Source organism: Mycobacterium ostraviense (assembly GCF_002705925.1).
GTDB classification, from domain to species: Bacteria; Actinomycetota; Actinomycetes; order Mycobacteriales; family Mycobacteriaceae; genus Mycobacterium; species Mycobacterium ostraviense.
On record NZ_NKRE01000001.1, the window covers coordinates 804,924 to 861,793 of the forward strand.

The following is a 56,870-nucleotide window of genomic DNA, read 5'->3' on the forward strand; positions in this document are numbered from 1 at the left end:
ATCGCGGCCTCGGGGTCCGCCGCGGCGGCAACCTCCGCGACCTGCTCGACCCGGTGGCCAAGGTCCTCCGACAGGTCAACGCGCATCACCGATCCCAGTTCACCGTCGGCCACCGAGACCAGGACCAGCGATTTTTCTGGCACGAAGCCGAGGATGGCCGGCAGCGCGGCGATCAGGGCGCCGGGGCGATTCAGTTCAAAGTCAGGTCGATGCTTCGTCATAGGCACCAACGCTGACGACCGGCACCGTCAACCGGTGCGCGCATCCGGCACCTGGCCCGCCATCCTGTGGACGAAGTCGCCACTGTGCGTTCTACTGTCTATCTCATGGGGTCGATGCGCGAGTACGACATGGTGGTTCTCGGCTCTGGGCCTGGCGGCCAGAAGGCGGCCATTGCCTCGGCCAAGTTGGGCAAATCCGTTGCGATCGTGGAACGTGGCCGAATGCTGGGTGGCGTCTGCGTCAACACCGGCACCATCCCTTCGAAGACGTTGCGCGAGGCGGTGCTCTACCTCACCGGCATGAATCAGCGCGAACTCTACGGGGCGAGCTACCGCGTTAAGGACCGGATCACCCCGGCCGATCTGCTGGCCCGCACCCAGCATGTGATCGGCAAGGAAGTCGACGTGGTGCGCAATCAGTTGATGCGCAACCGAGTCGACCTGCTGGTGGGGCACGGCCGGTTCATCGATCCGCACACCATCATGATCGAAGACCAGACGCGTCGCGAAAAGACCACTGTCACAGGCGATTACATCGTCATCGCCACCGGCACCAGGCCGGCCCGGCCGTCCGGCGTGGAATTCGACGAAGAACGGGTCCTCGACTCCGACGGGATCCTGGACCTCAAGTCGCTCCCGGCCTCGATGGTCGTGGTCGGTGCCGGCGTGATCGGTATCGAATATGCGTCGATGTTCGCCGCGCTGGGCACCAAGGTGACCGTCGTCGAGAAGCGGGAAGACATGCTGGACTTCTGCGACCCCGAGGTCGTCGAGGCGCTGAAATTCCACCTGCGCGACCTGGCGGTGACATTCCGGTTCGGCGAAGAGGTCACCGCGGTCGACGTCGGCTCGGCGGGCACCGTCACCACCCTGGCCAGCGGCAAACAGATTCCCGCCGAGACGGTGATGTACTCCGCAGGACGCCAGGGCCAGACCGACCACCTCGACCTGCCCAACGCCGGCCTGGAGGTCGAACGCCGCGGGCGAATATGGGTCGACGAACAGTTCAAGACCAAGGTGGATCATATCTACGCCGTCGGCGACGTCATCGGCTTTCCGGCCTTGGCCGCGACGTCGATGGAGCAGGGCCGGCTGGCCGCCTATCACGCGTTCGGGGAACCCACGGACGGCATCACCGACCTGCAGCCGATCGGCATCTATTCGATCCCCGAGATCTCCTACGTCGGCGCCACCGAGGTGGAACTGACCAAGGAATCCATCCCCTACGAGGTGGGTGTGGCGCGCTACCGGGAACTGGCCCGCGGCCAGATCGCCGGCGACTCCTACGGCATGCTCAAACTGCTGGTGTCCACCGACGATCTCAAGCTGCTCGGCGTGCACATCTTCGGCACCAGTGCCACCGAGATGGTGCACATCGGACAGGCCGTCATGGGGTGCGGAGGCACCGTCGAGTACCTGGTCGACGCGGTTTTCAACTACCCGACATTCTCCGAGGCCTACAAGGTGGCCGCGCTCGACGTGATGAACAAGGTGCGGGCGCTCAATCAGTTCCGCCGCTAACGCGTCACGAGGCCGTATCGTCGAACGACGGGCGGCGGTTTGGTTGTCGACTTGGGGCTCCACGGTCGCCCGTCGCGGTTCGCTGCGAATACGCCGAGGAGCTTTTCGCGTTATGAAGATGTGCGCATAAGTGAGATGTTCGTTCATTGGGGCCCGTTGATTGAGAGACACTGATCAGGGCACCCCGGTTAGACCCCCCGAGAGGAGGCAACACCCATGACGCACGATCAAGACCGGGATGAGGCGCAGGACTACCAGCCCGGGCAACCTGGCATGTACGACCTCGAGTTGCCGGCGCCGCAATTATCGACGTCGGATGGCCGTGGTCCGGTATTGGTGCACGCTTTGGAGGGCTTTTCCGACGCGGGCCACGCAATTCGGCTGGCCGCTGCCCACCTGAAGGGGTCATTGGACACCGAGCTGGTCGCGTCGTTTGCGATCGACGAATTGCTGGATTATCGCTCCCGGCGGCCGATGATGACCTTCAAGACTGACCACTTCACCAGCTACGACGACCCCGAGCTCAGCCTGTACGCACTGCGCGACAGCGTCGGCACCCCATTTCTGCTGCTGGCCGGTTTGGAGCCGGACCTGAAATGGGAGCGATTCATCACCGCCGTGCGCCTGCTGACCGAACGCCTGGGGGTCCGGCAGACCATCGGCCTGGGCACCGTTCCTATGGCCGTACCACATACCCGCCCGATCACGATGACCGCCCACTCCAACAATCCGGAACTGATCGCCGACTTCCAGCCGTGGATCTCCGAAATCCAAGTTCCGGCAAGCGCGTCCAACCTGTTGGAGTACCGAATGGCGCAGCATGGTCACGAGGTCGTCGGGTTCACCGTGCACGTCCCGCACTACCTGACGCAGACGGACTACCCGGCGGCCGCGCAGTCCCTGCTCGAGCAAGTCGCCAAGACGGGATCGTTGGAACTGCCCTTGGCGGCGCTGGCAGAAGCCGCGGCGGAGATCCGGGCCAAGATCGACGAACAAGTCCAGGCAAGCGCGGAAGTCGCCCAAGTGGTGGCCGCTCTCGAGCGCCAGTACGATGCCTTCATCGACGCTCAGGAAAACAGATCGTTACTCACGCGTGACGAGGATCTGCCGAGCGGCGACGAGTTGGGTGCGGAGTTCGAGCGATTCCTGGCCCAGCAGGCAGAGAAGAAGCGCGACGACGACCAGGCTTGATGGCTCCAACACCGCCCCCGAGAAAGCCGTAGGCGGCCCGACAACGAGGTTGGCGAATGACCGAGCGGAAGCGCAATCTTCGCCCAGTGCGCGAAATAACGGCGCCGTCGCTGCAATTCCGCACCATTCACGGTTACAAACGCGCGTTCCGGATCGCCGGATCCGGGCCGGCGATCCTGCTGGTCCACGGCATCGGCGACAATTCGACGACCTGGACCGGCATCCACGCCAAGCTTGCGCAGCGGTTTACCGTGATTGCTCCCGACCTGTTGGGCCACGGAAAGTCCGATAAGCCGCGCGCCGACTACTCGGTGGCCGCCTATGCCAACGGCATGCGCGACCTGCTCAGCGTGCTCGACATCGAGCGGGTCACCGTCATCGGTCATTCGCTCGGCGGCGGCGTGGCGATGCAGTTCGCCTACCAGTTTCCCCAGCTGGTCGACCGGCTGATCCTGGTCGGCGCCGGTGGCGTCACCAAGGACGTCAACGTCGTGTTCCGGTTGGCCTCACTGCCGATGGGCGCCGAAGCGCTGGCATTGCTGAGGTTGCCGATGGTACGGCCGACGGTTCAGGTGGTCGGGCGGGTACTGGGGGTGGCGATCGGCTCCACCGCCCTGGGCCGCGACCTGCCCAATGTGCTGCGAATCCTGGACGATCTGCCCGAACCGACGGCCTCGTCGGCGTTCACGCGCACCCTGCGCGCCGTGGTCGACTGGCGCGGGCAGATCGTCACCATGCTGGACAGATGCTATTTGACCCAGGCCATCCCGGTGCAGATCATCTGGGGCAGCCGCGACGTCGTGGTCCCCGTCCGCCACGCCCGGCTGGCACACGCCGCGATGCCCGGCTCGCACCTGGAAATCTTCGAGGGCTCCGGGCATTTCCCGTTCCATGACGATCCCGCCCGCTTCATCGACACCGTGCAACGCTTCATCGACAGCACCGAACCTGCCGAATACGATCAGGCCGCGCTTCGGGAATTGCTTCGCACCGGCGGTGGCGAAGGAGCTGTTTCCGGCCCGGCCGATACCCGCATCGCCGTGCTCAGCGCGATGGGTTCCGACGAACGCAGCGCCACCTGATCAACCCGGCCGTCATCGATTCGCGCGGCGTCGTACAGTCGGGCCATGGGCATCGAGGTAACGGTGTTGCGGGTGTTCACCGACTCCGAGGGCAACTTCGGCAATCCGCTTGGTGTGGTTGATGCGAGCCGGGTCCAAGCCCGCGACCGACAGCACCTGGCAAACCAATTGGGTTACAGCGAGACCATTTTCGTCGACCTCCCGGCTGCCGGCTCGCATACCGCTCACGCCACCATCCACACTCCCCGCACCAGCCTTCCGTTCGCCGGACATCCGATCGTGGGTGTGTCGTGGTGGCTGCGTGAGCGGGGAATGCCGATCAAGACACTGCACGTGCCGGCCGGTCTGGTGCAGGTCAGCTATGACAACGACCTGACCGCCATCAGCGCACGGGCCGAATGGGCACCCGAATTGGCCATCCATCATCTGGGCTCACTCGATGCCTTGGCGGCCGCGGACCCCGACGACTTCTCCGACGACACCTCGCATTACCTATGGACCTGGACCGACGAACCCGCCGGCGCCCTACGGGCCCGGATGTTCGCCTCCAACCTGGGGGTCGAGGAAGACGAAGCAACCGGTTCGGCGGCCATGCGGATCACCGACTACTTAAGCCGCGACCTGACTATCACGCAGGGCAAGGGATCGGTGCTCAAGACGACGTGGAGCGCCGAGGGCTGGGTCACGGTTGCCGGCTTGGTCGTCAATGACGGCGTGATGCAGTTGGTTTGACGTCAGCGCTGACGGTGCAACAAGGCGGCGACGTGATGCTGTAAGGGTTGCCCGACAGCGGCCATCCGCAACGAGTGCGAGAGCTCGTCGCCGGCGACGCTGAAGGAACGGGTGATCGCCGTAACCTCTTTTGCGGTCGGAGTCAATCCGATGGTCGTGGTGGCCAACTCGAGGTGCACGGCGTCGTCGCCCACCGAATACGTGCCCAACTCGATTTCGGCGATGCCGCTGGGGTGCGCCAAGACCAACTCCGCGTGGCCCGGTTGGGGAACACGCAGGTAACCCGCCTCGGCATGCAATGGCCTGCCGTCGTCCGCCGCACGGGTCTTGTGCCCGTAGACGAGAAACGGCTTGCCGACATGTGAGAACTCGACCTCTTCGAAATATTCGAACGGCTCGATCGTGGGATATTCACCGGCACCCCGGCCCACCCAGGTGCCCAGCAATGGCTCCAAGGGTCTAAGGTCGGGGTGCAACTCCGCAGGCATGACAGGGATCCTAATGGCGTCGCGCCCGAGTCAGCGTGAAGTCGATACCTTGCGGTGCGCACGCAGTGCCTCGATCTCCCGCTCGAAATCCTCGGCCGACGAAAAAGACCGGTACACCGACGCGAAACGCAGATAGGCAACCTCGTCGAGTTCGCGAAGCGGCCCCAGGATGGCCAGGCCTACGTCGTGACTGGGCACCTCGGGCGACCCCGCCGCCCGCACGGTGTCCTCCACCTGCTGGGCAAGCAGGTTCAGGGCGTCATCGTCGACGTGGCGGCCCTGACACGCCCGGCGCACCCCGCTAATGACTTTTTCCCGGCTGAACGGTTCGGAGACCCCGCTGCGCTTGACCACAGCCAGGACCGCCGTCTCCACGGTGGTGAAACGTCGCCCGCATTCCGGGCACGACCGGCGCCGCCGGATTGCCTGGCCCTCATCGGTTTCCCGTGAGTCGATCACCCGCGAGTCGGGATGCCGGCAGAACGGACAGTGCATAGCCGCTCCTTCGCCGTCGTGGCATCCCGGTGTTTCAGACCTCTCCGAGACTACCTGCGCGCTCCCGCGCACTGCCAACGCCGTTGCCATCCACGCACGTTCGATTCCGCCGTAACTCGGAAGCGTTGGCGCGCAGCGATTTCCGCCGCCATCCCACATGGTGTCGTCAGCCGATCGGCGCGATCAACGTCTGCCCGGCGACAGGCATCGACGAATCCAGGTCGTTGAGTTCTCGGATCCGTTCGACAACCTGACGCACCGGCGTATCGGGCGCGACCCGGGCCGCCACGTCCTGCAACGACTCGCCGGCCGCTACTCGCACCACGGCAAGCCGGTCTGGCACGCCAGCCGACGAATCCGCGGAATTGCTGTTGACCAGCTCCCCGAAATGCGCCATCAGGCCCAGCCACAGCGTGATCATCCCGGCGAGCACCGCCAGACCCACCGTGGTCGCCACCGAGACGGGACGCCTGCGATGCGGAGCCGCCGAGGTCGCTAGGCCAGTGCCCTGGTAGCGCAGCGGCGCGCCGCCCGGCCGGCACGGTGCCGGCCGCCGCGGTGCCGTACCGCCCTGGGCCCCAAGAGGCTCACGAAGAGGCCTGTAGACCGGCCTGTTAACCGGCCTGTTGACCGGCAGGGGCACGCCACGGGTACGCGTCGGGAATGCCTGCATGAGTGTCATGTTCGTTCCTCCGCCCGAGATTTGTCGCTCATGTGTTCGACACTCTAGTCGATAGTGTGTTCGATTGCCGAACATCCGATCGAAGCGTGTCGCGCGACCAAAACCCTAGACCGTGCCACCGACAAGGCCGGTCGGTCGCCATCGCTGCCATGAGGCACTGGATACCCGATCGCGCGAATAGTTACGCGTTTGTAATTCAGCACCTCAGCGGGTCAGCCAGGCTCGGATGGACTAGAACTGGGCTAGGACTGGCTAGTAGGACTGGCTAGGACTGGCTAGGACTGGCTAGGACTGGCTAGGACTGGCTAGGACTGGCTAGGACTGGCTAGGAGGGTGGTGTTTTTCGCGTGGCGTTGACCCGATAGTCGGGCGTGATCGGTGAGAATGGTTGGGTGAGTTTGGGTTTGACGCCGAAGCAGGCGGAACCTGAGCTAGGAAGCACTCACGACGACACAGGCCCTGCCCAACAGCCCAACCGGTCAACCAGCGTCCCCGCAATGGCCGTAAAACACCACCCTCCTAGGGCAGGTTAGGACTGGCTAGGACTGGCTAGGACTGGCTAGGACTGGCCTAGAACGGCCGCCAAGCCAGCCGTGACACACCGGTCGAACACATGTTTGATTCTCAGGCGCCGTCGGGTTACATTCAGTGCCATGAGCGACAGCAATGCATCCTCAGTCGGTTCCGTGGACCCCGCACTCACCGAGCGGCAGCGCACCATCTTGAACGTCATCCGCACCTCGGTCACCGACCGAGGGTATCCTCCCAGCATCCGCGAGATCGGCGATGCCGTCGGTCTCACGTCGACCTCGTCGGTAGCCCACCAACTGCGCGTTCTGGAGCGCAAGGGCTATCTGCGGCGTGACCCGAACCGCCCGCGTGCGGTCGACGTCCGCGGTGTCGAAGACGTCGTGACACCGGCGGCGGTCACCGAGGTCGCCGGCTCGGACGCGCTGCCCGAGCCCACCTTTGTCCCGGTCCTCGGGCGCATCGCGGCCGGCGGCCCGATCCTTGCCGAGGAAGCCGTCGAAGACGTGTTCCCGCTGCCGCGCGAGCTCGTCGGCGAGGGGACGCTGTTCCTGCTCAAGGTCGTCGGTGACTCGATGGTCGAAGCCGCGATCTGCGACGGCGACTGGGTGGTCGTGCGACAGCAGAACGTTGCCGACAACGGCGACATCGTCGCGGCGATGATCGACGGCGAGGCCACCGTCAAGACCTTCAAACGCGCAGGCGGTCAGGTGTGGCTGATGCCCCACAATCCGGCCTTCGACCCGATACCAGGCAACGACGCAACGGTGCTGGGCAAGGTCGTCACGGTGATCCGCAAGATATAGGGCCGAGCGGTCACCCGGCAGACATCGCCGGGCGCCGGATTTCTAGTCCGCTTTGATGAAACCGTTGGCTTGGGCGGCTTCCTCGCTGGCGAACCAGATTTCGGCGAGCGTGTCGTAATAGAGCGCACTGCTGGGCGTGTAATACAAGCCGAACCGGGCACTGGCTTTGATCGGATATCCCTCTGGCGCCTGGTATGGGTCGTGGTCCAGCGGCATGTGGATAGTCGGCCGCACGGCCGGGCCGGGCCCGGATGCAACCGTGGGCGTGAGAACCGATTCCGGCGCTTGCGGCTCAGCGTCGGGCTCTGCGGCAGCGTGGCGCCCCGTCCTCCCCTGAGGTGCTGAAACCTCCGGGACGACTTCCGGGAACGCCTCCGGAGCGACCTCCGCGTAGCCGGGCTCGGCATCGGTGGAGGCAGCGCGCGGGGCGAAAGCATCCGGGAAGGCGGCATCGGCAACCGCGGTCTCCGGGACGGCTACCTCGGGACCCGCCGCCTCTGGAACCGCTGCTTCCGGCGCATATGTTTCTGGTACCACGGGTTCCCCGGTCACGGTTTCTAGAACGTCGGGCTCGGGAACCGCCGACTCCGCAAGGTCGGCGCGGGTCACGATGGGTGTCGGCGTGGTATCCACCGCGTCGGGATTTTCTTCGTCAAACTCGAAGCCCATATCCGACGCGCGCAGTACATCGCCGCCGTATTCGCCACTGTCACCGCCATATTCGTCGATACCAGCGCCGGTCGCGGCGCCCCGTCGCCAGCTGACCCGCGACGCTGCCCCGGCATCCGGACCGCGATGTTCCTGCAGATGCTGGTCGTCAGCCGGGAAGTCTTCGGAGCCGAAATCGATATCGTCGTGCGGCCAGCGCCCGCCTACGGCGTCGTAGCCGGCGTCCACATCGCGATCCTGCTCGTGTTCGTATGCCTCGTACGCGGCGGGTTGGCCGGTGCGCCGCCGGCGCACGCCCAACACGACCAACACGAACATCACAATCAGCAGCACGACGGGGACCACAGCCACCAACCACCACCAGTGCCAGGTGAACTTCTTGCCGTGCGATGGAGCCGCCGAGGTACTGGGCTGGTTCTGTCCGGACACCTGCAGCCCCGATAGCAAGGGCGCCAGGTTCGCCGGGTCGGTGGTGAATGTGTTGCTCGCGCGGTTCCAGGACACCTTGCCGCCGGTGAACTTCTGCGACACCACGTCGCCGTCGACGGTCTGGTCGGCGACCGGCGCACCGAGTTTGCCGGTAGCACCTTTGAGCTTGTCCCAGGCGGCTTTCATCGCTCCGCGCACCACAAAGGCGCCGTGATCAGGGGTCCAGAAGATCACCGGCTTGTCCGCGGCGGAGAACGCCGCGATCCGGCTGGCCGGCGTGATGCCGCCGTCGGACTCGTTGGCGATGGGGAAACCAAGGTCGCTGCTGACCGGACCGCCCAGCGACTCGTATTTGGCCAGGATCGCGCCCTCCACGGCGTTCGCGCCGGTGGCGGGACTGAAGAAGATCTTGCCGCCGACAAAGTCCTGGGCGATACCGTCACCGCCGATCGGGTACGGCGCGCCCTTCTTGGCGCCCAACGGGCCGGCGGCGCCGCCGGCGGCGCGCCAGGCCATGTTGATGGCGGCGGTGGGGTCGAGCGCCACCTGCAAGCCCTTCAGCTGATCGGCCAATACCGCCGGGTTGGTGGTGAAATCTTTGGTCTTCTTGTTCCAGGAGACTTCGCCGCCGGTGAACTTCTGGGATACGACGTCGCCGTCGTAGGTTTCATCGGCGACCGGGGCGCCCAGCACGCCCCCAGAGCTGCCGAGCTTGTCCCACGCGGCGTTCATCGCGCCGCGCACCACGAAGGCGCCATGGTCGGGCGTCCAGAAAATCACCGGGTTGTCGCTGGCAGAAAAGGTGCTCACCCGACTGTCGGGGCCGGCAAGGCCGGGAACCTCGTTGATGGTGGGAAATCCCAAATCACTGTCGGCCGGCCCTCCCAGCGCCTCATATTTTGCCAACACCGGGCCGTACAGATATTTGGCACCCGTATCCGTGGTGTAAAACATCTTGCCGCCGTCGAAGTCCAGGCCGAAGCCATCCCCGACGGGATAGACGTCACCCTTCCGGGCGCCGAGCGTCGATGTCTCGCCCCCCGCCTTCTCCCACGCAGCCATCATGGCGGCTTCCGCGTCACCTATCGGGGACGCTGCCGCAGTAGGCGCCAGCAGCCCGACAGCCAGCACTGTAGCCGCCATGCTGAGTACCGCACGCCCGACCAGCCTGCTCAATTGACCTCTCTGCCCGTTCACCAAGCCTCCCAGCCGATGCCCTGCCCGCGCCGCGAGCTGGCGGATTTCCCACCTGTGGGCCGTCCCCCAGCTACGTTCCGCATCGTCGCCGGGCCCGCATAACTTTGCTCTAGCGAACGACAAATGCGAAGTCAAATCGTAAATATTCCGAAAACGGATACCCAGCTGATTCCGAAATGATGCCGGGTCGCGTGCGTGTCGCGAGGAACCGGAACTCGGCCCACACCGGTTGTACGCTACCGTGCCCGAGAGCCCAGCCCGACTGACCCCACGAGAGGATACCCAGCTGACATGGGTGTTTCCGTAGTTGTCTGGGTCCTCACGATCGTCATGATCACGGCCCTGATGCTGGTGGATTACGTCTTCCACGTACGACATACGCACGGCCCGACGCTACGGGGGTCCGCACTCTGGTCGGCGATGTTCATCGGCATCGCCGTCCTATTCGGTATCGCGGTGGCCGTCTTCGGCAGCGCCGTCATGGCAATCGAGTACTTCGCGAGCTACCTGAGCAACGAGGCCCTGTCCGTCGACAACCTGTTCGTGTTTCTGGTGATCATCAGCAGCTTCGGGGTTCCGCGGGTCGCTCAGCAGAAGGTGCTGTTGTTCGGTATCGCGTTCGCGCTCGTCGCACGCACCGGATTCATCCTGCTGGGAGCCGCGCTCATCGACAACTTCAACTGGGCGTTCTACGCGTTCGGCTTGGGTCTGCTGGTCATGGCGGGCAACCTCGCCAAACCGGAACAGCCCGAAACCCGCGGTGACAACCTGATCCTGCGGCTGGCCAACCGATTCCTGCGGACATCCCCGGACTACAACAGCGACCGATTGTTCGTCGTCGAAAACGGCAAGCGGGTGATGACGCCGCTGCTGCTGGTCATGATCGCGATCGGCGGCAGCGACGTGCTGTTCGCGTTCGATTCCGTGCCGGCGCTGTTCGGGCTGACCCAGAATGTCTACCTGGTGTTCGCCGCGACCGCCTTCTCGCTGTTGGGGCTGCGCCAGTTGTACTTCCTGATCGACAATCTGCTGGACCGGCTGATCTACCTGTCCTACGGGCTGGCCGCGATCCTGGGCTTCATCGGCGTGAAAATGATGTTGGAAGCGTTGCACGACAACAACATTCCCTTCATCAACGACGGCAGGCCGGTGCCGATCGTAGAGATCACGACCGCGACGTCGTTGACGGTGATCGTCGCCGTCCTGCTCATCACCACCGTGGCGTCGTTGTTGTCGGCGCGCGGCCGCAGGCAAAACGCCGTCGCCCGGGCACGCCGGCACGCACTGGAATATCTCGACCTGCATTACGAGGCGGATCCGGCCGAACGCGAGAAGATCTTCGCGGCGCTGCTGGCCGCCGAACACGAGATCGACTCGCTCTCAACAAGTTATCGCGCACCGACCAAGCAGGAAGAAGAGCTGACGGCGCTGTTGCGCAGCGCCCACGACGCACACGAAGCGCACGGATGAGCCGCGAAGGCGGCTAGACACCCAGACCGCGGCCGATGATCTCCTTCATGATTTCGGTCGTGCCGCCGTAAATGGTCTGCACCCGCGCGTCGAGAAAGGCGCGGGCGACCGGGTATTCGCGCATGTAGCCGTAACCGCCGTGCAGCTGCAGGCAGCGGTCGTTCAAGTACACCTGCTTCTCGGTGGAATACCACTTGGCCATGGCGGCCTGCTCGACCGTCAGCTTGCCTTCGAGGTGCAGGGCGATGAACTCGTCGACCATGATCCGCACCACGGTGGCCTCGGTGGCCAGCTCGGCCAGCACGAAACGGTTGTTCTGGAAGCTGCCGATCGGCTTGCCGAAAGCCTTGCGTTCCCTGACGTATTGCAGCGTCTGCTCCAGTACCGCCTCCATCCCGGCGGCCGCCATGATGGCGATCGAGATGCGTTCCTGCGGCAAGTTCCGCATCAGATAGATGAATCCCATGCCTTCTTCGCCGAGCAGATTTTCGACCGGAACCTTCACATCGGTGAACGACAGTTCGGCGGTGTCTTGCGCGTCCAGCCCGATCTTGTCCAGGTGGCGACCGCGTTCGAACCCCGGCATCCCGCGCTCGACCACGAGCAGCGAAAAGCCCTGCGCACCCTTCTCGGGGTCGGTCTGGGCGACCACGATCACCAGGTCGGAGTTGATCCCGTTGGTGATGAATGTCTTCGAGCCGTTCAGCACGTAGTGATCACCGTGCTTGACCGCGCGAGTCTTGATGCCCTGCAGGTCACTACCGGTTCCCGGCTCGGTCATCGCGATGGCCGTGATCAACTCGCCGCTGCAGAACTTCGGCAACCAGCGCTGCTTCTGCTCTTCGGACGTCAGCGCCAGCAGATAGGGCGCCACGACGTCATTGTGCAGCCCGAAGCCGATGCCGCTGTAGCGTCCGGCGCTGGTCTCCTCGGTGATGATCGTGTTGTACCGGAAGTCGGGGTTACCGCCGCCGCCGTACTCCTCGGGCACCGCCATGCCGAGGAAACCCTGCTTGCCGGCCTCCTGCCACACCCCACGGTCGACGATCTTGGCCTTTTCCCATTCATCGTGGTACGGCGCCACGTGGCGGTCCAGAAAGGCCCGGTAGGACTCGCGAAACAAGTCGTGCTCGGGCTCGAAAAGCGTGCGCTGGTACTTGATGGCACTGCCCATGAATAACCTCCGGCGAAGCGAACTCTGCTGCCCAACATATACCAACCAGCCGGTTGGTCGGCAGCCGCCGACGGTCTGGTGCCTCAATCGGCGAGCAGGTCAGTGGGCGGGTCGCGCTAGCTGGCCACCGCGCATGCGACACGCCGTGGCGCAACTCAACGGACGGCGAACTCCTGCAGGTGCCCGGCCAACGTCACCGGAACCCGCGCTTTGATCCGGGTGCCATGCGCGCTGTGCTCCTCGTGCTGGACGCGCCCGTCGGAGTGCAGGCGGGCTACCAGGTCGCCACGGTCGTAAGGGATTACGACGTCCACGGCGGCGTCGGTGGGAGCTACCAGCTCGGCCATCCGCCGCCGCAGCGCGTCGACACCGTCCCCGGTGCGGGCCGAGACGAATACCGCGCCGGGCAGCGCGTGACGCAGTTTGGCCAACGCCAGATCGCTGGCCGCGTCGATCTTGTTGACCACCAACAGTTCCGGCGGCGCGTCGGCCCGGTGATCGGCGATCACTTCGGAGATCACCTGACGCACCGCGTTGATCTGGGCCAGCGGGTTCGCGTCAGCGCCGTCGACGACATGCAGCAGCAGATCCGCGTCGACGACCTCTTCCAGGGTGGAGCGGAACGCTTCCACCAGCTGGGTGGGCAGGTGCCGGACGAAGCCGACGGTGTCGGTGAGCAGGAATCGGCCCGGCCGGCCCGAACCGTCACCGAACTCCGCGCGCCGGGTGGTGGGTTCCAGCGTCGCGAACAGCGCGTCCTGCACCAGCACCCCGGCCCCGGTCAGCGCGTTGAGCAGGCTGGACTTGCCGGCATTGGTGTAGCCCACGATGGCGATCGATGGCAGGTCGCTGTGCACCCGGCGGCTGCGCCGGGTGTCGCGGGCCTGCTTCATGTCCTTGATCTCGCGTCGCAGCTTGGCCATCCGCTCGCGGATGCGGCGCCGGTCGGTCTCGATCTTGGTTTCACCGGGACCGCGCAGACCCACTCCGCCGCCGCTGCCGCCGGCGCGGCCACCGGCCTGCCGCGACATCGACTCGCCCCAGCCCCGCAGCCGCGGCAACATGTACTCCATCTGGGCCAGCGACACCTGGGCCTTGCCCTCCCTGCTGGTGGCATGCTGGGCGAAGATGTCGAGGATCAGCGCGGTGCGGTCGATGACCTTGACCTTGACTGCCTTCTCCAGCGCGGTCAGCTGGGCTGGAGAAAGCTCTCCGTCGCAGATAACGGTATCGGCTCCGGTCGCCACGACGATCCCGCGGAGGTCGGCCGCCTTGCCGGAGCCAATGTAGGTCGACGGGTCCGGGCGGTCGCGGCGCTGGATGATTCCTTCCAGTACCTGGGAGCCGGCGGTTTCTGCAAGCGCCGCCAATTCCGCCATGCTGGCCTCGGTGTCAGCGGCGCTGCCCTCGGTCCAGACGCCTACCAACACCACGCGCTCCAGGCGCAGCTGGCGGTACTCGACCTCGGAGATGTCGGCCAACTCGGTCGACAACCCCGCGACCCGGCGCAGCGCCGACCTGTCCTCGAGGGCAAGTTCGCCGGTGCTGGGCTCCAACGGATCTTGATGGGGAAATTCGGGATATGTCATAGGCAATTAGCAATAGTGCACGCTGTATCGGTGTCGTGCACCTCAATTAACGCTGTTGGGCGCGCCACCATTCCCCGCTGACTTCACCGTTGGCCACCAGCACCGACGGGCCACGCAGGAAGCTGGTGGCATCGGTGACGGTCACCGTGACCGCACCGCCGGGCACCCGCACGGTGAGCGTGCCGGTCTCGGCCCCGGCGCCGGCCAGCGCGGCGACGGCGGCGGCGACCGTCCCAGTGCCGCAGGAACGGGTCTCACCCACCCCTCGCTCATGGACCCGCATGCTGACCACGCCGTCGACCGGAGCCGTCAGCACCTCGACGTTGACCCCGTCGGGGAACTGCTCCGGGTCGAAGCTCACCGGCGCCGCAACGTCCAAAGCCGCCAGTTCCGCACCGGTCAACCGGGGATCGAGGCACGCCAGGTGCGGGTTGCCCACATCGACGGCCAGGCCGGAAAACCGCCGACCCCCGACGGCAGCGGTCCCCGTGCCGATCCGGTTGGCCTTGCCCATATCGACGGTGACGTCGGCGTTGCTTGCATCGACGCTGTGTACGATGACCGGGCGCGGGCCGGCCAATGATCCGACGACGAACTCGTCTCGGTGCTCCAGACCGCTGGCACGCAGGTAGTGGGCGAACACCCGCACGCCGTTGCCGCACATCTGCGCCACCGAGCCGTCGGCGTTGCGGTAGTCCATGTACCAGTCGGCCGCACCGACGCCGTCAGGTAGCCGGTCGAGCACACCGGCGGCCACCGCGGCCTCGGCGATGGTGACCCGCAGCACCCCGTCGGCGCCCAGTCCCCGGCGGCGGTCACACAAGGCGGCGACCTGGCCAGCGCCGAGCGACAGCTGCGCCTTGATGTCGGGCAGCAGCACGAAGTCGTTCTCGGTGCCGTGGCCCTTGGCGAACATCACCAGATCAGGGTACGTCCCGCCAGGCGCGGATCGCGTGGTCGACCAGGCTGGCGGCCGAGCTGACATCCAGCCAGTGCACCCGGTGGTCACGGCGGAACCAGGACCGCTGCCGTCGCACGTAACGACGGGTGCCCATGTAGGTCTGCTCGCGCGCGTCACGCATCTGGGCGGCGGTCCCGCCGGCGTCCAGCGCGGCGATCACCTGGGCATAACCCAGCGCCCGTGCGGCGGTGACCCCGTCCCGCAGCCCCTCACCGAGCAGCGCGCGAACTTCGGCAACCAGGCCCTGTTCGAACATCGCGTCGGTTCGCCGCGCCAGCCTTTCGTCGAGAAGTGTTGTGGCGCAGTCTAATCCGACGATAGCGGTGCCCCACCGGGGGGCCCGGATGGGCGGCGCGGACGCCGCGAACGGCCGCCCGGTGAGTTCGATCACCTCGAGCGCCCGCACGGTTCGGCGCCCATCGGTCGGCAGGATCACCGCGGCCGCGGCCGGGTCGCGGCGAGCCAACTCGGTGTGCAACTCGCCCACCCCGACTTCGGCAAGCCGCTGCTCCCATCGGGCGCGCACCGAGGGATCGGTGGCCGGAAACGTCCAGTCGTCGAGCAGCGACTGGACATAGAGCATCGAGCCGCCCACCACGATCGGCAGCGCTCCCCTGCCCAGGATGTCCGCGATGTCGGCCGCGGCGGCCTGTTGATAGCGCGCGACGGTCGCCGTTTGGCTGACGTCCAGGACGTCGAGTTGATGATGCGGGATGCCGCGGCGGTCTTCGACGGACAGCTTCGCGGTCCCGATGTCCATGCCGCGGTAGAGCTGCATGGCGTCGGCGTTGACGATTTCCGCGCCCAGCTCGCCGCTGAGCCGATCGGCGATATCGAGCGCCAGTTGCGATTTGCCGGTCCCCGTCGGCCCGATGATCGCCAGTGGCCTCATGGCAGCCAAACGCCGACGAAGTACCCCACCCCGTAGGGCGCCCCGCGGTACAGCTCCCTGACCGATTGCGGCCCGGCTTCGGTCAGGCCCGCCAATACCTGAAACGCCGCCCGCCCGAGGACCCGCGGCGACAACGTGATCAGCGGCGCCACGTCGCCGGCCGCCAGCGCGGCGTCGAGGGCCAGCTGAACGTCGGCGCCGCCGGGGTCGTAACCGCCCGGGGCCTGGGGCGTCAGGGTGTTGACGCCGTCGGCCACCACCAGCACGCCGATCGGATCAGGCACTCGGTCGATCTCGGCCCGCAGGTCCCTGCCGCGCGCCAGCGCCGCGTCGACATCGTGGTCGCCGGCATAGACGCGGACCTGTGCGGTGGCCTCCGGCCGTGCCCGGCCCCGCACCCAGGCCGTCATCAGCGCGCACAGCGGCAACTCGGCCGGCAGTGCCGGCTCGTCGTCACGCAGCGGCGAGAGCCGGACGCGGACGTCGCTGCCGAAACCCGCGAACGAGCCGACGGCATCGCGGTCCACGACCCCGTCGGCGGCGCCTATCCCAACGGCAACCCACCGCGGCGGCAACATGGCCGCCGCAGCGGTCACCGCCGCCCGGATGTCGGCCACCTCGTCAGCCGCCGCCCCGGCGAGTTCGGCAACGAGCACCGGCGCGGACGGAACGATCGCGATGGCACCCAACACGCCACCAAACTAACGCGTCGGGCGGTGGACCAGGCGGGCACGCGGGCCCGCGGCAACCCCATCGCGGGGATTACACCGAGGAAGATCCCCAAACCGGACCGTCGACCACCACGACAGGATCGGCGATCTGACCGCCGCCGGCATCGCGCTTGGCCGACGACGTCGGCGGCGTTGTCAGTATCCTGTCGCGCCCGGTCTGAGCAACCATGGTCGCGGCCTCGCCACGGGCCAGCGCCACGGTCGCCGCGATCACCGCCGCTACCGCCAGCACCAGCACAATCGCCTCCGGGCCGCTGGCTTCCAAAGTCTCGCCGAGCACGGTAACGCCCAGAACCGCCGCCACCACGGGCTTGGCGACGGTGATCGTGGGTAGCGAGGCGGTCAGCGCACCAGCGCGAAAAGCGGACTGCTGGAAAATCATGCCGGCCAATGCCGCCAAGAGCCACGGGTAGAACTCCGGTGCACGCAGCACCGCGCCCAGGCCGTCTTCGGCAACCTCGACCACGCCCTTGGTCAGTACGGCGAACAACGCCAGCGAGGCACCCGACACCACCGCCAGCAACACCGCCGCTTGGGGGCGGCCGACGCATAACCGGGCGGCAAGAACGCACGACACCAAAATCGGGCCCAGGACCACGCCGACGATGACCCAGGTGTGCAGCGGGGCGCGCTGGTGGCCGGCCGCCGGATCTCCGACGATGATGACCATCGCCAGCGCGGCCGCCAAGGCCACCGCCCACATCCACTCCCAGCGGGTGATCCGGTGATGCGCGAACCGCGCGTAGATGGGCAGGGCGAACAGCAGCGCGGTGACCTGCAACGCGGTCACCAGCATCACCGACGCCCACGCCAGTGCCAATGCCTGCAGGCTGTAATTGAGAACCGCGGCCGCACCGCCCAGCCACCACCGGCCGTCACGCAGAGACAAGCCGAACAACCTCAGGTGACCTACCTGCTTGTCGGTAATCTCCTGGGCGGATCGCTGGCGAATAACGTCGCCCACCGCCGATGCCAGCGCCGCGCACAATGCGATCAGCGCGGCAACCTCAACCTTGGACATGGCCGACCCTCCACCTCTCGCTCGGCTACCAGCGTTCCCCCGGTCAGCTGCACGTACACCCGTTGTTCGCTAGCAGTTCACTGAAAATCCTATGGCGGCGCTCACACTTTCTTGTGCTGGTTGCTTGTTGTGCGCCTCCGCATACTTCCGCAACGACCTATGCACGAGTTGTCATCAGCTATGCGGCAGCTATGAAACCCCCATGATCGAAGGGCAAACCGAGAACTCCGATATCTCTGCCCCACCAGTCAGCGCCGGACGAGGCGCCCATACCCCACCGCTGACACCTGCTGGTCCGGCCCAGGCGGCCCCCATGCCGCCGATTCGCCGATGTTCTGCGCCACGTTACCGGCCATGGGAGGGGCGTCACGCGTACCCGCCCAACGGCAACCGAACTGTTACCGGCATCCTGGCCGATGACGTGAAATCGGGGCGGCAAAAGCCTTTACGAGACCGCAAGCTGGCCTGGCACGTTCAGATCGCCGACAGGTGTGGCCATCATGGCCGCCTCGTCGCGGGCCAGGGCCACCGTCGCGACAACCACCACCGCCACCGCAACCGCCAGCGTGAACAGCTGCCTTTCACCTGAGTGGACCACCTCGTCGAGCACGGTGATGCCCAGCACTGACGCGATCACCGGTCTGGCCACCGTGATCGTCGGCAGTGATCCGGTCAGCGAACCCGCCCTCAGCGACGATTGTTGCAGCATCAGCCCGATCGGCAGGACCAACATCCAGCCATAGAACTCGGGAGTCCGAAACATCGCCTCGAACCCGTGCGCCAGTTCGGCCACGACTCCCTTGGTCAGCACGGTGAACACCGCCAACGCTGCCGACGACGCGAGCGCCAGCAACACCGCCGCCGCTGGACCCGACCAGGCGCGCGCGCCAACCACACACAGCAGCACCGCCGGAACGATCACGACCGCGACCACGGCCCAGTCCGACAGCGGAGCACGGGCGTGGCCGGCCGTCGGATCGCCCACCAGAACAATGACGGCAACCGCCCCGGCCAGCAATGCCGCCCACATCCACTCCCTGGCGGTGCACCGGTGGTGGGCCATGCGAGCGTCGATCGGCAAGGCGAACAGCAGCGCCGTAGCCTGCAGGGACTGCACCAACACCACCGACCCCATGGTCAGTGCCACCGCCTGTAGACCGAAACTGCCCAGGGCGGCCAGGCTGCCCAGCCACCACAGGGCGTGGCGCAGCGAGAGATGGAACAACGTAAAGTGGCCGACTTCCTCGTCGGTGACCTGCTGAGCAGACCGCTGAAGGGTCACATATCCGACGCCGGCCAGCAACGCAGCGCCCACCGCGAGCAATGTCGCGAACTCGACGTTGGCCAAGATGACCTCCCTGCGAACGGCCGGAAGCGCTCAGACGAACATCTGCTACACAGTTGTTCAATAATGACTCTTGTGCGCCGGTTAAGCATCACAACGGGACTTTCCGATCGAAATAGCTCATTTGCCGCCGGCGCCGCACTTTGCCGACCACAACGCAGCGATGTCCGCGACGATGCGAATCACGGTGCCGTCAAGTCCCGCCTCGCTCCGCAGCCGAAAATCCGACTCGGGCAGCAAAGCGACCCGCGATCAGCGCCGACGGTGTGCAACGCCGCTGACAGCGGCGATCCGGGCCCCACGCCGATCACCGTCGAACACCACAAATCGGGCGTCAGTCGTGCTGCGCGCACACACCGCACGGTCGGGTTGCGGCACCGGCGTGGCCGATCACCCGCGCCCATCCGCTACCGCCGCGGGGCGGCCCAGCTAACGGAACGATTGCAGCTGTGGGACGGATGCTTCATTTTTGGTGCGCCCGCTACAGCAAGCAATTACCGTCATGGTTGCTAGGCCGGGGTGTGCGGTCAGCAGGCCGGCCGGTGAGTATGGCTTGCTGGTGCGATTACCCGTTGGTTTGAGGAGTCGGCGATGAGTGCCTCCACGCGAGGTTCGCGAGTGGGTACCCGGTTCGGGCCCTACTACCTCAAGCGGCTGCTGGGTACCGGCGGGATGGGCGAGGTCTACGAGGCTGTCGACACCGTCAGACAGCGGGTAGTGGCGCTGAAACTGATGTCGGAGTCGCTGAGCCACGATCCGGTGTTCCGCATGCGGATGCAACGCGAAGCCCGCAACGCGGGCAGGCTGCAGGAACCGCACGTGGTGCCCATCCACGATTACGGAGAAATCGACGGGCAACTGTACTTGGACATGCGCTTGATCGAGGGCACCCACCTGGCGCTGTTGTTGGAACGGTTCGGCCCGGTCACGCCCCCGTGGGCGGTGGCCCTGGTGCATCAGGTGGCCTCGGCGTTGGACGCGGCGCATGCGGCCGGGGTGATGCACCGCGACGTCAAGCCGGAGAACATCCTGGTCACCCGCGACGACTTCGTGTACCTGGTCGATTTCGGGATCGCCAGCGCGGCAACGGACGAGAAGCTGACCCAACTCGGCAGTGCGGTGGGGACTTGGCGGTATATGGCCCCGGAACGATTTTCCGATGCCGAGGTGACGCACCGCGCCGACATCTATTCCTTGACCTGCGTGCTGCACGAGTGCTTGACCGGGACGCCGCCCTATCGGGCCGACAGCGCCGGCATGCTGATCACCGCCCACCTGATGGCACCGATTCCACGCCCCAGCCAGTTACGCCCCGGGATCCCCGCCGCTTTCGACGCGGTGATCGCACGAGGGATGGCCAAACGGCCGGAGGACCGCTACGCAAGCGCGGGCGACTTGGCGCTGGCGGCTCATCAAGCACTCAGTGGGCCCCACCAGGTCCAGGAGTTTCGCATCCTCAAGCGCAGCGAGGAGGCTGGGGGCCTGTACGGCGACGTCCTGGCTGAAGACATCACCGGCGTCATCTACGGGAGTCTTTCGACCTCCACCCCATCGGCGCCCACCCCGGTAGCGGCGACGCCGCAGCCGGACCTCAATGTGTCCGGGCCGCTGGCACTTCCGTCACTTCCGACGTCGGAGGTGAACGTTTCGTCGTCCAATCCGGAGGCCAGCTCCTGGCCCGGCGTGGCCAGCACCCCACCACCGCAGCCACCGCCACCGCCGCCGCAGCCACCATCGCAAAAAGCGGATGCCACGCCACCTTCCGGCCGGCGCGCGCCGTCGTTTTCCGGGCGCCTGCGCAACCCGTGGTTACTGCTGGCGGCCGCAGCTCTGGCGGTATTGCTGGTGTTCGCGGCGCAGGGGATCTGGCTTACCGTTCGGCCGAACACGGCGTCGGGTCCCCGGACGGTCACGGCCTCACCGTTACCGACGTCTCCCGCTTCGACGGCATCCGCAGACGCGTTGGCCCGGCTACTCAGCCTGCTGCCGTTGGGGTACGCACCAGGCACCTGCAGGCCTTTCCTGCCGCCCAAAGACGCACTGGCCAGGGTCATCTGCGACAAGAACGTCGACGCCGGCGGACCATCCCGGGCGATTTACACACTGTTCGGGGAAACCGCCACCTTGCGCCAATTCTTCGACGGACTGCTGCGAACCGACATCATGGTCAACTGTCCCGGGGAATCCAAGTCGCCGACGGGTTGGCATCGCCCCGAGAGCCCACAAGTGGGCGGCATGGTCTTTTGCGCGGTCCAGGAAAGCAGCCCGACGGTGGTATGGACCAACGAGGCCCAACTGATGATCTTCCTCGCCCAGGGGGATCCCGAGGGACCCAACCTCGACCAGCTCTACGCCTGGTGGAAAAAGCACTGGTGACCGGACCGCCCGTGCTGCGACACCGAATGAGGTGCCGGCGCACGGCCCAGCAAGCTGCTTCAATACTGTTGGAGCCGGTCGGAAACCCTGGTGACGCATAGGGGCCCATCAGACCTGCCGGCCGTAAGGTGCCGCTTCGCGCGGCCGATGCGCGGGTGTCCAACGCGCGAAAGGGTGCAAAGGGTAGGTGACGAGCACATGACGGCTGACGAGCCCCGCAGCAGCGATCCGCACCCGCCGGTTTCGAGGCCGGTTCCAGGCCCCGTGCCGCGTCCGGGACCGCGCCCGGGTCCGGTGTCGCGGCCCGTCCGGCACCCGGTGGCAGCACCCCCGCACAGCGATCCGCACCGTTTCGGGCGTGTCGACGACGACGGCACGGTGTGGCTGATCACCTCGGCCGGTGAGCGTGTCGTCGGCAGCTGGCAGGCGGGCGATCCCGAAGCTGCATTTGCGCATTTCGGCAGGCGGTTCGACGACCTGAGCACCGAGGTCACGCTGATGGAAGAGCGGCTGGCCTCGGGCACCGGGGATGCCCGAAAAATCCGGGCCAACGCCGTGGCAGTGGCCGAGACCTTGCCCACGGCAAGCGTATTGGGCGATGTCGAGGCGCTTGCGGAAAGGCTGAACTCCCTTCGAGAGCGGGCCGAGGCCGTCGTCGCGGCGGACCGCTCCAGACGCGACGAGCACCGTGCCGCACAGACCGCGCGCAAGGAGGCACTGGCCGCCGAAGCCGAGGAGTTGGCGGCTAACTCCACCCAGTGGAAGGCCGCCGGTGATCGGATGCGGGCGATCCTCGACGAATGGAAGACGATCACCGGTCTGGATCGCAAGGTCGACGACGCGCTGTGGAAGCGGTATTCGGCGGCCCGCGAGACGTTCAACCGCCGGCGCGGATCCCACTTCGCCGAACTCGACCGGGAGCGATCCGGTGTCCGTCAGACCAAGGAACGGCTCTGCGAGCGCGCCGAGGAGTTGTGCGGCTCGACGGACTGGACCGCCACCAGTGCGGAATTCCGCAAGCTGCTCACCGAATGGAAAGCCGCCGGACGGGCCAGCAAGGACGTGGACGACGCGCTGTGGCACCGTTTCAAGGCCGCCCAGGATGCGTTCTTCACCGCCCGCAACGCTGCGACCGCGGAAAAAGACGCCGAGCTGCAAGCCAATGCTGCGGCCAAAGAAGCACTGCTGGCCCAAGCCGAAAAGCTAGACACCGGCAACCTTGACGCGGCCCGGGCGGCGCTGCGGGCCATTACCGACAAGTGGGACGCGATCGGCCGAGTACCGCGTGAGCGATCACCCGAGTTGGAGCGCCGCCTGCGCGCGGTGGAGAAAAAGGTGCGCGACGCCGGCGAATCGGATTGGGCGGATCCGCAGGCCCAGGCACGCGCCGAACAATTCCGCGCCCGCGCCGAGCAGTTCGAACAGCAGGCCGCGAAAGCCGCCGCCGCTGGCAGGACCAAGGAAGCCGAAGAGGCCAAGGCGAACGCCGAACAGTGGCGGCAGTGGGCCGAAGCTGCCGCTGACGCGCTGAGCCGCAGATCCTAGCGGTCCCTGCCGTTGGCAGCGGTCCCGTCACCGGGCTGGTCGGGCTCGTCCAGACTGTCCAACAGTGTTTTGGATTGTTGCTGTGCCGCCAAGCGGCGACGCTGTTCCTCGGCGGCGAGTTGCACGATGGTGCGCTGCCATACCAGCCGTGCCCAGTGAAACGTCAGAAGCATCACGGTGATCCACGACACGATCAGCCCGATACCCGGCCCCGGGTGACCCACGGCGACGGTCTGGCGCGACCACACCGCCAACAGGCCGGTGGCACTGGCCAGTGCCGACCCGACGAGCGCGATCCAGGCCAGCGCCCAGCGCCTCGTCATCAAGGCCAACATCGAGAAGCCCACCCCGAAAACCAGTGTCAACCAGGCAAAGACCCGTGACGGTAACGCCACCGCCGCGGCGGCGGCGCCGTGGCTGCTGAACAGCACATCCCATCCCCGCACGCTGCCGGTGTGCGGCAAGATGAACGATCCCACCAATACGAACACCAGGATCGCGACCACGAAACCTCTCGCGCCAGGCTCGATCTCACCTGCTACTCGGCGCTCTGCCGCCTCGATTTCGGACCGGTAGGCATCGAAGTCGGCCACGTCAACTGCTCCGTTCATCGCAAGACCCGTTACCCGGATCGTCCGTCTGGCCGCACCCGGAGCCGCAACCCGCGGGATCGGCGGCGACGGGCCGTCCGACACCGGGCATGCCGAGCCCGACGCCGGGTGATCGCGGTCCGCCGGTATAGGCGTCGCCGGCGCGCTGTCCGCCGGCGTAGGCGTCGCCGGCGCGGGTGCGGCGGTGAGTAGTGATGCCCGCGTCGGCGATGAGATGGTGTGGTGCGGCGCCGGTGATCTGTGTGGTGATGATGTCGCCGGGACGCACGTGTTGATCGCCTGCTCGGAAATGGACCAGTCGCCCGTCGCGCGCCCGCCCACTCATGCGGGAGGTGCGAGTGTCCTTGCGTCCTTCACCGGTGGCGACCAACACCTCGACGGTCTGCCCGACGAGCTCTCTGTTGCCCTCGAGCGAGATCTGCTCCTGCAACTCGATGAGCCGCTCATAGCGTTGCTGCACAACGGCTTTCGGCAATTGTTCTTCGAAGTCTGCGGCTGGAGTACCGGGGCGTTTGGAGTACTGAAAGGTAAACGCCGCCGCGAATCGGGCCTGGCGCACCACATCGAGGGTGGCCGCGAAGTCCTCCTCCGTCTCACCGGGAAAGCCCACGATCAGGTCGGTGGTGATGGCGGCGTGCGGCATCGCGGCACGAACTCGTTCAATGATGCCGAGATAACGTTCGGCCCGGTAGGACCGCCGCATCGCGCGCAACACCCGGTCCGACCCGGATTGCAACGGCATGTGCAGCGCGGGGCAGACATTGGGTGTCTGCGCCATCGCCTCGATCACGTCGTCGGTGAACTCGGCGGGATGCGGAGAGGTGAACCGCACGCGTTCCAAGCCCGGTATGCGGCCGGTGGCGCGCAGCAATTCGGCGAACGCGCCCCGGTTGCGCGGCAACGCGGAGTCGGCGAACGAGACGCCGTAGGCGTTGACATTTTGTCCAAGCAGCGTGATTTCGAGCACGCCCGTGTCCACCAGCGACCGCACCTCGGCCAAGACATCGGCGGGGCTGCGGTCGATCTCCCTACCGCGCAGCGACGGAACGATGCAGAAGGTGCAGCTGTTGTTGCAGCCGACCGAGATGGAAACCCAAGCGGCATAAGCGGATTCGCGAGCACTCGGTAACGACGACGGGAACTGCTGCAACGCCTCGGCGATTTCGACTTGGGCGACCTTGTTGTGCCGGGCCCGGTCGAGCAATGTCGGCAGCGATCCGATGTTGTGGGTTCCGAAGACGACGTCAACCCACGGCGCCCTGCGCAGCACCACGTCGCGATCTTTCTGGGCCAGGCAACCGCCGACCGCGATCTGCATGTCCGGATTGGTGCGCTTACGCGGGGCCAGGTGGCTGAGGTTGCCGTACAGCTTGTTGTCGGCGTTCTCGCGAACGGCGCAGGTGTTGAACACCACGACGTCGGCGTCTCCAAAATCTGAGCCGTCGGCTGCACGCTGGTAGCCGGCAGCTTCGAGGAGGCCCGCCAAACGCTCGGAGTCGTGGACGTTCATCTGGCAGCCGTAGGTGCGGACCTGATAGGTACGTGCGGCAGTGGCCGCGGCGTTTCCCGCCACATTCGCAGCATCGGCCCGCTGCGCCACCGTCGAAGTCACGGGGTCATGGTACGGCGACCGGCCGGTTGGCGCCGGGCCGGATGGCGCGGCCCCACGCCTGGCAGGGCGCATCGGGACTCGGCGGCGGCCCTAGACGCGCCGACGCTCCCGTTCTGCGGCCAGCTCGGCGGCCACCACCTCGCACGCCACCGTCTGGCTATAGCCGCGACGGGCCAGCATCGCCACCAGCCGGCGGCTGACCCGCGTGTCATCATCGCCCAGCGTTTCCCGCCGCAGCCTGGTCCGTACCAGTTGCTCGGCCCGTTCCCGTTCGGCGGTTGAATCGATCCCGGCCAGCACCGTGGTGATTACGTCGTTGTCGACGCCCTTGGTGTGCAGCTCAGCAGCCAACGCGCGCTTGCTTTTTCCCGCGTTGGCCCGCCGGGACTGCACCCATTGTTCGGCGAAGTCGGTGTCGTCCACCAGACCAACAGCGGCCAGCCGATCCAAGACCCGGTTGCTGACGTCGTCGGGGTATCCGCGCTTGGCCAGCTGGCCGGACAACTCGGCGCGAGTCCGTGATCGCGCGGTGAGCAGGCGCAGGCACAATGCCCGCGCCTGCTCTTCGCGGGATGGCTCAGAAGTCGACGGGGGCGGGCAAGACGTCGACATTTGAGGGGTCATCGGTCACCACTGCGCCAATGCCAAGCTTTTCCTTGATCTTCTTCTCGATCTCGTTAGCCACGTCGGCGTTCTCCATCAGGAAGTTGCGGGCATTCTCCTTACCCTGACCGAGCTGCTCGCCCTCATAGGTGAACCAAGCCCCGGACTTGCGGATAAAGCCCTGGTCCACGCCCATATCAATCAGCGAGCCCTCTCTGCTGATGCCCTTGCCGTAGAGGATGTCGAACTCGGCCTGCTTGAACGGCGGCGACACCTTGTTCTTAACGATCTTGACCCGGGTGCGGTTGCCGACCGCGTTGGTGCCGTCCTTGAGTGTCTCGATCCGTCGTACGTCCATGCGCACCGACGCGTAGAACTTCAGCGCCTTTCCGCCGGTTGTCGTCTCGGGTGATCCGAACATGACGCCGATCTTGTCGCGGAGCTGGTTGATAAAGATTGCCGTGGTTCCCGAATTGTTCAGCGCGCCAGTCATTTTCCGCAGCGCCTGGCTCATCAGCCGGGCCTGCAGCCCGACATGGCTATCCCCCATCTCACCTTCGAGTTCCGCGCGCGGCACCAGCGCCGCCACCGAGTCGATGACCACGATGTCGAGCGCGCCCGAGCGGATCAGCATGTCGGCGATCTCGAGTGCCTGTTCACCGGTGTCCGGCTGGCTGACCAGCAGGGAATCGGTGTCGACGCCGAGCTTCTTGGCGTACTCGGGATCCAGCGCATGCTCGGCGTCGATGAACGCCGCGACGCCGCCGGCGGCCTGCGCATTGGCCACCGCGTGCAACGCCACGGTGGTCTTGCCCGAGGACTCCGGGCCGTATATCTCCACCACGCGGCCACGCGGCAGGCCGCCGATACCCAGGGCGACGTCCAGGGCGATGGATCCGGTCGGAATGACCGAAATCGGCTGACGCACCTCGTCACCGAGGCGCATCACCGAGCCTTTGCCATAACTCTTCTCGATCTGGGCCATCGCCAGTTCGAGAGCTTTCTCACGGTCGGGGGCTTGCGCCATGGTGCCTCTCCTATAGTCGGTGTTCGGTTGACCGGTATCGGTCGGTTGGCCGTGACACTAGAGAAGGCCACCGACAAGTCGACATCTTCGCCAATGCCCACCACAGTAGCCGAACATCTGTTCGACTCAAGTTGACACGCCGGGCGCGCCGACATCGCTTGATACCGACTGACCGAAAGCACATGAACATCTCCGCGGAGCTGGCCGAAATATCGGCCTATGGCGGGTTTTTCGCGCCGACCGTGGGCGGCGACGACACCGGATGGCATCCGGTAGACCACTTCTACGCAGCCGGGTTCGCCGACCTGATCGATACCACCCTCACCCGTTACCGCACCACGGAGTCGCGGATCGGCGCCTCGCTGGTTCACCTCGGCCACGCCGCCCGGCTGTGGTCACCCGTTCTCGCCTGTGCGTTGGCCCACGGCGTCCTTCCGGACCTGCGCGACCTGCAACGCGCCGACGACGGAGCACAGCTACGACTGCCCGAACCTGTCGGAGAAGCTGTCCCGTCTTTCCCGGAGCTCCCGGCCACGTTGTGCCGCCTGGTCGTCCAGGACCATATGGAACCGTTCGCGGCCGGCCTGCGGGTCAAGGTTGCACCCGCCCTGCTGTCCGGCAATATCGCATCAGCCCTCGTCGGAGCCTCACGGGCATTGCTCTCGGCACGGCCTGACTTGCGTCAGCTGATCGTCGAGACCACCAACCGCCTACTGGACACCGGCGTTCTGGCCGGAACCGGCGTGGTCACTGGCCTCGACTTCAGGCGTCGCAGCTGCTGCCTCTTCTACCGCGTGCCGGGTGGCGGCACCTGTGGCGATTGCCCGCTGTAGCGAGGCGAGTCTGGGTCCAGCGCATCGAATCTGCGGTGAGCGCGTGTGCCGGGCCCACTCGGACGCGCTGGACGCAGACTCGAAACCCACAAACTCACCACTGGTCGCGGGGGACGTCGAAATCGGCGCACAGCGCCCGCCACACGTCGCGAGGCTCGACACCGTCCTCGATCGCCTGGGCCGCGGTACGACCCCCGAAGCCGGTCAGCACATGGTCCACCAACACGGATGCCCCATAGGCGGCACCGAATCGCAGGGTGACCCGCTCGTGGAACTCCGTCAACCGCACGCCAGTCAAGATACCCAGCGGATCACCGCACTAAAGCGCCTCATGGCACACCCGGACCGGATCGGCGACCCCGGCGGCACCGGCGGCGGCCTGCTGCGCGGCCCGGCGGTACCCGGGCGACGACAGCACCTCGTTCACCGCGGCCACCAGCGCCTCGGCCGTCAACGGCCGGACCAACCGGCCGCTGCCCTGACGCACCACCCGGTTAGCGATCTCCCACTGGTCCCCGCCGCCGGGTACCACCACCAGGGGAACCCCGGCCAGCAGCGTCTTGGCCACCATCCCATGACCGCCGCCGCAGATCACCAGGTCGGCATGCGTCAACAGCTCGGCCTGGTTTCCCAGCCCGACCACCGCCCAGGCCGGCACCGGCAGATCCTCGCCACCCAGCCGGGAGACCGCCACCCGCGAACCCTCCGGCAGCGCGTCGCCCGGCGTCAGGCACCCCAGCGCGACCTCGACCAGTCCGGCGGTCCCGGTCACCGCGGTGGACGGCGCGATGACCACCACCGGCCCAGAGCCCGGTGGTATCGCCAGCACCCGATCGGTCGGCTCGAAATGCAACGGGCCCACCACCACGGCCTCGGCCGGCCAGTCCGGCCGCGGCACCTCCAGCGCGGGCAGCGTGGCGATCAGCCGCCGCCGTGGCCCGGGATCGGTTGCCGGCAACCCGATCTCGACCCGGACGGCGGCACGCTGTCGCAGACCCGCACGCCAGGACCGTCCCGTCAGCGCCCGCATGGTGGCATCGCGCAGCCGACCGCGGATTCCCGCGCCCGGTGCCAGCCCGCTGCCGATCGGCGGCAGACCTTTCGACGGCAAGTACAGCGGATGCGGGTTGAGTTCGATCCAGGGAATACCCACCAGCTCCGCAGCCATGCCCCCGCAGGCGGTGATCACATCGGAAACCACCAAGTCGGGTGCCAATTCGCGCAACGCCGGCGCATTGAGCACCGCCATCTCGGCAGCTCTTCGATGAATCCTCGCCCCGGCGTCCAGATCATTGTCGGTGGCCGTCAAACCGTCCAATTCGACGGCGTCAATCCCGACCGCATGTGCGGCGTCCAGCCATTCCACGCCGGTGAACAACGTGGGTGTGTCCCCGGCCGCCTGAAAGCGTTGGCACAGCGCGATCGCGGGAAACGAGTGCCCGGGATCCGGCCCGGCGACCACGGCGACGTGCATCGGCCCTACCCTGCCACAGCGCCCGGCCACCACGCTCGCCCACGCTCCCCCACGCTCGCCTAGGCTGGCAACCATGACCGAGCTGACCCAGACCACCCCCGAAACCGCAGACAACATCCGCACGGTCGAGGGTTTCCTGAACGCCCTGCAGAACGAGAACTTCGACGCCGTAGCAGCGGCATTCGACGACAACCTCGTCTATGAGAACGTCGGATTCTCCAGGATCCGCGGCGGCCGCCGAACGGTGAAGCTGCTCCGCAAGATGGAAGGGCGCCTCGGTTTCGAGGTCAAGATCCACCGCATCGCCGCCGACGGCGCGGCGGTACTCACCGAACGGACCGACGCGCTGATCCTCGGGCCGCTGCGGCTGCAATTCTGGGTCTGCGGCGTATTCGAAGTGCACGACGGCAAGATCACCCTTTGGCGGGACTACGTGGATGTCTACGACATGACGAAGGCGCTGCTGCGCGGTCTGGCCGCACTGGTGATCCCACAACTCAGGACGACGTTGTAGGCAGCGGCAAGCGCTACCGGCGGGGCAGCCCGCCGAGTTCGTCGAAAGCCTGCGCCCAACCGACCAGACGATCGGTGGCACCGGCCAGCTCCTCGCGGTAGCGCTGTTGCGATCCCGGCTCACCCACCGCGCCGCCGTTGGCCGACGAGACCAATTGCGCTGCGGCGGTGACCATTTCGTTGTACTGACGGACGCCGGCGCTGAGCTGCGCGGTGAACGCGTTGATGGTGGGCACCAGATGCGACCGCGACGATTGCGAATACTGCGCCGCCCGCTCCATCGACACCACTTCGGCCGCCGTCGCCGCCATCGCCGCCGAGGTCTGGTTGGCCGCGGCCGTCAAATCAGCGATCTCGTCGGCCGGCAGCATCGCGCCCCGCTCGATCACACCCAACAACGAGAAGAACCCGCGTTCGGAGGCGCCCAGCGCCGACATCGCGGGCCGGGCCGCCGAACCGGGCGGGGGCAACCGGCGCGTGTTGGCCGGCCGCGGCGTCGGCAGCGGCTCAGCACGCAACCAGCGATAGCGGAAAAACAGCAGCGTCGCGGGGATGACCTGGACCACCGCGATCGCGCCGGTGATCTGCAGCAGCAACGCGAACCAGCCCCAGGCCGCCAGCACCGCCGTCACCGCCGCCCAGAACACGCATCCGGCGCTGAATATCAACGCCCAGCGCAGCGCACGGCGGCGGCGGCGAAGCAACCGGGCCCGCGGGTCGGTGGCGGCGCTGATCTTCCGGGCAGCGAAGTCGAAGATCTCGGCGATCATGTCGAGCCAGCGCTGCAGCAATGCACGCTGCCGCCCACGCTGAGCCGACTTGACCGCCATCTGATGCCCTTACTGGCCGAACGGTTTTTCGGTAATCTGCCCGCCGCCCTCGGCGGCAGGCGTGGCCGGGGTGGCGCCGGGACCGGCGGCACCCCCGGCCGGCAAAGCTTCTCCGCGCATCGACGCCCGGATCTGCTCCAGCCGGGAATGACCGGCCATCTGGATGCCGGCTTGTTGGACCTCGAGCATGCGGCCCTGCACCGACGATTGCGCGAGTTCGGCCTGACCAAGCGCGGTCGCGTAGCGGCGTTCGATCTTGTCGCGCACCTCGTCGAGGCTGGGCACATTGCCCGGGGCAGCGAGTTCGCTCATCGACCGCAGCGATGCGCTGACCTGCTCCTGCATCTTCGCCTGCTCGAGCTGGCTGAGCAGCTTGGTGCGTTCGGCGATCTTCTGCTGCAGCACCATGGAATTCTGCTCGACGGCCTTCTTGGCCTGAGCGGCGGCGTTGAGCGCCTGGTCGTGCAGTGTCTTGAGGTCTTCGACGCTCTGCTCGGCGGTCACCAGCTGCGCGGCGAACGCCTCGGCGGCATTGTTGTACTCGGCCGCTTTGGCTGCGTCGCCGGCCGCGGTGGCCTGGTCGGCCAGCGTCAGCGCCTGACGGACGTTGACCTGAAGCTTTTCGATGTCGGCCAGCTGCCGGTTGAGCCGCATCTCCAGCTGCCGCTGGTTGCCGATCACCTGCGCTGCCTGCTGAGTCAGCGCTTGATGGGTGCGCTGCGCTTCCTCGATGGCCTGCTGGATCTGCACCTTGGGATCGGCGTACTCGTCAATCTTGGAGCTGAACAGCGCCATCAGGTACTTCCACGCCTTGACGAACGGATTGGCCATCGGTTAGCTCCGCCTTCGCTTTCTTGTGTGCCGGATGGGCGCTGCGTCGCCCACACCGCTTACCCTGCCGCTCAATTTATCCGGTCAGGCCCGATCTCCCCACCCGTGGTTGCATAACTGGCCGGCACCGAGTTTCGCCCCAGTGATGCTCAGGCCACCGCCAGCGACGCGACCGCAGGGATGACCACCTTGGTGCTGACGTCGATGCTGGCACCAGCCACCGACGGGGCACGTGCCGCACGCTCCTCCCCGGCCAACCGCTCGCCGGCGACGATGAGGACCTCCGACAGCGGGACCTCCAACGCTTCGCAAATGGCGTTGAGCAGCTCACTGGAAGGCTCCTTGCGGCCGCGTTCGACTTCCGACAGGTATCCAAGGCTCACCCGCGCTGAATCGGACACCTCCCGCAGCGTCCGGCCCTGCGAAGTCCGAGCCCCGCGCAACACGTCGCCAATGACCTCGCGCACCAATGACGCCATCGTGGTCTCCTTCATCCGGTCACGCCCCGATATCTCAACCACATCCGATCGCTACCCGATCGCAATGGTCCTTTGGTCAACGCCGAGCAGGCTGATGCGGTTCCCGCAGAGTTCCCGGGGCGCCGGAGGAGCACGGACGCCGGAAATATCCCGAAGTACCCCGATTACTTAGCTCCGGGGCTCCCCGCGCGAATCTCCCTGACTGTGGATGCCACGTAATCGACACCGGTCACCACGGTGAGCACGATGGCAGCGGCCATCACCACCACCGCCGCCGTGTGCAGCGCGCCCGAAAGCGGCAACACGAACAAGCCGATCGCCACCGCCTGGACCACGGTCTTGAGCTTGCCGCCCCAACTGGCGGGAATGACACCGCGGCGAATCACCGCCAGCCGCAACACCGTCACCCCGATCTCCCGGGTCAGGATCAACACCGTGACCCACCACGGCAACTCGCCCAACATCGACAGGCCGATCAGTGCCGCCCCGATCAGGGTCTTGTCGGCAATCGGATCGACGAATGCGCCGAATTCGGTCGCCATACCGTAGTTGCGGGCCAGCAAGCCATCGAACCGGTCGGTAATGCTGGCAACGGCAAATATCGCCCAGGCCGCGACTCGGGCCGGCGTTTGGTGGCCGCCGTCAAAGAACAGTGCGTACAAGAAAATCGGCACCAACACCAGCCGCAGGCCGGTCAGAATATTGGCGAGGTTGGCAATACGTGCGGTTCCTGGCATCTGACCTGTTTGCGGCTGCCCGGGCACGGCAACAGAATAGCGGTTGACCAGCCCGTCCGTCGCCGATGTCGATACTGTTCTCCCGTGACCGAAAGTCCGCGGGATTTCCAACTGGTAGTCCGGCGCGCCCGCACGTCGGACGTGCCTGCGATTAAGAAACTCGTCGACACCTATGCGGGAAAGATTCTGCTGGAAAAGAACCTGGTAACGCTTTACGAAGCGGTGCAAGAGTTTTGGGTGGCCGAACACCCCAGCGACCCAGGCAACCCGAAAAAAATAGTCGGTTGCGGGGCACTCCACGTGTTGTGGGCCGATCTCGGGGAAATCCGTACCGTCGCGGTCGACCCCGCCATGACGGGTCGCGGCATCGGCCACGCGATCGTCGACCGGTTGCTCGAGGTTGCCCGCGAACTTCAGCTGGAGCGGCTGTTCGTGTTGACTTTCGAGACCGAATTCTTTGCCCAGCACGGATTTACCGAGATCGAGGGCACACCGGTCACCGCCGAGGTGTTCGAGGAGATGTGCCGGTCCTATGACATCGGGGTCGCCGAATTCCTGGATCTGAGCTACGTCAAGCCCAATATCCTGGGCAACTCCCGGATGTTGCTGGTCTTGTGAGCGGGCGAGCAGACGCAGAATCCCCCGACACGCCGGAAAACCGAACGAGTCTACGTCTGCTCGTCGAGGTCGTCGGCGCTCGCGGTCCCGCCTCGGATCAATGCCAGCGTTCCCGCCAGCTCGTCGGGCTTGATCAGCACCTCACGCGCCTTGGAACCCTCGCTGGGCCCGACGATGCCGCGAGTCTCCATCAGGTCCATCAACCGGCCGGCCTTGGCGAAACCCACCCGCAGTTTGCGCTGCAGCATCGACGTCGAACCGAACTGGCTGGACACCACCAGTTCCACGGCCTGCAGGAAGACGTCCATGTCGTCGCCGATGTCCGGGTCCCGACCATCCGAGTCGGTGCGCTCGGCGGTGGGCTTGGCGGTGGTGACGCCCTCGGTGTATTCGGGTTCGGCCTGGTCCTTGCAGGCGGTGACGACGGCGTGGATCTCCTCGTCGGTGATGTAGGCGCCCTGCAGCCGGATCGGCTTGCTGGCGCCCATCGGCAGGAACAGGCCATCGCCCATCCCGATCAGTTTTTCCGCACCCGCCTGGTCCAGGATCACCCGGCTGTCGGTGAGCGACGACGTCGCAAACGCCAGCCGCGACGGCACATTCGTCTTGATCAGGCCGGTGACCACGTCGACCGACGGGCGCTGGGTGGCCAAAACCAGATGAATGCCCGCTGCCCGCGCCTTCTGGGTGATCCGCACGATGGCGTCCTCGACGTCACGCGGGGCGGTCATCATCAGGTCGGCCAGCTCGTCGACGATCGCCACAACGTAGGGGTAGGGCCGGTACACTCGCTGGCTGCCCAGCGGCGCGTTGATGGCGCCGGATCGCACATGAGCGTTGAAGTCGTCGATGTGACGCACCCGAGCGGCTTGCATGTCCTGGTAGCGCTGCTCCATCTCTTCGACCAGCCAGGCCAGCGCGGCCGCGGCCTTCTTCGGCTGGGTGATGATCGGCGTAATCAGGTGCGGGATGCCTTCATACGGCGTCAGCTCCACCATCTTCGGGTCGATCAGGATCATCCTGACCTCTTCAGGGGTGGCCCGGGTCAACAGCGATATCAGCATGGAGTTGACGAAGCTGGACTTGCCGGAGCCGGTGGAGCCGGCGACCAGCAGGTGCGGCATCTTGGCCAGGTTGGCCGAGATGAAGTCGCCTTCGATGTCCTTGCCCAGCCCGATCACCAGCGGATGGTGGTCGCGACGGGTCGACGGCGCCGTCAGCACGTCGGCCAGCCGCACCATTTCCCGGTCGGTGTTGGGCACCTCGATGCCGACGGCGGACTTGCCGGGGATCGGGGCCAGCATCCGCACACTCTCGGTGGCCACGGCGTAGGCGATGTTCTTCTGCAACGCGGTGATCTTCTCGACCTTGACGCCGGGCCCCAGTTCGACCTCGTAGCGGGTGACGGTGGGCCCGCGGGTGCAGCCGGTGACGGCCGCGTCCACCTTGAACTGGGTGAGCACCTCGCCGATGGCGGCGGCCATGTGATTGTTGGCCGCACTGCGTTTCTTGGGCGGATCGCCGGCCACCAGCAGCTCCAGCGAAGGCAGTGTGTAGGGACCTTCGACGACGCGGTCCAGTGCTTGGGTGTCCCGCTTCTTGGAGCTGCGCTTGCGGCTGCGCCCGACGACCGGTTCGGGAACGGTCGGTACGGCAGCCGGTGGGCAGCTCTGCGGCCCCGGCGGGACTTCGTCGTAGTAGCCGTCGGAGAAGTCCTCGCGCGCAACCTCAACGGTGTCCGCGTCGTCGCCCGCGAAGTCGTCACAGCCCTGGTCGTATTCGTGGTCGTAGTCGTGGTCTTCGAGGTACTCGCGCTGGAATAGCCGCGTGCCAAAGATGCGGCGCAGCGCGTCGGGCACCTCGCGGACCGTGGTTCCGGTGAGCAGTAGCAGCCCGAACAGCGCACCGATGAACAACAGTGGCGCGGCGATCCACGCCGTCAGCCCGTCCGACAACGGCCCGCCGACCGCAAAACCGATGAACCCGGCCGCGTGCCCGCGCAACGCCGGGGTTTCCGGCGACCCGGCCCACAAGTGCCGTAATCCCAGGAAAGACGATGCGATCAGGCTGGATCCCAGGATCAGCCGCGGGCGGGTGTCGGGATTGGGCTGGGTCCGCATCAGCACTATGGCCGTGGCGACGAGGACGATGGGCAGCAGCACGACGGCCGAGCCGAGGAGTATCCGCAGCACCGCGTCGACCCACGCCCCGACGGGCCGGGCGGCGTGGAACCACGAACCGGCGGCGACGACCACGGCAAGGCCCAGCAGGACCAGCGCCACACCGTCGCGACGATGTCCGGGTTCTATGTCACGCGCGCGCCCGATCGACCGCGCCGCTCCCCCGGTGCCCCTGGCCGCCATCAGCCAGGTCGCGCGCAGGGCCCGGCCGCAGGCCAGCCCGGTCGATGCCAGCAGGGATTGGTTGCGCCGCCGGGCGGGCCGGCTCACCCGCTTGACCGGCCGGCTCGGGGGCCTTCTGGGCGCAGCCGACCGCGCACTGCGCGCGGCCCCCCGCGAAGTGGCTTTTGACCTGCTCATTCTGCTTCGGGAGCGGGCAACGGTCCGATTGGCCATGCCGGCAAGCCTAGTCGCAAATGCATCTTCTGCACCACATGCCACACTGGTAACGCCGGCTTCTCCAACCTGTGCTCGCCTTGTGACCGGCGGGCGTGAGTAGGGTGGCCAGTGGTGACAACGGTCATCCGCGGTCATGCCGCGTCACGCCGCCGATAATCCGCCGCACTTCCAGGAGGCCCCAGCATGCCCGTCGTCGTCGTCGCCACGCTGACCGTCAAGCCCGAGTCGGTCGACACCGTCCGCGACATCCTGACCACCGCGATCGAAGAGGTACATGGCGAACCCGGCTGCGAGCTGTACTCGCTGCATCAAACGGGCGGGACGTTCGTCTTCGTCGAGCAATGGGCCGACGCCGACGCCCTCAAAGCTCATAGCACCGCGCCGGCGGTCACCAAGATGTCCCAGGCGGCCGGTGACCATTTGGTCGGTGCCCCCGACATCAAGATGTTGCAGCCGATTCCGGCGGGCGATCCGGGCAAAGGTCAGCTTCGCCCCTGATGGCACGGTCGTCGCAAGGGCCGCTGAGCGGCCGGGTCGCCTTCGTCACCGGAGCCGCGCGCGGTCAGGGTCGCGCCCACGCGGTTCGGCTGGCGACCGACGGCGCGAACGTGATCGCGATCGACCTGTGCGCGCAGATCGCCAGCGTGCCCTACCCGCTGGGCACCGCCGACGACCTCGCACTCACCGTCAAGCTCGTCGAGGAGACCGGCGCGCGCATCGTCGCACAACAAGCCGACGTGCGCGATCACGCGTCGCTGGCCGCCGGGCTGCGGGCCGGCCTCGACGAATTCGGCCGGCTCGATATCGTCGTCGCCAATGCCGGGATAGCCCCGATGCAGTCGGGCGCCGACGGCTGGCGCGACGTCATAGACGTCAACCTCACCGGCGTCTACCACACCGTGGATGTCGCGATACCGAGCATGGTCTCTCAAGCTAACGGTGGGTCGATCGTGCTGATCAGTTCGGCGGCGGGACTGGCCGGATTCGGCAGCGCCGATGCCGGCTCCATCGGCTATACCGCTGCCAAACATGGCCTGGTGGGGTTGATGCGGCTATACGCCAATTTGCTTGCGCCCCATAATATTCGAGTCAACTCCGTGCATCCATCCGCGGTCGCCACCCCGATGATCGACAACGAGTTCACCGCGCAGTGGCTTGCCGACCTGGCCGCTTCGACCGGCTCGGCGTCGGGCTCGGGCAACGCGTTGCCGGTAAAGATTCTGCAAGCAGAGGACGTCGCCAACGCGGTGGCATGGCTGGTGTCCGACGAAGCCCGATACATCACCGGTGTGGCGTTGCCGGTCGACGCGGGTTGTGTGAACAAGAGGTAGCTGATGGCCCGAAATCCCGCTGCGCAGACTGCATTCGGCCCGATGGTCTTATCGGCCGTCGAACAAAACGAGCCACCCGAGCGCCGGCTGGTGGACGACGACCTCGCGGACCTGTTCTTGCCCAGGCCGCTGCGCTGGCTCGTCAGTGCCACCCGGCCGACGACACTCCGGCGCCTGTTCGTCGCGGGGTCGGAGTGGTCGGGCCGCGGGCTGTGGGCGAACCTGGTGTGCCGCAAACGATTCATCGCCGACTTGCTCGCCGCGGCACTCGATGACGTCGACGCGGTCGTCATTCTCGGCGCCGGATTGGACACCCGCGCTTATCGGTTGACCCGGCAGGTACGCATCCCGGTCTTCGAAGTGGACCTGCCGGTCAACATCGCACGCAAGGCCAAGACGGTCCGGCGGGTGCTCGGCGAGTTGCCGCTGTCAGTTCGCTTGGTAGCCTTGGATTTCGAGCATGACGATCTGCTCACCGCACTGGCCGAGCACGGCTATCGTACCGATTACCGGGTCTTCTTCATCTGCGAGGGCGTGACCCAGTACCTCAGCGAACGCGCCGTCCGGCGGACGTTGGACGGACTGCGCGCCACCGCACCGGGTAGCCGCCTGGTGTTCACCTACGTGCGCCGCGACTTCATCGACGGCAGTAACCGGTACGGCACCCGGACGCTGTACCGCGCAGTCCGGCAGCGACGTCAGCTGTGGCATTTCGGCTTGCTGCCCGAGGAAGTGGCGGAATTCCTGGCCGAGTACGGTTGGCGGCTGGTGGAACAAGCCGGGCCCGACGAACTCGTCGAGCGCTATGTCGCGCCCACCGGCCGCAAACTCAAGGCCTCGCAGATCGAATGGTCGGCCTATGCGGAGAAGATCTAGACATCTGCCTTGTCAGCAGTAGAGCGCGCCGCTCAGGCCGAACTCCGTCAGCGTTTCCGCGGCCAGGTCCCGCAGGTCAGACGGGAAATTTGGGTCGAGTTCGTATGCGACGACGGCGATAAAAGACCTTGTCCCCGACGCGCCCGCCCGACACGGCAGTCATGCCTCGCATCTGCTCGACGATCTGTCGCGTTACGCGCTGCGCGACCCCTCGCGCGAAGAATGAGTCCGCATCGCTGCCGTCGGGCCGGCCAATCATCGGGTCGATGTCGCCAAGGTAGGAGCAGCCCACCGCCGGAGTCGCCAACAATGTGCCGGTCATTCGTCTTGCCAGCCACTCGGGCGTCAACGGGATCAACGGCTGCAGCTGCGCCGCCTCAGCAACGTGATCCGGCAAAGCGGCGAGAGCGTTTTTGATGCTCGTCCGTACACCGGACACATCCGTTGTGAGGCCGGTCGGGTCGACATCGATGATCCCCGGCGAGAATGCGTTCGCACGCATGTCGCCTTCGCAGCGGTCGTTGACGGTGATGCCCACCCGGATCCGGCCGTCGTCGCCACGTCGACATCCCACTCGCTCGGCAAGTTTCGCGGCGAACGCTGTGAACAGCGAATTACTGGTGCCGCCAAGAGCTTTCGCGCACGGATCCCAATCTTCACGATCGACAAAGATGACGATAGCCGGTATCGCAACAGCGTCACCCTTGCCGGCACCGATGACGAGCGGCCGCGATAACACGGGCGGGGCAATATTTCGGTTGCGTCGCCGGGCATGCTTGGTCGCCGCCACCAGTGCCCTCGAGCAAGCCCTGCACGGTGTGGCGGGCATCGGACAGCGCTGCGACCAGTCGAGTACCTGAACGCGGCGGCGGGTAGCCGAGATCGCCCGCGTTGCCTTTGATCGCGTCGGCAATCGCGAGGCCGCCACCGACCCCGTCGACCAAGCAGTGCGAAGCCACCAAGCTGACACCCGCGGAGCTGTCGGAAAACGGTTGCACGCCGAGATGCCAGCCAGGGCCCCATTCCGGATCCACCGGCAGTTGTGCTCGCCCGTCGGCTCAGTCGATCAACTCCGCACGCGGACGGGAGTGCCCGTCAATATCGAGGTCCGACGAGAGCCCAGGTGAGACCCACCGATGCCGGGCGAATGGCAGCGGAGAACGCTCGATCCGCCGTCCCAACAACCCGCGACTAAGATTGCGGTGAAAACACCTCAGCCCATCCAGGTCGACCGGGCGCTGGTAAACCCACACCCAACTGAGCCACCGGTGCCAGACCGGTCACGCGCAGCGCGAGAACCCTCGCTTGATCACTGAACGCGAGTCGATTGTCTAACGGGGTTTCACCCCAGCCCGACGAGGCATGTCGTGGTCAGCTTTGGTCTTGGGGCTCCGGTCGGATGGGGTTGAGACCGTGACCGGCGGACCGGTCCGGTGTATGAAACCGCATAGCGCGGTTGGTTGGCCTGGACTGGCCGCCCGTCCGATCGGAGCCTTGTGATGACCGTAGCGCGGTCGGTTGATGGTGTCTTGTCCGAACATGTGGTCTTTGAGGTCGAGTGCGTTGATCGGATGTTCTGCAACGTCTATGTGCCGGGGTTGCAGTACGCGGCGGGTCTGGTGGCCTATGTGCATCGGCAGCTGGGATTGCCGATTGCCTCAACCGCGCCGCTGGCCAAGATCACCGACGCGTTCTGCGCCGCGGTACACCGGTTTGCCCGTGACAACGCCATCGCGTGGGTCGACTTCGCCAAGGGGCAACGCAAAGACGACATCGCCCACGAGCACCTGGCCCGGTTCACCGGCACCGAAGGAGTTCTGTTCGTGGGCCGCGCCCAAGAGAAGACCAAGCTGTTTCGCACCGAGAAACGCCGCGACGCCAACGGCGATGCCTACCCGTGGATCGTGCCGGCGACCGGGCTGGTCAACCACTTCTACTTCTACTGTGTCGACGACGAGTTCGGCCCGTTCTTCCTCAAGTTCTGCTCCTACTTCCCCTAGCCCTGGAAAACCTCAGTCGCACAACACTATTGGCCGCCTAGACGCCAAATCGAGCCCAAGTACGTCAAACTTGACTCAAAATTCCGGCTGTGCCGGATCTAGCGAAGCTAGCGGCATAGGCATTCATCTGATGTCACGCGTGGCTGCCCGTGCAGGTGCCCGGGGCGCCGACCCGCTGACCGACGGCGTTCTTGCTAACCGATGGCGTCAACCACGAAGACGGGGCTCGAGTATGCAGGTTCCACTTGTTGGAAGAGGGGACTCGTGGCAGCAGACCGTGTTGCGGGACATATCTCTCCTCGGCGTGGAATAGGACCTGAAATGGGAAAAGCCTTCCGGCACAATGTCATCAAGCCGAGAGCCAAACTGTTACCGTTAGCAACAGTAGTCATTGTAGGTTTCCTTCTGCAGCATAGTTAGGGCAGGCGAGCGGGAAACGCCAATCAATGTCGGGGATGGCGGGTGCGTTTGCCTGCTCCTCGATCGACGGTGCGCGGATAAGCCCGGACGGTTGGGCGCTCGAGTGGCCACCTGCTACGACGAGGTTCGAGTGTCAGACCTCGATCACCGTGGGCACGATCATCGGCTGGCGGCGGTAGGTTTCGCCCACCCACTTGCCGACCGTGCGACGCACGCCCTGCGCGATCCGGGTTGGATCGGTGACGTTGGCGGCGACCAGCGATTCCAGCTCCGCCTCGACCTTGCGCACGGCGGGTTCCAGCGCCTTGGGATCTTCGGAAAAGCCGCGCGAATACAGGTGCGGCGCTGCCACCGGCCGCCCGGTGCCACGTTTGACCACCACGGTCACCGCGACAAAGCCCGACGACAGGATCAGCCGTTCACCCAGGGTGATTTCGCCGACGTCGCCGGTGATCAGCCCGTCGACGAACATCTTGCCGACCGGCACGGCACCGGCGATCGATGCTCTGCCGCCGACCAGATCGACGCTGACCCCGTTCTCGGCCAACAGGATCGACTCTTCCGGAACTCCAGTGCCGGCCGCGAGCTTGGCGTTGGCGCGCAGCATTCGCCAGGTCCCGTGTACCGGCATCACATGGCGCGGCCGTACTCCGTTATACAGGAACAGCAGCTCGCCGCTGTATGCGTGTCCGGAAACATGCACCCGCGCTTGGGCATTGGTGACAACGCGAGCTCCGATCTTGGAGAGCTCGTCGATGACGCCGTAGACCGCCTCCTCGTTTCCGGGAATCAGCGACGACGACAACACGATGAGATCACCCGAAGTCAGAGTGATACTGCGATGTTCGCCGCGCGACATCCGAGACAACGCCGACATCGGTTCGCCCTGCGTGCCGGTGGTGATCAGCACCACCTGTTCGGCCGGCATCATCTCCGCGGCGGCGATGTCGATCAGGTCGGAATTGGCCACCCGCAAAAAACCCAATTCCCTTGCGATGCCCATGTTGCGCACCATCGACCGGCCCACGAATGACACTCGTCGGCCCAAAGCTACTGCGGCATCGACGATTTGCTGTACCCGGTCCACATTGGAGGCAAAGCATGCCACGATGACCCGGCCCTCGGCGCCCCGGATCAACCGGTGCAGCGTCGGGCCCACCTCGCTTTCCGATGGCCCGACACCGGGAATCTCGGCGTTGGTCGAGTCGCACAAGAACAGATCCACGCCGGCGTCACCCAGTCGCGACATGCCAGGCAGGTCGGTAGGACGGCCGTCCAGTGGTAGTTGGTCGAGCTTGATGTCGCCGGTGAACAAGATCGTGCCCGCGCCGGTGTACACAGCGATGGCCAACGCATCCGGGACGGAGTGGTTGACCGCGAAGTATTCGCACTCGAACACCCCGTGTCTGGTGCTTTGCCCCTCGGCCACCTCGACGAACACCGGTTTGATCCGATGCTCACGGCACTTGGCGGCGACTAGCGCCAAGGTGAAACGGGAGCCGACGACGGGAACATCGGAACGCAGCTTGAGCAGGAAGGGAATGGCCCCGATGTGGTCCTCGTGCGCGTGCGTCAGCACGAGTGCTTCGATGTCGTCGAGGCGGTCTTCGATATGACGCAGATCGGGCAGGATCAAGTCGACGCCCGGCTCGTCGTGGGTGGGGAACAGCACCCCGCAGTCGATGATCAGCAGCCGGCCCAGATGCTCGAAAACCGTCATGTTGCGACCGATTTCGTTGATGCCGCCGAGCGCGGTGACCCGTAGTCCGCCCGCGGCCAACGGAGCTGGCGGCGGGAGGTCTTCGTTCACGGGTGACTCGCCCTATCACTCACCGAAGCACCGAAACTGCACGCATATCGGCGGCCAATGCGTCGATCTGCTCCGGTGTTGCGGGCATCTGCGGCAGCCGGGGATCTCCGACGTCGATGCCCTGCAGCCGCAGGCCCGCCTTGGCCATGGTCACGCCGCCCAGACGGCTCATGGACTTGCACAACGGGCTTACCGCAACGTTGATCTTGCGTGCGGTGGCGATGTCGCCCGACTGGAAGGCCGACAGCAACTCGCGAAGCTGACCTGCCGCCAGATGACCGATCACGCTGATGAACCCGATGGCGCCCATTGCCAGCCACGGCAGGTTGAGTGCGTCGTCGCCGGAGTAATAGGCCAGCCCGGTCTCGGCGATGATCTGGGCGCCGCTGGGCAGGTCGGCTTTGGCGTCTTTGACCCCGACGATGTTGGGGTGCGACGCCAGCGCGCGGATGGTCTCGGGCTCGATCGGCACGCCGGACCTGCCCGGAATGTCGTAGAGCAGCACCGGCAGATCGGTCGCGTCGGCAACGGCGGTGAAGTGTGCCAGCAGCCCGCTCTGCGGCGGCTTCGAGTAGTACGGGGTGACCACCAGCAGCCCGTGCGCACCTTCGGCAGCGCAGGCCCGGGCCAGCCGGATGCTGTGCGCGGTGTCGTAGGTGCCGGCGCCGGCGATCACCCGGGCCCGGTCACCCACCGCCTCCAGCACGACACGCAGCAACTCGAGCTTCTCGTCGTCGGTGGTCGTCGGCGACTCACCGGTGGTACCCGAAACCACCAGGCCGTCGCATCCCTGGTCCACCAGGCGATTGGCCAGACGCGCCGCGGCGGCGGTGTCCAGGGAGCCATCGGCGCCGAATGGTGTCACCATCGCGGTCAGCAGTGTCCCCAAGCGCGCGGGGACGTCGAATCCGACGGTGCTCACGTTGTCCAAGGTTACCTGGCGCTGCCAAGCTTTTTGGCAGCAGCGCCGGCGGGTGGCGGGCCGAGGCTCAGGCTTCGGTGGCCAACGGACTCGTCGCCACTTCGCTGCCGTCGGCCAGGGTGGTGACCTCGAAGTCGGCGAACACCGCGGGTGCGACGTCGGCGAGCTGACGCAAGCACTCGATGGCCAGCCGCCGGATCTCCACATCAGCGTGCTCGCTGGCCCGCATGGCGATGAAGTGTCGCCACGCCCGGTAGTTGCCGGTCACCACGATGCGGGTCTCGGTGGCGTTGGACAGCACGGCACGGGCGGCCTGGCGTGCCTGTTTGCGCCGCAGCACAGCGTTGGGCTGGTCGGCGAACTTGGCCTCCAGCTTGGTCAGCAACTCGGTGTAGGTGGCGCGGCTGGCGTCGGCGGCGGCGGTCAGGATCTGCTGCAGTTCCGGGTCGTCCTCCATGCCCGGAGGCACGACGACCTGCGAGTCGCCTTCGGGCACGTAACGCTGCGACAGCTGCGAATAGGAGAAGTGGCGGTGCCGGATCAGCTCATGGGTGCACGACCGCGAAATCCCGGTGATGTAGAAGGACACGCTCGCGTGCTCGAGCACCGAGAAATGGCCGACGTCGATGATGTGCTTGAGGTAGCCGGCGTTGGTCGCGGTCCTGGGGTTGGGCTTGGACCAGCTCTGGTAGCACGCCCGACCGGCAAACTCCACCAACGCCGAGCCGCCGTCGGCGTCGGTGGTCCACGGCACGTCGGGCGGGGCCAAGAAGTCAGTCTTGGCGATCAGGTGCACGCGTAGCGGGGCGGTTTGGGCCACGGCGCTCACCCTAGCCGGGCGACCCGGTGGGCTCTGAGGCTGTCGCACACAACCCTCGGTCCAACCAGGGCCTATTGTTCAAACCAGTTCGGTCTGGCAGATCAGTCCCGGCGCGCGGCTAAGACGCGCATCGCCGGTGAGTAGTGGGATGTCGAGGTAGCTGGCGAGTGCCACGTAGAGCGCGTCGTAGAAAGTCATGGTGTGACGCAGGGTCCATGCGCGTCGAGCAAGTACGCCGACGTGCGGATATCGGTCGTCAATGAGCAAGCTGGCGACACGCGCCGCAGTCTCAGCCTCCCTAGTGCTGATGAGACCCGCAAGCTCATGGCGACGCAGCACGTTGCCCACTTCGGCGTCGATCAGCTGTGGCGCGTGTCGCCGCATGCCCGGCAGGCGGGCCCGAAGTCTGTCGGCGGCTTTCGTCTTGCCGGCCAAGGCCAGCACTAGCGCCGACGCATCAATGACGTAGTCGTTCACCGCCGGTCCGCAGCCAAGTCGGTGAGGATGGACTCCCTGGTCGCCCCCGGTGTCTCGCTGGCTTCTCGCGCGGCTTCCATGGCTGCCAGCGCTTCGTCGGTGGTCGGACGGCTCGCGAACTGGATCACCCAATCTCGCATGTAGGACTGGATGGAGCGCCCCGCAGCACGGGCGCGCTTGCGGATGACCTCGTAGGCTTCGTCGGGTATCTCGCGGATCTGTATTGTGGCCATAGCGCTATTTAGCGCTATCTTAGCGCTAAATAGCGCTTCGGGTGGCGCACAGGCTGCTTGGTGCTCGTTCGCGGCTTCTCGACGTTAACCGGCATAGCGTGCCCGCTCCGCGTAGTGCGGCGCGAGTGCCTCCATTTGTTCGATGACCAACTTGATTGCTTCCGGCTGCTTGTCCGGCGGGTACCGGTACTTCACCAGCAGGCGCTTGATCGAGGAGCGCAGCTTCGCGCGTACGTCGTCACGCACGGTCCAGTCGGTCTTGGTATCACGCTGCATCACACCAACCAGCCCGCGCGAGATCTGGGCCAGCACTTCCTCACCCTGAAGCTCGACCGCGGACTCGTTCTGGGCTACCGCGTCGTAGAAGGCCAACTCATCGTGGGATAGCGGCGGGGTAAAGCGCTTGCCTCGGTTACCTTCGGCCGCAACCTCTTTCGCCATCGCGATTAGCTCTGCGATCACCTCGGCAGAGGTGAGTTGCTGGTTGGTGTATTGGCGCATTAGTTTAGCGATTCCATCGGAGAACGCGCGCTGCCGCACCACGTTGTTCTTCGTGGCCGTAGCAAGCTCCTGAGTCAGCACCGCGCGCAGCGCCTCGATCGCCAGGTGCGGATGCGCTGCGGCTTTAGCCTTGAGTTCATAGTCCGGGCCAAGGTCTGACAGCGCCGGCTTCGGCAGGCCCGCAGCGTCGTAGATGTCAAGAATGTCGCCCGACGCGGTCGATTCATCGACGAGGCTGGAAAGCAACCGTTTGACCTCTTCTGGGACTGGCTTGCCTTCGGCCCGCCGCTGTTCGGCGTCGAACTTGCCCATCCATACCCGGACTTGCTCATAGAACCTGATTGTCGGCCGCAAGGCATCCAGGGTTTCGTTGCCGGCGCACAGCGACCACGCGCGGGCCAGGTGGTTGGCGAGCTTGCGGAACCGGTCCCCAAGGTTCGGCTCTTCGTCGGGAACCTGATTTCCCGGAGTGGATGGTGAGCGCAGGTAAGCGGTGAGGCCGATCGCGGCCTTCATCCATCCATGTTGTGGCGCGTTGGCTTTCGATCGCCAGTCGTATCCGGCGCACAGCTGGTCGAGCTGACCGACGAGATCGGCGGTCAGCTTCACCGCCGTGTCGATGTCCTTGCCGACGGGCTTGGTGTGGCGGTCGGTCTCCGTGTATTCGGCGAGTGCTGCGGCGAGGTTTTCCGCGAGCGGCGCGTAGGCGACCAAGAGTCCCGATGGCTTGCCACGGAATGTTCGGTTGACTCGCGCCAGCGTCTGCATCAGCAGCGCCCCCTTGAGGGGGCGGTCGAGGTAGAGCGTGTGTAGCGGCGGCGCGTCGAAGCCGGTGAGCATCATGTCCTTGACGATTACGATCTGCAGCTCGTCTTCGGCGTCACGCAGCCGCTCTTGAATCGCCTTGTTTTGGCTTTCGCGGCGAACGTGTTTGGCAATGATCCCCTGGTCTTGCGGGGAGCCGGAGTAGACGACTTTGATCACGCCCTTGTTGATGGAGTCGTCGTGCCAATGCGGTCGTAATTTGATGATCTCCTCGTATAGCTGTGCGCAAATCTGGCGGGTGGCGCCGACGATGAACGCCTTACCGGGTGAGGAGATGAATTTGCGCATCTCGGCAGATCGGGCATCCCAATGGTTGACGATGTCCGCGGCGAGCGTCGCCAGCCGCTCGGGCGCGCCATAGATGGCGTTGATGACCGCGACTGACTTTTCGATTTGAGCGCGCTCCACGTCGTCGAGTCCAAGTGTTGCCTCGTCGACGGCGTGGTCGAGGTCGTCTTCGCTGAAGTCCTTGGACCACCCGACTTTCGCTAGTCTATGCTCGAAATACACTGGGACGGTGGCATTGTCAGCAACAGCGCGGGTGAGGTCGTAGACGTCGATATCGGGGCCGAAGACTTCGCGAGTGTTGCGGGCCACTTCCGAGATCGGCGTGCCGGTGAACGCGATGAAGGTGGCGTTCGGTAGGGCGTCGCGGATGTGGCGGGCGTAGCCGTCGAGATCGTCGTAGTGGCTGCGGTGGGCCTCGTCGACGACGACGATGATGATGATGTTGCGGCGGTCGGTGAGCAAGGGGTGATCGGTGCCCGATGCGCGTTCCTCTTTGGTCAGGCCGAACTTCTGCAACGTGGTGAAGTAGATGCCCCCAGTGGTTCGATTGGACAGCTCGTCGCGCAGCTCCGAGCGCTTGGTCATCTTCTTCGGCGATTCGTCAAGCAGCCGCGACCGATTGAAGGTCTCGAACAGCTGGGTGTCGAGCTCCTTGCGGTCGGTGACGACGACGATGGTCGTATTTTTCAGCTTGGGCTGGTTGGCGACCAGGTGCGCGTAGAGCTCCATCTCCATCGACTTGCCTGAGCCTTGGGTGTGCAGACGACGCCGGCCTTGCTGTTGCTTTCGGCGGCTTCCACCGTCTTCCACACGGCTTTGGTGACGGCAAAATACTGGTGCGGCTTGGCGATTCGCTTGACCAGCCCGTCGCCGTCCACATCGAAAGCCGTGAAGTTGCGTAGTAGCTGCAGGAACCGCTCGGTGTTGAACAGCCGGTCGATGAGGGTTTCAAGTTCGATCGGAACGTTTTCACCGTCGGAGTGCTCGCCATACGGCGGGCCGGCCGTCGTCATCGACGTTCCAAGGAGCGAAGTGCTCCAGCGGCGTGAACGGCGTTCCGTATCGGGCGGTGATGCCGTCGCTGGCGACCACCAGCACCGTGAAACGAAACGCCATTGGAAACTCTCGCAGATATGTCTGCAGTTGTGTGTGTGCGGCGGCGATGTCGGCGCGCGCCGAACCGGCCTGCTTGAGTTCGAAGATCGCGACCGGCATGCCATTGAGGTACAGTACGAGGTCTAAGCGCCGTTGATGTTCGGTGCTGCGGACCGTAACCTGTTGCACTGCAAGGAATTCGTTGTCTTCGGGTCGGTGGCTGACTAAACGGATGGTGGGGTTTTCTGCTCGATACCGTCGGCGTCGATGTAAGTGATGCCGCGGTAGCCGTGTACCAGCATCTGGTGTATGCGGCAATTCTCGGCGATCGCGTCCTGTGACTGTGGCTGGATGATCGCGGCGCGGGCCTGGTCGAGGTACTCAGCGGGAATGTGCGGATTGAGGTCGCGCATCTTGGCCAACATGTGGTCGGGCAAGGTGATGTCGGTCCACGACTGGCGGCCACCCTCAACACCCGGAGCGATCTGCGTTCCGGTGAGCTTTTGCCATTCATGTTCGCCGAGCGTGTCCAGCGCGAAATGTTCCCAGTCGGCTTCACTGAATCCGGTCATTGGTCGCCTCCTTCGTGCGCGACGGCGCTCGGCTCGTCTGCCAACTGAGCTTCGAGTTCTTCCACTGTGGGAAGACTGGATTCGAGTTCGGCGGGCACGCTCTCGGTGATAGCGGTCTTCCTCTCGGCCACGCCGATCGGTGTGGTGTAACCCAGCGGGGCATAGCAGTAGTCCGATCGTCGGGAATGTTGCGGGTGAAGTTGGTGATCACGCGACCGGCGCGTTGGTGAAACCGTCGCCCGATGTGGTGGACGAGGACGTTACGGCTCCATCCCTGACCAATTGCCGCCTTGGCATACCAAAGTCGCAGGTCGGCGCCATCGACATTCTCTGGCAGTGCGATGTGGTGACGCCATGGCAATTGCGCAATGGAGCGACGCATTTCCGACGACGTCGCGACGAAGGCTCGCCTGTACGTTAGGTTGCGCGGGCGAGAAGCCTGAGGTATCAGGGAATCTTTCACGCAGGTAAGCAGCCAACCGATCGTTGACACGGGCGCCCAAGCCTTCGGCGTGCTGATGCGCCGAGATCTCGCCCCCGACCGCCCAATAAGTGCCGACCAGTTCCTGATTGGCCGCCGACACCGCACGTTGACGATCAGCTTTTACGCAGTCCGTGACCGCATCGAGCACTTCGGGATATCTGTTCGGTATTGCCGAGCGCTTGGGTGCCACCGCGAGCCCGTCGCCGTTGGCCGGCGCTGGCCACTCGTCCTGCGAATTCATCTTGCACTCTCTCCAGCGCTCATGAGACCTCGCCCACCGCAGCCTTTGCGTCTGCAATGCGTACCTTGCCCGACATCAGAAGCGATAGGAGTTCGCAGCGCGTGCGGGCGAGTAAGCGAGACTCTCTCCGCCGCTCATAGGACAGCCGTCCGAGTTCGACGATCAAGCCAGCGAGGCCGCGATCCAGCTCGCGTGCGTCCCGCACTCGCGCAGCAAGCAAGTCATGTGGCCTGATTCGTTGGTGACTACCCGATGTACCAGCGACCTTCTGCGTCAACTCTTCTGAGACTTCGGGTTGAGAGACCGCAGCCCAGAGCGGTAAGGTGCCCACATCGATCGACGTCAGGACTACGAACTCCGTGCTTGCCAAAGGCATTTCCGCAGGCAGTGTCCCGACGTTCCAAATACGAGGTATCCGCGGATTGAGCTTAGAGAACAACACGCACGGCTCTGATAGAACGAACTTGTTGCTCTTGATGGTTAGGCCACTGACGAACTCAGGCTCTGCACCAGCATTGAATGCTGGAAGAACTAAAGTGACGCAATCCGAAAACTGTTCAGGTTTGCAAGATCTTGTCGATTGACGCGCCAAATCCGACAACGGTGCGAAGATGGTAATCGATTCGACGGCCGCCAACATCAATCTTTCTGCTGTATCGACAACGCGCTCGTTCGCGACAATCTCGTCATCGAGTGCGCCCAACAACTCTCCGATTGTCTGCTGTTCACGAAACGGCGGCGCAGGAATCCTAACCTTGCGCAGCTCCGGCTGACGAATTCCGAGCACAGTGGTCCCCGTAGCTCGTGATGCCAAGTCCGCCTGGACTTGATCTGGCTGCAGCGCGTAGTAGAGGAAGCGACTGTCAAGCGTTCCTTTGCGACCACGCATGCAAAAGACCCTCTGCCCGACGACGATTGGCTCATCGACCCGAACCAACGCTACGCGCCACAGCGGCGCCTCGCTAGTCAGTACCACGTCGTGCGGTTTCGTCGGTGTAGGCATCCACTGCCTCCACGTATCGATCGACGCAGTATTGGCAGCGGTGAGATCTAGCCGTCCTTCTCGAACCGACATGCCGGAAACGACCGGCACACCAATGGACTGAATGGCGGGTTCTTTCCACGGTTATCGATCAACAGCTCAAGCGAGTCACCAAGTATCAACTCATCCATCTATCCGCTCCAGCTGATCCCGCACCACCTTCTCCAGCTGCGCCGACTCGTCGAACGCCGCCAGCAGCTCTTTCGTCAGCCGCGCGATCTTCTCGTCGATTGGCTCACCGTCATCCTCGACCTCCGGCGCACCGACATACCGTCCCGGCGTTAATGCATAGTCAGCCGCCTTGATCTCCTCCAACGTCGCCGACTTGCAGAAGCCCGGAATATCCTGATAAGTAAGACCTTTCGCAGCAGCCGATGCAGACCCACGCCACGCGTGATAAGTGTCGCCGATCCGGACGATCTCCTCGTTGGTCAGCGCACGTTCGGCCCGGTCCACCATGTAGCCCAACTCACGGGCATCGATGAAGAGCACCTGCCCAGACCGGTCAACAGAACTCTGCTTGCCAGCTTTCTTGTCCTTGGCGAAGAACCATAGGCACACCGGTATTCCCGTGCTACGAAACAGCTGCGTCGGCAACGCAACCATGCATGACACCAGATCGGCTTCGACGATCTGCGCACGAATGTCACCCTCACCGTTGGTGTTCGACGACATCGAGCCGTTTGCCATCACCACCCCGGCCTTGCCGCCCGGCGCCAGCTTGAACAGGATGTGTTGAATCCAGGCGTAGTTGGCGTTGTTGGCCGGCGGAACGCCGAAGCGCCAGCGTGGGTCTTCTTCGTTACGCGACCAGTGCTTGATGTTGAACGGCGGATTTGCCATCACGTAATCCATCTGCACCTCGGCATGCTGATCGCGAGCGAAGGTGTCGCCCCACCGCGCTCCGAGGCCCTTGTTGTCGATGCCGTGAATCGCGAGGTTCATCTTGGCCATCCGCCACGTTTCTTCGATGCTCTCCTGGCCGTAGATCGAGATGTCCTTCGGGTCGCCGTCGTGTTCGTAGATGAACTTCTCGGTCTGCACGAACATGCCTCCCGAGCCACAGCACGGGTCATACACCCGCCCCCGTGATGGTTCGAGCACTTCGACGATCACTCGGACCACGCTGGGCGGGGTGAAGAACTCCCCACCCCGTTTGCCTTCCGCGCGTGCGAAATTGCCGAGAAAGTACTCGTAGACCTCCCCCATGAGGTCGCGCGCGCGGTGCTCCCCCTGACGGCTGAACCGTGCGCTGTTGAACAGGTCGATCAGTTCTCCCAGCCGGCGCTGGTCGATGTTGTCCTTGTTGTATAACCGCGGCAGTGTCCCGGCCAGCGTCGGATTGGCCTTCATCACCGCATCCATCGCTTCGTCGATCAGTTGGCCGATATTCTTCGCCATCTCATCGCCAATCGCTGGCTTTCCTTTTGCGTTCTCCGCCAAGAACTTCCAGCGCGCGTTCGGCGGCACCACAAACACGCCGTAGCCCTGGTACTCCTCGGGATCGTCGATCAGGTCTTCGATCTGCGACTCGTCCATCCCGTCGGCAGCCAGTTCGGCGCGAATCGCCTCTCGCCGTTCGTCATACGCGTCCGACACGTATTTGAGGAACACCAGACCCAGAATCACGTCCTTGTACTGGCTGGCCGAGAGCGACCCACGCAATTTGTCGGCGGCCTTCCAGAGCGTGTCCTTGAGCTCTTTCATGTTCGACGGCGCCTGCGGCTCCAGCTGCTTCTTTCGCGGAGACATCGGAGGATTTCCTTCCTATTTCTCGGCCACGGAGATTCCGGGCATGGTGGGGTAGGCATCGAGCGTGAGGGCGCCTGCCGCGACCCCCTCGATCAGGGCGGTCTTCAGATCCCGCGCTGCATCGGCCCGCCGCCGTGCTTCGCGTTCGAACTCATCAGCCCGCGTCAGCGCCTCTTCGAGCCGCGCGGCCTCGTCGTGGCGCATGGCGGGTACTGTCCAGGTCTTCCATTCGCTTCCCGCAGAGGACATTTCGTTGATTACCGTTGCGAGGACCGTGGGGCCTATCTCGGCCGAGTCACGCAGCCGGATGATCCGCGCGGGGCAGGCGACCATTGCGCCGCCAACCGGGTCGACCCATGCGCGCGGGCGCGGCTTCTCTATAAAGATCACGTCGTCGGGCTCGGTGCGGACCGCACGGGGATACTTGCGGGCGGCGTAGAACGGGTCGAGTGTGATCGTTCCGGCAAGCTCGGGTGATAGCACCCGGCACCGTCCCGTGGGGTGAGGCATCAGCCAAATCGATTCTGTTGCCGCGCTTGACAATTAAATGCTTGCGTTCATGGAGCTCGCCAAGTGATCGGTGTACCAATCGGAAGCGTCATGGCGAGGGCGCTACCAAGACATCCAACGGCTTCAACGGCGAGGTCGTGGTCAACGTCGCGGCATGTACGCGATCGAGGTGTGCGGAGGGATCCGGTTCTCGCAGTGTCGGCGCCCGTACCCCGCGGGGTACTACCGAGCCCGCGGCCCGTACGCTGGCCAGATCAACGCGGCGCGCATACCGAAAGGCGCGATCCTCAGTCTGCGCCAATGCCCCCGCGACATCAGCGGCAATATCGCTGCGCTCAAGGTCCGCGACGGCGCCCAGATCGGCAACCCAGGGCCGCTGAGCATTGGCACCTCCCAGGCATATCCATACGGCAAGACTCTGCCGGTGTGCCTCGCGCCACAGTCCCCGCGGAAGTTGGATCGCTGCAACCAAATTGCCAACCCGCAATGTCTTCGCGCGACGTTGTTGCAGGGTTCCGGCCAGCTCATCGGACAGCGCGGCGACGGGACCGACTACCAGCGCTATGTCGCCATCGTCCAGCGCGATGACGACGTCGTCGGCGCCGTCGAGCGTTTCCGAGATGCCCAGTCCGACAAACGATGACACGGAAATGCCAGACCGAACGGTCGGTTCCCTGACGGGGATACCGCGGATCACCGCTCTGCGCCGAAGTGCTCGGTTGTCCGAAACGATGTCGAGTTCGCATGCCGCGGCTATATCGAGGGCGACGAGCGAATCGTCGGCGCGCATCACGACGGGCTCTTGCCCGAGGTGTGTGGCCGCCGCCCCAACAATCCAGCCGAGCAACTCCACCGCAGCCGGTGTCAGCTCCCGCACCCCCTGCACCCGCTTCAGGCGCCCTCGCTCAAGCCGCGCCAATGCATCGGGCGGGCCGAACGAGGCCTCCACCAGATCGTCGACGTAAGTGAGCACCGCATTCGATGCCTGCAAGCGGCGGATCTCACGCAGCAGCGAAACATCATCCGGGTCGAACTGTTCTGCCCGTCGAACGCGTTGGCCAAGCGACGTGCCCCCGAGCTCCTCTCCAGTCAGGACGTGCCAGCACAACAACGTCACCACTCCTCCAGCTCCGCGCCGTCGGGCACGGCAACCGCAGGTGCGTCATAGGCGTGTTCAGAGTTCTTGCCACGGCCGGTGCGCGTCAGCCAATCGACGACCTCATCGCGGGCGAAACGCGCGACGCCGTCGACGACCTCCACCGGTTCCGGGAATGGAATCGACACGCCGCGAACAATTGGGCGCTTTCGCCACATGCTGACCACAGGCCGGCGTAACTTTGCAAGGTCAGCGACGTCCTGCAACGTCAGCGTGTTCACGGGGCTCCCTCCGGTCAGCTCACATAATGAAGCCCCGTTTGTAGCTATAGCAAGGCAAGTATCTGATAAGCGGGCTTATCAGAGATAATATTGACGTTTTCGTAGCTGCGACTGATTCTGCCCTTCATCGCGCTGCCACACCTGCGGCAGCTTCCGACCCGAGGAGGGACGCCCATGCCCGACCACAACCGACACGCATATTTCGATGACAGCCTCTCCGCCGTGGTCATCGACCGACTTACGGTGCGCGACAAGGACGTTTCGCGTGAAGCGCAACGTTGGACTAGCGGCGAACGCGGACCGATCGTCGATGATCCCGCCATTCTCGCCGGCGCCGACCTTTCGCAATTTGTGACCGAGGCCGTCAAGATTGGCGCCCACGCGCTATCCGCGGCCGGCCAGGCGCAGGAATCTCGAGCCCTCAAGCAAATGCTGAAGGAAGTCGGGCAGCGGGCCGCTGAATCGACCAATAAGGCCGTAGCAAACACCGAACGAGCCGCAAAGGCGGCGTCAGAGGTGGTAGCGAAGGCGGCCTACGACGCCAAAAGGGCCATCGTCGAGGCTGACGAGGCCAGTCGTAAGGAATTCAGCGAATCGGTCTCGGTGGCGACGAAGGGCCTCAACGCGGAGTTGCGCCGGATTTTCAGCGGTGAGAACCCTGAGTTGTTGGATCGGCTGCAGCCCGTACTCGATAAATTCGGAACCGCTCTCGACGCCAAGGTGAAGGCGGGTACCACGGACCTGATCGCACGGGCCGCTCAGCAGTTCGATCCCAGTGATCCCACGTCGCCGATGGCGAAGCACACCGCGGAACTCCAGGCGCAGCAGCGCAAGTTGGCCGAGCATTTCGACACCAACCACAGCAGCTACCGCGCGCAAGGGTGCACACCAAATCGCCACAGCAGAGGAGAAGATCACCGAGGCGATGGCCCAGCTTGAAAGATCGACGAAGTGAAAAAGGCGGCGGGTTCCATTCAAAAGCAGGCAACGAAGATCGAAAGCTCCTGCACTGGAATCAATTCCGGCATCCAGCGATTGCTGTCTGAGGCGCTGGCGGCGCTGGCCGAAGCCGAAGCCGACTCACCCGACAATCCGCCGGCTGGGGCCGCGGCTTAACTTTTAATCGCCCATCGGGCCCACGATGCCGAGCGGCGGGAGCGCACTGGCCCGATTCCGATAAGCGCGACGAAGATCGAAAACTTCTGGACTGCAATTACTTCGGATCATGGCCGTTGACTGACGCACTGCCTGCGCTTCGGCCCCGGGCTCAGGCACAGGCAGACCGGATATCGGTGTGCGCGAAATCATCACCCCGGAAAAGCAGCGGCTCGCCGGAGACATGGGCCAGGGCGTAGCTGTAGGTATCGCCGAGGTTGAAACGGGCCGGATGCCCGCTGCCGCGTCCGTAGTCGCGATATGCCTGGGCCGCAACGCGGGCCTGGTCGCCGTCGAAGGACGCGATTTGGATTCCATAAGCCTCTAGCAACCGATCAACCAGCCGACTGATCTCGGGTCGATCGCGGCGCTGTATGACGGCGCACAGTTCGACGTAATTGGGTGCCGACATCCGCGAGTTATTGGAGCGGTTCAGCGCCTCTTTGAGCCCTTCGATATCCGGTTCGCCGAGCACGATGGCAACGATCGCCGAGGTATCAACGATCACCGCGGCAGACCATCGTCGTCGTACAACTCCACCTCGTTTCGCCGGATCAACTGCCTGTCCTCGTCGGTGAGAATGTTGCCAAGGTCGCGCAGGACCTCCTCGGCCGCTGCGTGCCGAGCATCGGCGCGCACAGTCTCTTCGCGGTCCAGTTCCGCGAGGCGGCGCGTGACGGCGTCTTCGACCGCCGCTGTCTGGTTGGTGCCGGTGCGCGCCGCAAGCTGACGCACAAGCGCGACAGTGCGTTCGCTCTTGATATTCAGGCTCATGGTAGAAGGGTACCGGTGTACGGGTAGATCCTCTACACCACCAAGTTGGCCAGCGCGACGGTGTCCCTGGCGCGGACCTTGCTGGACATCAGGAGCGGCAGCATGGCGTCACGCACTGCTGACAACTCTGCGGATTCTGCTCTTCGCTGGTGACACAAAACGCCGAGGTTCGCTAACGTATGCGCCCGCCCGGGATTCAACCGCCGTACATCCGGCACGACGACCCTTAGCAGTTCATGCGGCTGTATCCGTTGGCGACTTGCAGTCATGCCCGCGACCCTCTGTTGGAGTGTTGCCAAGACGTCGCGTCGCCACAGCGCTGACCATAAGGCGGAAGGGTCGACGCCAATCGGCCGCAGTACGACGAACTCGGTACTCGCCACCGCCATTTCCGCAGGGAGCTGCGTAACGTTCCAAATCCGCGGTGTTCTCGGGTTCAGTTTCGAAAACAATACACAGGGCTCCGATAGCACGAATTTATCGCTCTTGATCGACCTCCCGTCGACGATGCTTGGTCGGGTGCCGTTGTCGAACGCTGGAAAGCTGTAGTACGCGACTACGCCATCGAATCCTCGAGGGTCGAGGGATGCTGTTGACCTCGTCGCCAAATCGGACAGGGCGGTGTAATCGGAGATGCGCTCGACCATCGCGACCATCAAGGCCTCGGCGGTCTCGACGACGCGCTCGTTCGCGGCGATCTTGTCATCCAGGGCGCCGAAAACCTCGCTGATTGCACGACGGTCGTGGGGGACATCCCACACCGAAATGTTCTTGAGAATGCTCTGGCTAAGCAGCGGCTGTCCGGATCCTGTGCGGTATCGATTAAGGGCGCAGGTCTGCAGCACGTAATACCAATATCGTGTTTCTTCGGGCCTCTTTGCGCGACATATCACGGCGTTATCGGTCACCCACGCATCACCATCGCAATAGCGCAAACTACCGCAATAGGATCCAACGCGTCCTATTACTATCAGCGGGCCGCAGGTATTGCATTGCGTTGTATAACCGATAGCCCCGTTTGCCCCATAAACGGGATAACGCCCGGCGGTGAGCCGTACCTGCAATACATCGCCCGCACTGAATTCGAGATGGTCGCCCAACCGGACCTCTTGTTCCATCTAGCCGACCCGTCTGACGGCCGTACGTAGCTCCCCAGCCAAATCGCCTCGCTCCGACACGGCCACCCCACTCAATCCCAGCCAGGACGCCATCGACGCCAGTTCGCCGGCCAGCACCGTGGCGACCCGCGTCCGCGGTGAGTCGGGCTCGCCGAACGCCCCCACCACGTGCAACGATTTGGCGGCACGGTCGGCTTTGAGGTCCACCCGCGCGACCAGCTGTCCGTCCAGCAGCAGCGGCCACACGTAGTAGCCGTACTGGCGTTTGGCCGCCGGGGTGTAGATCTCGATGCGGTAGTGAAAATCGAACAGCCGCTTGACCCGTGGCCGGAAGAAGATCAACGGGTCGAAGGGA

General features: G+C 65.2%; 57 protein-coding genes and 1 pseudogene (2 of these 58 cut by a window edge). 17 read left to right on the forward strand and 41 right to left on the reverse strand.

Features of this window, described 5'->3' with window-relative positions; all coding sequences use genetic code 11:
• A protein-coding gene (locus CDN38_RS03615; protein ID WP_099318778.1) for a DUF4192 domain-containing protein crosses the window boundary here: on the reverse strand, positions 1–221 show its beginning. The gene continues 856 nt to the left of window position 1, outside the view; 221 of the gene's 1,077 nt are visible here — the first part of the coding sequence; its start codon is at positions 219–221; its stop codon lies beyond the left edge, outside the window.
• Between the two features lie 114 nt (positions 222–335).
• Between CDN38_RS03615 and sthA the strand changes: the two genes are divergently transcribed.
• From sthA to CDN38_RS03635, 4 genes are all read left to right on the forward strand, one after another.
• Entirely contained in the window at positions 336–1,742 is a 1,407-nt protein-coding gene (gene sthA, locus CDN38_RS03620; protein ID WP_099319317.1) for a Si-specific NAD(P)(+) transhydrogenase, read from the forward strand.
• Between the two features lie 216 nt (positions 1,743–1,958).
• A complete protein-coding gene (locus tag CDN38_RS03625) occupies positions 1,959–2,933 on the forward strand; it encodes a proteasome assembly chaperone family protein (protein ID WP_075511205.1) in 975 nt (324 codons plus the stop codon).
• Positions 2,934–2,989: 56 nt separating this feature from the next.
• Positions 2,990–4,015: an alpha/beta fold hydrolase gene (locus tag CDN38_RS03630; RefSeq protein WP_075511204.1), complete on the forward strand. Its 1,026-nt coding sequence runs from the start codon at positions 2,990–2,992 to the stop codon at positions 4,013–4,015.
• Positions 4,016–4,060: 45 nt separating this feature from the next.
• Positions 4,061–4,747, forward strand: coding sequence for a PhzF family phenazine biosynthesis protein (locus CDN38_RS03635; protein WP_075511203.1), 687 nt, complete (start codon positions 4,061–4,063; stop codon positions 4,745–4,747).
• 2 nt (positions 4,748–4,749) lie between these two features.
• Here the strand turns inward: CDN38_RS03635 and CDN38_RS03640 are convergent, their stop codons facing one another.
• From CDN38_RS03640 to CDN38_RS03650, 3 genes are all read right to left on the reverse strand, one after another.
• Positions 4,750–5,235, reverse strand: a complete 486-nt coding sequence (locus CDN38_RS03640) for a peroxynitrite isomerase (protein ID WP_075511202.1) — start codon at positions 5,233–5,235, stop codon at positions 4,750–4,752.
• Positions 5,236–5,265: 30 nt separating this feature from the next.
• Complete coding sequence (gene nrdR, locus CDN38_RS03645) at positions 5,266–5,730, reverse strand: transcriptional regulator NrdR (RefSeq protein WP_075511201.1); 465 nt, start codon at positions 5,728–5,730, stop codon at positions 5,266–5,268.
• Between the two features lie 166 nt (positions 5,731–5,896).
• Positions 5,897–6,412, reverse strand: a complete 516-nt coding sequence (locus CDN38_RS03650) for a LysM peptidoglycan-binding domain-containing protein (RefSeq protein WP_075511200.1) — start codon at positions 6,410–6,412, stop codon at positions 5,897–5,899.
• 653 nt (positions 6,413–7,065) lie between these two features.
• On the opposite strand from CDN38_RS03650, the gene lexA reads away from it, so the two are divergent.
• The gene (lexA, locus tag CDN38_RS03655) at positions 7,066–7,746 is read left to right on the forward strand and encodes a transcriptional repressor LexA (protein WP_075510830.1); all 681 of its coding nucleotides are present in this window, start codon (positions 7,066–7,068) and stop codon (positions 7,744–7,746) included.
• A 42-nt stretch (positions 7,747–7,788) separates the two neighbouring features.
• Here lexA and CDN38_RS03660 read toward each other — a convergent pair whose 3' ends face one another.
• Entirely contained in the window at positions 7,789–10,041 is a 2,253-nt protein-coding gene (locus CDN38_RS03660; protein WP_180276281.1) for an LGFP repeat-containing protein, read from the reverse strand.
• Between the two features lie 291 nt (positions 10,042–10,332).
• Between CDN38_RS03660 and CDN38_RS03670 the strand changes: the two genes are divergently transcribed.
• Positions 10,333–11,511: a TerC/Alx family metal homeostasis membrane protein gene (locus tag CDN38_RS03670; protein ID WP_075510831.1), complete on the forward strand. Its 1,179-nt coding sequence runs from the start codon at positions 10,333–10,335 to the stop codon at positions 11,509–11,511.
• 13 nt (positions 11,512–11,524) lie between these two features.
• Here the strand turns inward: CDN38_RS03670 and CDN38_RS03675 are convergent, their stop codons facing one another.
• The 7 genes from CDN38_RS03675 to CDN38_RS03705 all read right to left on the reverse strand — a co-directional run bounded on the left by CDN38_RS03675 (position 11,525) and on the right by CDN38_RS03705 (position 19,227).
• Entirely contained in the window at positions 11,525–12,685 is a 1,161-nt protein-coding gene (locus tag CDN38_RS03675; protein ID WP_075510832.1) for an acyl-CoA dehydrogenase family protein, read from the reverse strand.
• Between the two features lie 155 nt (positions 12,686–12,840).
• The gene (gene hflX / locus CDN38_RS03680) at positions 12,841–14,274 is read right to left on the reverse strand and encodes a GTPase HflX (protein WP_075510833.1); all 1,434 of its coding nucleotides are present in this window, start codon (positions 14,272–14,274) and stop codon (positions 12,841–12,843) included.
• Between the two features lie 46 nt (positions 14,275–14,320).
• Positions 14,321–15,193, reverse strand: a complete 873-nt coding sequence (gene dapF / locus CDN38_RS03685; RefSeq protein ID WP_075510834.1) for a diaminopimelate epimerase — start codon at positions 15,191–15,193, stop codon at positions 14,321–14,323.
• 4 nt (positions 15,194–15,197) lie between these two features.
• Positions 15,198–16,127: a tRNA (adenosine(37)-N6)-dimethylallyltransferase MiaA gene (miaA, locus tag CDN38_RS03690; RefSeq protein WP_075510835.1), complete on the reverse strand. Its 930-nt coding sequence runs from the start codon at positions 16,125–16,127 to the stop codon at positions 15,198–15,200.
• Positions 16,124–16,819, reverse strand: coding sequence for a class III extradiol ring-cleavage dioxygenase family protein (locus CDN38_RS03695; protein ID WP_099318779.1), 696 nt, complete (start codon positions 16,817–16,819; stop codon positions 16,124–16,126). Before CDN38_RS03695 ends, miaA begins: the two co-directional genes overlap by 4 nt.
• Before the next feature lie 70 nt (positions 16,820–16,889).
• Positions 16,890–17,879, reverse strand: a complete 990-nt coding sequence (locus tag CDN38_RS03700) for a DMT family transporter (protein ID WP_180276282.1) — start codon at positions 17,877–17,879, stop codon at positions 16,890–16,892.
• A 445-nt stretch (positions 17,880–18,324) separates the two neighbouring features.
• Positions 18,325–19,227, reverse strand: coding sequence for a DMT family transporter (locus CDN38_RS03705; RefSeq protein WP_075510837.1), 903 nt, complete (start codon positions 19,225–19,227; stop codon positions 18,325–18,327).
• Between the two features lie 588 nt (positions 19,228–19,815).
• On the opposite strand from CDN38_RS03705, the gene CDN38_RS03710 reads away from it, so the two are divergent.
• A complete protein-coding gene (locus CDN38_RS03710; RefSeq protein WP_075510838.1) occupies positions 19,816–21,600 on the forward strand; it encodes a serine/threonine-protein kinase in 1,785 nt (594 codons plus the stop codon).
• Between the two features lie 198 nt (positions 21,601–21,798).
• Positions 21,799–23,145: a DUF349 domain-containing protein gene (locus CDN38_RS03715; protein WP_099318780.1), complete on the forward strand. Its 1,347-nt coding sequence runs from the start codon at positions 21,799–21,801 to the stop codon at positions 23,143–23,145.
• On the opposite strand, the gene CDN38_RS03720 is transcribed toward CDN38_RS03715, so the two are convergent.
• The 4 genes from CDN38_RS03720 to recA form a co-directional block, all read right to left on the reverse strand.
• Positions 23,142–23,756, reverse strand: coding sequence for an Rv2732c family membrane protein (locus CDN38_RS03720; RefSeq protein ID WP_075510840.1), 615 nt, complete (start codon positions 23,754–23,756; stop codon positions 23,142–23,144). The two genes, CDN38_RS03715 and CDN38_RS03720, sit on opposite strands and share 4 nt — an antisense overlap.
• Entirely contained in the window at positions 23,740–25,356 is a 1,617-nt protein-coding gene (miaB, locus tag CDN38_RS03725) for a tRNA (N6-isopentenyl adenosine(37)-C2)-methylthiotransferase MiaB (protein ID WP_267888263.1), read from the reverse strand. The genes CDN38_RS03720 and miaB overlap by 17 nt, the downstream gene beginning before the upstream one ends.
• Before the next feature lie 102 nt (positions 25,357–25,458).
• Positions 25,459–25,980, reverse strand: coding sequence for a recombination regulator RecX (gene recX, locus CDN38_RS03730; protein ID WP_075510842.1), 522 nt, complete (start codon positions 25,978–25,980; stop codon positions 25,459–25,461).
• A complete protein-coding gene (gene recA / locus CDN38_RS03735) occupies positions 25,946–26,998 on the reverse strand; it encodes a recombinase RecA (protein WP_036411745.1) in 1,053 nt (350 codons plus the stop codon). The genes recX and recA overlap by 35 nt, the downstream gene beginning before the upstream one ends.
• Before the next feature lie 182 nt (positions 26,999–27,180).
• On the opposite strand from recA, the gene CDN38_RS03740 reads away from it, so the two are divergent.
• Complete coding sequence (locus tag CDN38_RS03740) at positions 27,181–27,831, forward strand: (2Fe-2S)-binding protein (protein WP_075510843.1); 651 nt, start codon at positions 27,181–27,183, stop codon at positions 27,829–27,831.
• A 94-nt stretch (positions 27,832–27,925) separates the two neighbouring features.
• Here the strand turns inward: CDN38_RS03740 and CDN38_RS03745 are convergent, their stop codons facing one another.
• Complete coding sequence (locus CDN38_RS03745; RefSeq protein WP_023372544.1) at positions 27,926–28,120, reverse strand: DUF3046 domain-containing protein; 195 nt, start codon at positions 28,118–28,120, stop codon at positions 27,926–27,928.
• A 30-nt stretch (positions 28,121–28,150) separates the two neighbouring features.
• A complete protein-coding gene (locus CDN38_RS03750; protein ID WP_075510844.1) occupies positions 28,151–29,305 on the reverse strand; it encodes a glycosyltransferase in 1,155 nt (384 codons plus the stop codon).
• Between the two features lie 73 nt (positions 29,306–29,378).
• On the opposite strand from CDN38_RS03750, the gene CDN38_RS03755 reads away from it, so the two are divergent.
• Positions 29,379–29,819, forward strand: coding sequence for a limonene-1,2-epoxide hydrolase (locus tag CDN38_RS03755; RefSeq protein ID WP_075510845.1), 441 nt, complete (start codon positions 29,379–29,381; stop codon positions 29,817–29,819).
• A 13-nt stretch (positions 29,820–29,832) separates the two neighbouring features.
• Here CDN38_RS03755 and pspM read toward each other — a convergent pair whose 3' ends face one another.
• From pspM to pgsA, 4 genes are all read right to left on the reverse strand, one after another.
• Positions 29,833–30,648, reverse strand: a complete 816-nt coding sequence (pspM, locus tag CDN38_RS03760; protein ID WP_075510846.1) for a phage shock envelope stress response protein PspM — start codon at positions 30,646–30,648, stop codon at positions 29,833–29,835.
• Between the two features lie 9 nt (positions 30,649–30,657).
• Positions 30,658–31,479, reverse strand: a complete 822-nt coding sequence (pspA, locus tag CDN38_RS03765; RefSeq protein ID WP_075510847.1) for a phage shock protein PspA — start codon at positions 31,477–31,479, stop codon at positions 30,658–30,660.
• A gap of 149 nt (positions 31,480–31,628) precedes the next feature.
• Positions 31,629–31,958, reverse strand: coding sequence for a transcriptional regulator ClgR (gene clgR / locus CDN38_RS03770; protein WP_036392070.1), 330 nt, complete (start codon positions 31,956–31,958; stop codon positions 31,629–31,631).
• Between the two features lie 164 nt (positions 31,959–32,122).
• Positions 32,123–32,695 carry a CDP-diacylglycerol--glycerol-3-phosphate 3-phosphatidyltransferase gene (pgsA, locus tag CDN38_RS03775; RefSeq protein ID WP_075510848.1) on the reverse strand — a complete coding sequence of 191 codons (573 nt, stop codon included), beginning with the start codon at positions 32,693–32,695 and terminating at the stop codon, positions 32,123–32,125.
• Positions 32,696–32,779: 84 nt separating this feature from the next.
• Here pgsA and CDN38_RS03780 point away from each other — a divergent pair, with 84 nt between their 5' ends.
• On the forward strand, positions 32,780–33,313 hold the full coding sequence (locus CDN38_RS03780) for an amino-acid N-acetyltransferase (RefSeq protein ID WP_075510849.1): 534 nt from the start codon (positions 32,780–32,782) through the stop codon (positions 33,311–33,313).
• 50 nt (positions 33,314–33,363) lie between these two features.
• Here CDN38_RS03780 and CDN38_RS03785 read toward each other — a convergent pair whose 3' ends face one another.
• Entirely contained in the window at positions 33,364–35,889 is a 2,526-nt protein-coding gene (locus tag CDN38_RS03785; protein WP_075510850.1) for an FtsK/SpoIIIE family DNA translocase, read from the reverse strand.
• A gap of 186 nt (positions 35,890–36,075) precedes the next feature.
• Between CDN38_RS03785 and CDN38_RS03790 the strand changes: the two genes are divergently transcribed.
• From CDN38_RS03790 to CDN38_RS03800, 3 genes are read left to right on the forward strand one after another with little or no spacing between them, the layout of a single operon-like run.
• Positions 36,076–36,390, forward strand: a complete 315-nt coding sequence (locus CDN38_RS03790; RefSeq protein ID WP_075510851.1) for a putative quinol monooxygenase — start codon at positions 36,076–36,078, stop codon at positions 36,388–36,390.
• Complete coding sequence (locus CDN38_RS03795) at positions 36,390–37,223, forward strand: mycofactocin-coupled SDR family oxidoreductase (protein ID WP_075510852.1); 834 nt, start codon at positions 36,390–36,392, stop codon at positions 37,221–37,223. Before CDN38_RS03790 ends, CDN38_RS03795 begins: the two co-directional genes overlap by 1 nt.
• Before the next feature lie 3 nt (positions 37,224–37,226).
• The gene (locus CDN38_RS03800; RefSeq protein ID WP_075510853.1) at positions 37,227–38,099 is read left to right on the forward strand and encodes an SAM-dependent methyltransferase; all 873 of its coding nucleotides are present in this window, start codon (positions 37,227–37,229) and stop codon (positions 38,097–38,099) included.
• A gap of 76 nt (positions 38,100–38,175) precedes the next feature.
• Here CDN38_RS03800 and CDN38_RS29230 read toward each other — a convergent pair whose 3' ends face one another.
• The gene (locus CDN38_RS29230; protein WP_180276283.1) at positions 38,176–38,889 is read right to left on the reverse strand and encodes a hypothetical protein; all 714 of its coding nucleotides are present in this window, start codon (positions 38,887–38,889) and stop codon (positions 38,176–38,178) included.
• 709 nt (positions 38,890–39,598) lie between these two features.
• Between CDN38_RS29230 and CDN38_RS03810 the strand changes: the two genes are divergently transcribed.
• Positions 39,599–40,099 (forward strand): hypothetical protein, encoded by a 501-nt coding sequence (locus CDN38_RS03810; protein WP_244307462.1) that lies wholly within the window; start codon positions 39,599–39,601, stop codon positions 40,097–40,099.
• Between the two features lie 553 nt (positions 40,100–40,652).
• Here the strand turns inward: CDN38_RS03810 and CDN38_RS03815 are convergent.
• From CDN38_RS03815 to CDN38_RS30360, 13 genes and pseudogenes are all read right to left on the reverse strand, one after another.
• On the reverse strand, positions 40,653–42,329 hold the full coding sequence (locus tag CDN38_RS03815; protein WP_075510854.1) for a ribonuclease J: 1,677 nt from the start codon (positions 42,327–42,329) through the stop codon (positions 40,653–40,655).
• Between the two features lie 19 nt (positions 42,330–42,348).
• The gene (gene dapA, locus CDN38_RS03820) at positions 42,349–43,251 is read right to left on the reverse strand and encodes a 4-hydroxy-tetrahydrodipicolinate synthase (RefSeq protein WP_075510873.1); all 903 of its coding nucleotides are present in this window, start codon (positions 43,249–43,251) and stop codon (positions 42,349–42,351) included.
• Positions 43,252–43,318: 67 nt separating this feature from the next.
• The gene (gene thyX, locus CDN38_RS03825) at positions 43,319–44,071 is read right to left on the reverse strand and encodes an FAD-dependent thymidylate synthase (RefSeq protein WP_075510874.1); all 753 of its coding nucleotides are present in this window, start codon (positions 44,069–44,071) and stop codon (positions 43,319–43,321) included.
• Between the two features lie 78 nt (positions 44,072–44,149).
• The gene (locus CDN38_RS03830) at positions 44,150–44,548 is read right to left on the reverse strand and encodes a type II toxin-antitoxin system VapC family toxin (protein WP_075510855.1); all 399 of its coding nucleotides are present in this window, start codon (positions 44,546–44,548) and stop codon (positions 44,150–44,152) included.
• The gene (locus CDN38_RS03835; RefSeq protein WP_036417665.1) at positions 44,545–44,781 is read right to left on the reverse strand and encodes a FitA-like ribbon-helix-helix domain-containing protein; all 237 of its coding nucleotides are present in this window, start codon (positions 44,779–44,781) and stop codon (positions 44,545–44,547) included. The genes CDN38_RS03830 and CDN38_RS03835 overlap by 4 nt, the downstream gene beginning before the upstream one ends.
• Before the next feature lie 84 nt (positions 44,782–44,865).
• Positions 44,866–48,062 (reverse strand): annotated as a pseudogene (locus CDN38_RS03840) (type I restriction endonuclease subunit R).
• A complete protein-coding gene (locus tag CDN38_RS30340; RefSeq protein WP_233027156.1) occupies positions 48,046–48,432 on the reverse strand; it encodes a DUF1016 N-terminal domain-containing protein in 387 nt (128 codons plus the stop codon). The pseudogene CDN38_RS03840 and the gene CDN38_RS30340 overlap by 17 nt, the downstream one beginning before the upstream one ends.
• A complete protein-coding gene (locus tag CDN38_RS30345) occupies positions 48,323–48,787 on the reverse strand; it encodes a DUF1016 N-terminal domain-containing protein (protein WP_233026746.1) in 465 nt (154 codons plus the stop codon). Before CDN38_RS30345 ends, CDN38_RS30340 begins: the two co-directional genes overlap by 110 nt.
• Positions 48,788–48,806: 19 nt before the next feature.
• Entirely contained in the window at positions 48,807–49,790 is a 984-nt protein-coding gene (locus tag CDN38_RS03850) for a restriction endonuclease subunit S (RefSeq protein ID WP_161951634.1), read from the reverse strand.
• Between the two features lie 162 nt (positions 49,791–49,952).
• Complete coding sequence (locus CDN38_RS03855) at positions 49,953–51,581, reverse strand: class I SAM-dependent DNA methyltransferase (RefSeq protein ID WP_075510856.1); 1,629 nt, start codon at positions 51,579–51,581, stop codon at positions 49,953–49,955.
• Between the two features lie 15 nt (positions 51,582–51,596).
• On the reverse strand, positions 51,597–52,064 hold the full coding sequence (locus tag CDN38_RS30350) for a hypothetical protein (RefSeq protein ID WP_233026747.1): 468 nt from the start codon (positions 52,062–52,064) through the stop codon (positions 51,597–51,599).
• Positions 52,065–52,179: 115 nt separating this feature from the next.
• On the reverse strand, positions 52,180–53,208 hold the full coding sequence (locus CDN38_RS30355) for a hypothetical protein (protein ID WP_233026748.1): 1,029 nt from the start codon (positions 53,206–53,208) through the stop codon (positions 52,180–52,182).
• On the reverse strand, positions 53,205–53,468 hold the full coding sequence (locus CDN38_RS30360) for a hypothetical protein (RefSeq protein WP_233026749.1): 264 nt from the start codon (positions 53,466–53,468) through the stop codon (positions 53,205–53,207). The genes CDN38_RS30355 and CDN38_RS30360 overlap by 4 nt, the downstream gene beginning before the upstream one ends.
• Before the next feature lie 174 nt (positions 53,469–53,642).
• Between CDN38_RS30360 and CDN38_RS03865 the strand changes: the two genes are divergently transcribed.
• The gene (locus tag CDN38_RS03865) at positions 53,643–54,407 is read left to right on the forward strand and encodes a hypothetical protein (protein ID WP_075510857.1); all 765 of its coding nucleotides are present in this window, start codon (positions 53,643–53,645) and stop codon (positions 54,405–54,407) included.
• 12 nt (positions 54,408–54,419) lie between these two features.
• Positions 54,420–54,584 carry a hypothetical protein gene (locus CDN38_RS30365; protein WP_233026750.1) on the forward strand — a complete coding sequence of 55 codons (165 nt, stop codon included), beginning with the start codon at positions 54,420–54,422 and terminating at the stop codon, positions 54,582–54,584.
• A 151-nt stretch (positions 54,585–54,735) separates the two neighbouring features.
• On the opposite strand, the gene CDN38_RS03870 is transcribed toward CDN38_RS30365, so the two are convergent.
• The 4 genes in view from CDN38_RS03870 to CDN38_RS03885 are tightly spaced (at most 32 nt apart) and all read right to left on the reverse strand, a layout consistent with a single transcriptional unit that may run on beyond the window.
• Positions 54,736–55,131: a type II toxin-antitoxin system VapC family toxin gene (locus CDN38_RS03870; RefSeq protein ID WP_075510858.1), complete on the reverse strand. Its 396-nt coding sequence runs from the start codon at positions 55,129–55,131 to the stop codon at positions 54,736–54,738.
• Positions 55,128–55,397, reverse strand: a complete 270-nt coding sequence (locus tag CDN38_RS03875) for a type II toxin-antitoxin system VapB family antitoxin (RefSeq protein ID WP_075510859.1) — start codon at positions 55,395–55,397, stop codon at positions 55,128–55,130. The genes CDN38_RS03870 and CDN38_RS03875 overlap by 4 nt, the downstream gene beginning before the upstream one ends.
• A gap of 32 nt (positions 55,398–55,429) precedes the next feature.
• Positions 55,430–56,515, reverse strand: coding sequence for a restriction endonuclease subunit S (locus CDN38_RS03880; RefSeq protein WP_075510860.1), 1,086 nt, complete (start codon positions 56,513–56,515; stop codon positions 55,430–55,432).
• Positions 56,516–56,870, reverse strand: partial view of a winged helix-turn-helix domain-containing protein gene (locus CDN38_RS03885; RefSeq protein WP_075510861.1) — the final stretch only. 860 nt of this gene lie beyond the right edge of the window; only the last 355 of its 1,215 coding nucleotides appear in the window; the start codon falls outside the window, past its right edge — the gene reads right to left on this strand; the stop codon is at positions 56,516–56,518.

What these genes read in the sequence shown, in the direction of transcription:
- CDN38_RS03630 (WP_075511204.1), top strand. Translation starts at nt 2,990, where the DNA reads ATGACCGAGCGGAAGCGCAATCTTCGCCCAGTGCGCGAAATAACGGCG.
- CDN38_RS03880 (WP_075510860.1), bottom strand. Translation starts at nt 56,515, where the DNA reads ATGGAACAAGAGGTCCGGTTGGGCGACCATCTCGAATTCAGTGCGGGC.
- miaA (WP_075510835.1), bottom strand. Translation starts at nt 16,127, where the DNA reads ATGAGGCCACTGGCGATCATCGGGCCGACGGGGACCGGCAAATCGCAA.
- CDN38_RS03650 (WP_075511200.1), bottom strand. Translation starts at nt 6,412, where the DNA reads ATGACACTCATGCAGGCATTCCCGACGCGTACCCGTGGCGTGCCCCTG.
- CDN38_RS03715 (WP_099318780.1), top strand. Translation starts at nt 21,799, where the DNA reads ATGACGGCTGACGAGCCCCGCAGCAGCGATCCGCACCCGCCGGTTTCG.
- pspA (WP_075510847.1), bottom strand. Translation starts at nt 31,479, where the DNA reads ATGGCCAATCCGTTCGTCAAGGCGTGGAAGTACCTGATGGCGCTGTTC.
- CDN38_RS03700 (WP_180276282.1), bottom strand. Translation starts at nt 17,879, where the DNA reads ATGTCCAAGGTTGAGGTTGCCGCGCTGATCGCATTGTGCGCGGCGCTG.
- pgsA (WP_075510848.1), bottom strand. Translation starts at nt 32,695, where the DNA reads ATGCCAGGAACCGCACGTATTGCCAACCTCGCCAATATTCTGACCGGC.
- CDN38_RS03750 (WP_075510844.1), bottom strand. Translation starts at nt 29,305, where the DNA reads ATGCACGTCGCCGTGGTCGCCGGGCCGGATCCCGGGCACTCGTTTCCC.
- CDN38_RS03855 (WP_075510856.1), bottom strand. Translation starts at nt 51,581, where the DNA reads ATGTCTCCGCGAAAGAAGCAGCTGGAGCCGCAGGCGCCGTCGAACATG.
- pspM (WP_075510846.1), bottom strand. Translation starts at nt 30,648, where the DNA reads ATGGCGGTCAAGTCGGCTCAGCGTGGGCGGCAGCGTGCATTGCTGCAG.
- CDN38_RS03670 (WP_075510831.1), top strand. Translation starts at nt 10,333, where the DNA reads ATGGGTGTTTCCGTAGTTGTCTGGGTCCTCACGATCGTCATGATCACG.
- CDN38_RS03800 (WP_075510853.1), top strand. Translation starts at nt 37,227, where the DNA reads ATGGCCCGAAATCCCGCTGCGCAGACTGCATTCGGCCCGATGGTCTTA.
- CDN38_RS03790 (WP_075510851.1), top strand. Translation starts at nt 36,076, where the DNA reads ATGCCCGTCGTCGTCGTCGCCACGCTGACCGTCAAGCCCGAGTCGGTC.
- hflX (WP_075510833.1), bottom strand. Translation starts at nt 14,274, where the DNA reads ATGACATATCCCGAATTTCCCCATCAAGATCCGTTGGAGCCCAGCACC.
- CDN38_RS03850 (WP_161951634.1), bottom strand. Translation starts at nt 49,790, where the DNA reads ATGCCTACACCGACGAAACCGCACGACGTGGTACTGACTAGCGAGGCG.
- CDN38_RS03710 (WP_075510838.1), top strand. Translation starts at nt 19,816, where the DNA reads ATGAGTGCCTCCACGCGAGGTTCGCGAGTGGGTACCCGGTTCGGGCCC.
- CDN38_RS03755 (WP_075510845.1), top strand. Translation starts at nt 29,379, where the DNA reads ATGACCGAGCTGACCCAGACCACCCCCGAAACCGCAGACAACATCCGC.
- nrdR (WP_075511201.1), bottom strand. Translation starts at nt 5,730, where the DNA reads ATGCACTGTCCGTTCTGCCGGCATCCCGACTCGCGGGTGATCGACTCA.
- recA (WP_036411745.1), bottom strand. Translation starts at nt 26,998, where the DNA reads ATGGCGCAAGCCCCCGACCGTGAGAAAGCTCTCGAACTGGCGATGGCC.
- CDN38_RS30345 (WP_233026746.1), bottom strand. Translation starts at nt 48,787, where the DNA reads ATGAATTCGCAGGACGAGTGGCCAGCGCCGGCCAACGGCGACGGGCTC.
- clgR (WP_036392070.1), bottom strand. Translation starts at nt 31,958, where the DNA reads ATGGCGTCATTGGTGCGCGAGGTCATTGGCGACGTGTTGCGCGGGGCT.
- CDN38_RS03795 (WP_075510852.1), top strand. Translation starts at nt 36,390, where the DNA reads ATGGCACGGTCGTCGCAAGGGCCGCTGAGCGGCCGGGTCGCCTTCGTC.
- sthA (WP_099319317.1), top strand. Translation starts at nt 336, where the DNA reads ATGCGCGAGTACGACATGGTGGTTCTCGGCTCTGGGCCTGGCGGCCAG.
- CDN38_RS03875 (WP_075510859.1), bottom strand. Translation starts at nt 55,397, where the DNA reads ATGAGCCTGAATATCAAGAGCGAACGCACTGTCGCGCTTGTGCGTCAG.
- CDN38_RS03675 (WP_075510832.1), bottom strand. Translation starts at nt 12,685, where the DNA reads ATGGGCAGTGCCATCAAGTACCAGCGCACGCTTTTCGAGCCCGAGCAC.
- CDN38_RS03865 (WP_075510857.1), top strand. Translation starts at nt 53,643, where the DNA reads ATGCCCGACCACAACCGACACGCATATTTCGATGACAGCCTCTCCGCC.
- recX (WP_075510842.1), bottom strand. Translation starts at nt 25,980, where the DNA reads ATGTCGACGTCTTGCCCGCCCCCGTCGACTTCTGAGCCATCCCGCGAA.
- CDN38_RS03835 (WP_036417665.1), bottom strand. Translation starts at nt 44,781, where the DNA reads ATGGCCACAATACAGATCCGCGAGATACCCGACGAAGCCTACGAGGTC.
- CDN38_RS03740 (WP_075510843.1), top strand. Translation starts at nt 27,181, where the DNA reads ATGAACATCTCCGCGGAGCTGGCCGAAATATCGGCCTATGGCGGGTTT.
- CDN38_RS03720 (WP_075510840.1), bottom strand. Translation starts at nt 23,756, where the DNA reads ATGAACGGAGCAGTTGACGTGGCCGACTTCGATGCCTACCGGTCCGAA.
- CDN38_RS03785 (WP_075510850.1), bottom strand. Translation starts at nt 35,889, where the DNA reads ATGGCCAATCGGACCGTTGCCCGCTCCCGAAGCAGAATGAGCAGGTCA.
- CDN38_RS03635 (WP_075511203.1), top strand. Translation starts at nt 4,061, where the DNA reads ATGGGCATCGAGGTAACGGTGTTGCGGGTGTTCACCGACTCCGAGGGC.
- CDN38_RS03640 (WP_075511202.1), bottom strand. Translation starts at nt 5,235, where the DNA reads ATGCCTGCGGAGTTGCACCCCGACCTTAGACCCTTGGAGCCATTGCTG.
- CDN38_RS03810 (WP_244307462.1), top strand. Translation starts at nt 39,599, where the DNA reads ATGACCGTAGCGCGGTCGGTTGATGGTGTCTTGTCCGAACATGTGGTC.
- lexA (WP_075510830.1), top strand. Translation starts at nt 7,066, where the DNA reads ATGAGCGACAGCAATGCATCCTCAGTCGGTTCCGTGGACCCCGCACTC.
- CDN38_RS03625 (WP_075511205.1), top strand. Translation starts at nt 1,959, where the DNA reads ATGACGCACGATCAAGACCGGGATGAGGCGCAGGACTACCAGCCCGGG.